Below are 42762 nucleotides of genomic sequence, written 5' to 3' on the forward strand. Positions count from 1 at the left end.
GTACCGGCGGTGCCGGGCGGCCGCCGCGTGGCAGCGGCCGCCGGAGGTTAGGCCTGGGCGTTGGAGATGAAGTCCACGGCGTCGCCGACGGTCTTCAGGTTCTTGACCTCTTCGTCAGGGATGCGCACGCCGAACTTCTCCTCAGCGTTGACCACGATGGTCATCATGGAAATGGAGTCGATGTCCAGGTCATCGGTGAAGGACTTATCCAGCTCGACGGCCTCGGGGGCCAGGCCGGTCTCTTCGTTGACGATCTCGGCGAGGCCGGCCAGGATTTCTTCGTTGCTAGCCATGTTGGCTCCTTTTCTTGTTGTGCCGGTATGTGACCGGTCCGGGTTTCCAGCCGCCGAAGCGGTGTGGTTAGTGGGGCCGTTCCTGCCGGGGCAGCAACGGCGGATGGTGCAGCTAGGGGAGGACCACTACCTGGGCGCCGAACACGAGGCCGGCACCAAAACCGATCTGCAGCGAAAGCTTGCCGCTCAGTTCAGGGTGTTCCTTCAGCAGCCGGTAGGTGGCCAGCGGGATGGACGCTGCGGAGGTGTTTCCGGCGTCGGCGATGTCGCGGGCGATGACGACCGACTCGGGCAGCTTGAGCTGCTTGGCCATTTCGTCGATGATGCGCATGTTCGCCTGGTGCGGTACAAACGCGGACAGGTCCTCGGCGGTAATGCCGGCGGCATCAAGAGCCTGCTGGGCCGCCTTGGCCATTTCCCAGACTGCCCAGCGGAAGACGGTCTGGCCGTCCTGGCGCAGGGTGGGCCAGAGCTTGGTTTCGCGCAGCTCCGCAGCGCTGACGCCGCCCTCGGACTCTGCAGCAAGTGAGAGTTCACGGACGTCCAGCATGGAGTGGGTCATGCCGATCGCCCCGGACTTACTGCCGTCGGATCCCCAGACCGAGGGCGCGATGCCGGGTGTGTCTGAGGGGCCAACGACGACGGCGCCGGCGCCGTCGCCCAGCAGGAACGAAATGGTGCGCTCGGTGTTGTCGATGATGTCAGAGAGCTTTTCGACACCGATGACCAGTACGTAGTTGGCGGCGCCGGAGCGCACCAGAGCGTCTGCCTGGGCAATGCCGTAGCAGTATCCGGCGCAGGCGGCCGAGACGTCGTAGGCCGGGGCGGGGGTGGCTCCGAGCCGTTCGGTGATCTGCGTGGCGGCGGAGGGGGTGGCGTAGGGGTGGGTCACGGTGGAAACAATGACGGCGCCCAGCTGCGAGCCGTCAATACCGGCGTTTTCCAGGGCTTCGCGGCCGGCTGCTTCGGCCATGTCGATCACCGACGTGCCCTTGTCGGCACGGTGCCGGGTGATGATGCCGGTGCGCTGGCGGATCCATTCGTCGGAGGATTCAATCCACTGGCACACATCGTCGTTGCTGACAATGACGTCGGGGCGGAACGCGCCGATGCCGTGAATGCGGCTGAACTCGTTGACGGGGGACTGCTTCAGGGTGGGCGTGCTCACGCGTTACCTTCTCCGGTTGTAGCTGCCGTGCCTGAGTGTTCAAGGATGAACTCACGGGCAGCTGGTAGGTCTTCGGGGGATTTCAGGGCCAGGGTCGGCACACCCTTCATGCCGCGGCGGGCCAGTCCCGTAAGGGTTCCGGCCGGCGGCAGTTCCAGGATGCCGGTTACGCCCATGGCAACCATGTTTTCCATGCAGAGGTCCCAGCGTACGGGCCGGGATACCTGGGCTATCAGGCTGTCGAGGTTTGCTTCACCGGAGACCACGGCGGCACCGTCGCGGTTCGAGAGCAGGGTCGGCAGGGGGTCCTGGGGGGACAGGGACGGACGCAGGGCTTCAAGGACAGTCACTGCGGGGGCCATGTGTGATGTGTGGAAGGCGCCGGCGACCTTCAGCGGGATGACCCTTGCCTTGGCCGGCGGGGCAGCGGTGAGCACTTCGAGCTGGTTGTGGGTTCCGGCCGCTACCACCTGGCCGCCGCCGTTGGCGTTGGCCGCGGTGAGGCCCGCTGCTTCGAGCGCGGCAGCAACATCATCCGGGTCGCCGCCCAGGACGGCGCTCATGCCGGTGGGTTCCACGGCCGCCGCCCGGGCCATGGCATTGGCCCGCTCCCTGACGAACACCAGGGCATCCTTTTCCGGCAGGGCTCCGGCAATGGCGGATGCGGTGATCTCACCGACGGAGTGCCCGGCAAGGACGGTGGCCGAGGTGAGGGCAGAAGGGTCCAGCAGCAGCCGGCCCGCCATTAGTCCGGCCGCCACGATAAGCGGCTGCGCCACGGCGGTGTCCTTAATGGTTTCCTCATCGGAAACGGTGCCGTGGGCAATCAGGTCCAGCCCGACGACGTCGCTGAGCGCGGTGAGGTGATCCCTTACGCCGGGCAGTTCCAGCCACGGTGCGAGGAATCCTGGCGTTTGGGACCCCTGGCCGGGGCAGACAATTGCAAGCACGTATACAGCTTTCCAAACATAGGGGGCGGGATCGGGTGTTTGGGTAAACCAAGCTCCCGGGGCGGGCTTGTAGGAAGTCTACAAGCTCCGGTAGGGCTCCGGGCAGGGTTTAGAGGCGTGCCGGAGGCTTTTCCGGTGCCGCTTTGCCCGCTGGCGCCAGGCGCCCGACAACCAGGGCCGTCTGCAGCACGAAGGCCTCACGCGGCAGCATCGGATCCCATCCGGTGACGTCGCAGACGCGCCGGAGCCGGTACCGCACGGTGTTGGCATGGACAAAGAGTTCCCGGGCGGTGGCCTCGAGGGAGTGGCCAAGTGAGAGGTAGGCGCCGAGTGTTTCGGCAAGTCCGTTGGATGCGCCCAGAAGGGGCCGGTAGATGCTTTCCACCAGTGCCTGGCGTGCCGTGTCGTCGCCGGACATCACCCGTTCGGGCCAGAGATCGTCGGCAGCAACGGGACGCGGAGCCGCGGGCCAGGCACGCGCAGCCGTAAGCCCGGCAAAGGCTGCCTGCGCGGAGGGCCCGGCTTCCACGAGCGATGCTGCGGGTGGTCCGTAGACCACCGGTCCCGGACCGAACAGTTCGGACAGCCGGGTGTAGGAGAAGGATTTGTCCTCCAGACCGCCCAGCACCAGGATCAGCCGTTCACCTTGGATGCCCACCAGGGTGTCCTCGGCCAGCCGCCCCGTGGCGCGGCGCAGTTCGTTGACGAAGGAGGCGTTGGCTTCGGCAGGGGAGCCGCCCACCATTACGGTTACCGGCGCCGTCGAGGTCCACCCCACCGCGGCGATCCGGGAGCGCAGGGCATCCGAACTCTCGCCCCGCAGGATCGCGTCCACCACCAGTGCCTCCAGGCGGGTGTCCCAGGCGCCGCGGGTTTCAGCCGCACGGGCGTAAACGTCGGCAGCGGCAAAAGCGACTTCCCGGGAATAGCGCAACACTGCTTCACGGAGCGAGGCCTGCACTTCGTTGGCAGCGAGCTCCGGCACGCGGTCCTCCACCACCTGGACCACCACCCGGATCAGCTGCAGGGCCTTCTGCAGGCTGATGGAGCGGGTCAGTTCCGTGGGCGCAGTGCCGAAGACATCGCTCAGCACCCAGGCCGGCGAGGCCGGGCGCTGGTACCAGTTGACAAAGGAGGCGATGCCTTTTTGCGCCACCATGCCCAGTGCTGACCGCTCGTCCGGGCGCAGGCCCCGATACCAGGGCAGCGAAATATCAAGCTGCTGCAAGGTGGCAGTGGACAACCTGCCGATATTGGCTTTGAGGCGGTCCACCGTGGTGGCGTCTGCCGCCGGCCGCTGAGCGGAGGCGGCTGGCTTACTGGAACTCACTGGCATACAGGCGAGCTTACGGCCTGCGCCGATGATCGGCCATTTTGTGCGAAGGCTACAAGTTCGCTAGTTGCCAGGTGAGGGGCGGCGAGGCAGGGGATCACGGCTTAAACGCAGAGGAACCGCCGCGTGTGCGGCGGTTCCCCTGTTTGGAGCCGGTGTCACGGACCTGTTCGGTACCAACACCGGCGTCCGTGGTTGCGAAGCAGATGCCGGTTAAGCGTCGCCCCCGGCGTTACCGCTAGTACCGGCGTTGACGTCCAGCAGGCGGTACTTCTCAATGGCCTCCTTGGGGGCATTGGCGTCGACCTCGCCGCGGCGGGCAAGCATCTCAAGTGCCCGCACCACCATCGAGTGGCTGTCGATCTTGAAGTACCGGCGTGCTGCGGCACGGGTGTCAGCGAAACCGAAGTCATCAGCGCCGAGGCTGGCGAACTCGTTCGGCAGGAACTGGCGGATCTGGTCCGGCACGGCCTTCATGTAGTCCGTGGACGCCACGATGGGACCGGTGGCCCCGGCCAGCTGCTGGGTCACGAACGGCACGCGCGGTTCCGAACCCGGGTTCAGGAACGCTTCCTCCTCGGCGGCCAGGCCGTCGCGGCGAAGCTCGTTCCAGGACGTCACGGACCAGACATCGGCCGAAACACCCCAGTCCTCGGCGAGCAGCTTCTGCGCCTCCAGTGCCCACGGCACGGCGACGCCGGAGGCCAGCAGCTGCGTGCGCGGCCCGTCGATCTTCGCCGGGGCGAGCAGGTAGATGCCCTTGATGATGCCTTCAACGTCAAGGTCCTCGGGGGCCTTGGGCTGCTGGATGGGCTCGTTGTAGACCATCAGGTTGTAGATGACGTTCGGATCCTTCGAATCCGGTCCGTACATCTCCTCCAGCCCGTGGCGCACAATGTGCCCGATCTCGTAACCGTACGCCGGATCGTAGGTCTTCACCGCGGGGTTGGTGGAGGCCAGGATCGGCGAATGGCCGTCGGCATGCTGCAGGCCTTCACCGGTCAGCGTGGTGCGACCGGCCGTGGCCGAGATCAGGAAGCCGCGTGCCATCTGGTCGGTGGCCGCCCAGATGTAGTCAGCCGTGCGCTGGAACCCGAACATCGAGTAGAACACGTAGACCGGGATCAGCGGCTCACCGTGCGTGGCGTAGGAGGTGCCCGCGGCCGTGAACGCTGCAATGGAGCCGGCCTCGTTGATGCCTACGTGAACAATCTGGCCCTGCGGGGACTCCTTGTAGGCCAGGACGAGGTCCCGGTCCACGGACAGGTAGTTCTGGCCCTTGGGGTTGTAGATCTTCGCCGTCGGGAAGAAGGAGTCCATGCCGAAGGTCCGGGCCTCGTCGGGGATGATCGGCACAATCCGCTTGCCGAATTCCTTGTCCCGCATCAGGTCCTTGAGGAGGCGGACAAAGGCCATGGTGGTGGCTGCCAGCTGCTTGCCGGAGCCCCGGTTGGCTACTTCGTAGGCCTTCTCGTCCGGCAGGTGTACCGGTTCGTGCTGAACCCGGCGCTCGGGCACGTTGCCGCCGAGCTCGCGGCGGCGCTCCAGCATGTACTTGATCTCCGGAGCGTCTGCACCCGGGTTGTAGTACGGCGGCTGGTACGGATCGGCTTCGAGCTGCTCGTCGCTGATCGGGATGCGCAGGTGGTCGCGGAAGGCCTTGAGGTCATCCAGGGTCAGCTTCTTCATCTGGTGGGTCGCGTTGCGTCCCTCGAAGTGCGTACCCAGGCCGTAGCCCTTGACCGTGTGCGCCAGGATGACCGTGGGGGCACCCTTGAATTCCATGGCGGCCTTGTAGGCGGCGTACACCTTGCGGTAGTCGTGCCCGCCACGCTTGAGGTTCCAGATCTCCTCGTCGGTCAGGTTGGCTACGAGTTCCTTGGTCTCCGGGCTCTTGCCGAAGAAGTGTTCGCGCACAAACCCGCCGGACTCGGCCTTGTAGGTCTGGTAGTCGCCATCGGGGGTGGCATTCATGATGTCCACCAGCGAGCCGTCCTTGTCCCGCTGCAGCAGGTCATCCCACTCGCGGCCCCAGACAACCTTGATGACGTTCCAGCCGGCGCCGCGGAAGAAGGCTTCCAGTTCCTGCATGATCTTGCCGTTGCCGCGGACGGGACCGTCGAGGCGCTGCAGGTTGCAGTTGACCACAAACGTCAGGTTGTCGAGCTTGTCGTTGGCGGCCAGCTGGAGCAGGCCGCGCGATTCGGGCTCGTCCATTTCGCCGTCGCCCAGGAAGGCCCAGACATGCTGGTCCGAGGTGTCCTTGATGCCCCGGTTCTCCAGGTAGCGGTTGGACTGCGCCTGGTAGATCGCGTTCATGGGCCCGATGCCCATGGACACGGTGGGGAACTCCCAGAAATCAGGCATGCTGCGCGGGTGCGGATAGGAGGACAGGGCGTGGCCTTCGCGGGATTTCTCCTGGCGGAAGCCGTCCATGTCCTCTTCGCTGAGCCGCCCCTCGAGGAAGGCGCGGGCGTACATACCGGGGGAGGCGTGACCCTGGAAATAAATCTGGTCTCCGCCGCCCGGGTGGTCCTTGCCCCGGAAGAAGTGGTTCATGCCCACTTCGTACAGGGTCGCGGCACCGGCGTAAGTCGAAATGTGCCCGCCGACGCCGATTCCCGGGCGCTGCGCCCGGTGCACCATGATGGCCGCGTTCCAACGCAGCCAGGCGCGGTAACGCCGTTCAATTTCCTCGTCGCCGGGGAACTCGGGTTCCTGGTCCACGGGGATCGTATTGACGTAGTCCGTGGTGGTTACCATCGGGACGCCCACGCTCTGGGAACCGGCACGCTGCAGCAGCGAACGCATAATGTACTGCGCGCGTTCGGTGCCCTGCGAGCGGATGAGTTCGTCAAGCGACTCGATCCATTCTGCGGTTTCCTCAGGATCACGGTCCGGAAGCTGGTTGGTTAACCCGCTCAGGATGTCCGTTGTGTCTTCTGCGGCCACGGCCAACCTCTCTTAAGTACAGATTGTGTCTGCCAGATTCTTCAGTGGGATCCAGCCGGTGTCCGCCGGATCTTCGCTTGCGCACGGATGCGCGCCAGGGCGCCCAAATCTGCTTTTCCTCCACTGTAGTCCCGGGTTGGCTCTGTTGCGTAGCCTGCACCCGGAGGCATCGCTAAAGGCGGACAAGCCGCGGGGCCTTGATGCCTGCCGGTAAAAGGTGTTTCGTTGGGTCCGGGACCGCGCGGATCGGGCAAATGTGTGATTCCCTTGTATTTATGCAGTCAACCAGGAGGAGTGAAGTGAGCGAGGCCGAGGCCGTCACCGAGGATAACGTGGCGAGCAGATTGGGTTTCAAGGACGGGGACCTGGTTCAGGAATTCGGCTACGACGACGACGTGGACTTTGACTTCCGCGACGACCTTGAGGACCTCATCGGAGGTGAACTGCTCACCGAAGAAGACCACGACGTAGTAGACGGGGTCATCCTCTGGTGGCGGGCCGATGACGGTGATCTCGTGGATGCACTGGTCGATTCCCTGACCACGCTCGACGACGGCGGTGTTGTCTGGGTCCTGACGCCCAAATCCGGCCGGGACGGGTACGTGCCCCCGGCGGACATTGAGGAAGCAGCCCCCACCGCGGGACTGCACGTCACCACATCGCCGGGCGTATGCGATGACTGGACAGCCACCCGACTGGTCAGCCGACGCAAGAAGTGACGCTGTTCGCAGACCTGCCGGCGGCGGGTACTGCGGTACCCGACTTCTGCCTGCCGAACCAGTTCGGTGAAGCAGTCCGACTGTCAGGCCTGCGCGGGTCCGGTGTTGCCCTTGTCTTTTTTCCCTTCGCCTTCTCTCCGGTATGCCGGGGAGAGCTAGCGGAACTGGAGCGCGAACGGGCAATGTTCACCGACGCAGGGGTGCGCCTGCTGGCAGTGTCGTGTGATTCCAAATACACCTTGCGGGCCTGGGCAGACCACGAAGGGTTCACTTTCGACCTGTTGTCGGATTTTTGGCCCCACGGCCACACCTCACGGGCCTACGGTGTTTTTGACGACCGGCAGGGGCAGGCCGCCCGCGCAAGTTTCCTTATCGACGGCGCCGGGGTCCTGCGCGGCTGTATCCGCTCGGACCCCGGCCTGCCGCGTCCGCTGGAGCAGTACCGTTCGGCCTTGGAGGAACTATGAGTGAAACCGGGCAGCGTCCGGGGCTCGGCCTGACAGGCTTCGCCAGCGGCGGCGCACTGGAACAGGTCCCCGAACCCACTGAGGAAGAGGTGCGGCTCCTCCGCCGGGCTGCAGGGCTTCTCGGCGGCCGCCGGATCGCCCTCCTCACGGGTGCGGGCCTCAGCACCGATTCAGGGATACCGGATTACCGGGGGCCGGATGCCCCGCCCCGGAATCCCATGACCTACCAGCAGTTCGTTGGCGATGCCGACCTTCGGCGGCGGTACTGGGCACGCAACCATGTTGGCTGGCATCATCTGCGTCATGCCGAGCCCAATCCCGGACATGAAGCGGTGGCCGCCCTGGAGCGCCGGGGACTTCTCTCGGGCGTGATTACCCAGAATGTCGACCGTTTGCACAGCGATGCGGGCAGTATCAACATCATTGACCTGCACGGGCGCTACGACCGGGTGATCTGCCTGGACTGCCGCACCGGCTTTTCCCGCGAAGAGGTTGCGCACCTGCTCCAGGACCTGAATCCGGGATACCTGGACCGCGTACGCGAGGGCGGGGAGATTGCCCCGGATGCCGATGCCGAGATCGCTGACACAGACGATTTTGTCGTGGCCGACTGTCCGGTCTGCGGAGGCATGCTCAAGCCGGATTTTGTCTATTTCGGAGAGAACGTACCCAAGGACCGCGTGGCCAGGGCGTTTGCCATGGTGGACGCAGCCGGCGCACTGCTGGTTGCCGGGTCCTCACTGACCGTCATGAGCGGACTCCGGTTTGTCCGCTATGCGGTCAAGGCGGGCAAGCCGGTGGTCATTATTAACCGGGGCGCCACCCGCGGGGATCCGCTGGCAACCCTGAAGATCGACATGGGAGTCAGTACGGCGCTGACCTGGCTCGTCAGGCATCTGCCGGACCTTCCGGCTTCCGCCGCAGAAGCCGCAGCCGGTACCCCGGATAGTGCCGATTAGGTACGGGGCGCTTCCCTGGGGTAATGTAGTTCCTCGTGATGCAGGGCCGGTCCGGATTGTGCGGGCGGTACGGCAGCACGATGAGGGTCTTTAGCTCAGCTGGTAGAGCGCCACGTTTACACCGTGGATGTCATCGGTTCGATCCCGGTAGGACCCACAGATAGGCCGCCGTTGCCTTCCGCAGATGCGGAAGGCAACGGCGGCCGTTTTCGTTTAAGTCCGCTGCTACGAATGGGGGTACGCCCCGAAAAGGACAGACACAACGAGAGGAACCGGGACAGGACGGTGAGAGTGAGGATCAACGGATCCGGGTGGAGGAAGCGTACCTGCGCGGCAGCAGCGGCATTTTTGCTTCTTGCTGCAGCGGGCTGTTCGGGAGCAACGACGGCGGGCCTGCCCGAAGCGGACGCGCCCGCGGCGGTCCCGTCCGACGGAGGCCCGGGAGCGGCGGAAAACGGTACAGGGCAGCCCGCCGGCCCGGTAGCTGCGGCTCTGGACCTTCTGGCCGCCGGCACTGACGCCGAGTTCTCCGTGGCGGTCCGGGACAACGCCTCGGGGGAATCCTGGCAGTACAACGCACAGCAGCGCTACCTCGAGGCGAGCCTGGTGAAGGTGCCGATCCTGCTGACCCTGATCCGCCAGGCCACTGCGGAAGGGCGGGACCTCACCGCCGAGGAAGTAAACCTGGCCACGCTGATGATCGAGTACAGCGACAACGAGGCGACCAGCGCGCTGTATGACGGCCTGGGCGGCAGGCCCGAGCTGCAGCACACCTACGAACTCATCGGGGTGGAGGCCACTGAAGCGGGCGAAATGTGGGGCGCCAGTGAGACCACTGCCGAGGACCAGCTGCGCATTTCCCGGACCGTGGCCGAAGGCGCCGACTGGCTGGACCCGGACCTCCTCGCGTTCGGCGTCGCGCTAATGGAAAACGTCTGCCCGGAGCAGTCATGGGGCATCACGGCCGGAGTGGGCGCCCCCGACGCGCAGATTGGCCTGAAGAACGGCTGGCTGCAGGATGACGAGGCCGCGTGGAACGTGGGCAGCGCCGGCTTCATACGGGCCGGCGGGAATGACTACAGCATTGTTGTGCTGAGCGCACGCAACCCCACCCTGGCTGACGGCATCGACGTCGTCGAGAGTGTGGCATCCACCGTCAACGGGTATACCGGCGGCAGCTGATCCGGCGCCGTGTGGCGGCGAGGCGGCCCGGAAGCATAGGCTGGAGCCTGAAACGCGGCGCGATGAGCCCGCGCCGGCCCGTGCCCGCTGGGGCACCCCAAAGATCCTTGGAGAGAACTTGAGTGCACAAATTGGTGTAACCGGCCTTGCCGTCATGGGCGCAAACCTTGCCCGCAACCTTGCCCGCAACGGTTACACGGTGGCCCTGCACAACCGATCCGTCCGGAAAACCGATGCCCTGCTTTCCGCGCACGGCGATGAAGGAAACTTCATCCGCACCGAGTCGCTGCAGGAACTGGTCGACTCGCTGGAAAAGCCCCGCCGCGTCCTGATCATGGTGAAGGCCGGCGCACCCGTGGACTCGGTGATCGACCAGCTGGTGCCGCTGCTGGAACCCGGCGACATTGTGATCGATGCCGGCAACTCACACTATGAGGACACCCGCCGCCGCGAAGCCGCGCTGGCGGAAAAGGACCTCCACTTCGTGGGTGTGGGCGTGTCCGGCGGCGAGGAGGGCGCACTCCTGGGCCCGTCCATCATGCCCGGCGGCTCCCGCGAGTCCTACGACTCCCTGGGGCCCATGCTGGAGAAAATCGCAGCAAAGTACGACGGCGAGCCCTGCTGCACCTGGATCGGCACCGACGGCGCCGGACACTTCGTCAAAATGGTGCACAACGGCATTGAATACGCCGACATGCAGGTTATCGGAGAGGCCTATGACCTGCTGCGTTCGGCCGCAGGCATCGAACCAGCCGAACAAGCGCAGATCTTCACCGAGTGGAACACCGGCCAGCTCAGCTCCTTCCTGATCGAGATCACGGCCGAGGTCCTGGGCCATGTGGACGCGAAGACGGGCAAGCCGTTCGTGGACGTGGTTGTGGACTCTGCAGGGCAGAAGGGCACCGGCCGCTGGACGGTCGTTTCCGGCCTGGACCTCGGTTCGCCGGTCTCCGCCATCGCCGAGTCCGTTTTCGCCCGCGCACTGTCCTCCCAGCGCGGCCAGCGCGGGATTGCGCAGGAAACGCTCAAGGGCGAGGAAACCGCCGTCGAGCTGCCCGAGACGTTCGTGGAGGACGTCCGGCAGGCCCTCTACGCGTCCAAGCTGGTCAGCTACGCGCAGGGCATCGACATGCTGGGCGCAGCCGCGAAGGAGTACGGCTGGGACCTGAAGCTCGATGAAATCGCCTCGCTGTGGCGGGCCGGCTGCATCATCCGCGCAGAACTGCTGGATGACATCATGAAGGCCTACGCAGACGGCGCAGCCCCTGCCAACCTGCTGTTCGCGCCGGCCTTCGCCGAATCCATTGCCGCCGCCGTTCCGGCCTGGCGCCGGGTGGTCTCCGTGGCCGTGCAGCTGGGCATCCCCGTACCGGTGTTCTCCTCCTCGCTGGCCTACTACGACGGCCTGCGCCGCAAGCGTCTTCCCGCGGCCCTGACCCAGGGACTGCGCGACCTCTTCGGTGCGCACACCTACCACCGCGTGGATGCCGAGGGCACCTTCCACACCATGTGGGGCGAGGACCGCGCCGAAGTAGAGGCAGTGGACACGCACTAGGCAGGTTACAAAGGAAAGGCCCGCAGCATCTGCTGCGGGCCTTTGCTTTGTCCTGAGTGTCCGGGAGGGACCGGCACAGCCGGGAACCCGGCTAGATGTAGATCGCAGGATCCACGTATTCGGCCGGATCCACCGCGGGTTGCGTCATCTTGGTGTCCCGGTGCCGCCATTTAGCGGGAATGCCGGTGATAATCGAATCCGCAGGAGCGTCCTTGACCACCACGGCGTTGGCTCCCACGGCACTGCGGGCCCCGATGGTTACCGGCCCCAGGATCTTGGCGCCGGCGCCCACGGTGACGCCGTCACAGATCGTCGGATGCCGCTTGACCTTCGCCAGTGAGCGTCCTCCGAGGGTGACGCCGTGGTAAAGCATGACATCGTCACCGATTTCGGCGGTTTCGCCGATTACCACTCCCATGCCGTGGTCGATAAAGAACCGCCGGCCGATGGTGGCACCGGGATGGATTTCGATGCCGGTGGCGAAGCGGGTGATCTGCGAGAGGACACGGGCGGGGAACTGCAGGCCCGGACGGGACCACATGCGGTGTGTCAGCCGGTGCATCCAAATGGCATGCAGGCCGGAATAGACAACGAGGTTTTCGAGCGAGCCCCGTGCCGCCGGATCATGGGATGCGGCGGCGTCGAGGTCTTCGCGCAGTCGGGCTAACAGACTCACAGAGAACTTTCTGCTCGGTTTTTCAGTGCCCCGTCGGGGCGGACATGCTCTAGCCGCGGATGTCGTCGTACAGCACGGTGGAGATGTAGCGTTCGCCGAAGTCGCAGACCGTGGCGACAATCAGCTTACCGGCGTTCTCTTCCCTCTTGGCCAGTTCCAGGGCGGCCCAGACGATGGCACCGGAGGAAATGCCGCCGAGGATGCCTTCCTGGGTGCCCAGTGCGCGGGCGGTGGCAACGGAGTCTTCAATGGAGGCGTCGAAAACCTCGTCGTAAATGGTGGTGTCCAGAATCTCAGGGACAAAGTTCGCGCCGATGCCCTGGATCTTGTGCGGCCCGGGGGAGCCGCCGTTGAGGATGGGGGAGTCCTTGGGCTCCACGGCAACAATCTGCACGCCCGGCTTGCGTTCCTTCAGCACCTGTCCGACGCCGGTAACGGTCCCGCCGGTGCCGATGCCGGCGACGAAGATGTCCACCTGGCCGTCGGTGTCTGCCCAGATTTCCTCGGCAGTGGTGGCCCGGTGCATCGCCGGGTTGGCTTCGTTGGCGAACTGCTGGGCCCAGATGGCGTTGTCAGTGGTGGCAACAATCTCCTTGGCCTTCTCCACCGCACCGCGCATGCCTTCGGCACCGGGGGTCAGGACAATCTCGGCGCCGTAGGCACGGAGCATAACGCGGCGCTCGGTGGACATGGTCTCGGGCATGGTCAGGATCACCTTGTAGCCGCGGGCAGCGCCCACCATGGCCAGAGCGATACCCGTGTTGCCCGAGGTGCCCTCCACGATGGTTCCGCCCGGCTTCAGGGCGCCGGCCTTCTCGGCGGCGTCAACAATCGCCACACCGATCCGGTCCTTGACGCTGTTGGCCGGGTTGTAGAACTCCAGCTTCACTGCCACCTGGGCGGGCAGCCCGGCCGCGAGCCGGTTCAACCGGACCAGCGGGGTTCCGCCCACAAGCTGGGTTACATCGTCATATATACGAGCCATGTTTTCCTCTGTTCCTCAAACGTTCTTCGAAATGCCGGACGGACATCTGCCCGTCCAAGCCTATCGGCGGCCTGTGGAGCCCTTAGTCCTGAAGCCATTCGGAGTAATACTTGCGGGCCTTGGCCAGCTTCGGATTGATAATGACCTGGCAGTACCCGGTGCCCGGACGCTTGGCATAAAAGTCCTGATGGATATCCTCCGCCGGGTAAAACCTCGGCAGGGGAGTGATCTCGGTGACGATCGGATCCTTCCAGTTACCGCGTGCCCGCTCCAGCGCGGACTCGAATTCCCCGCGCTGGTCCTCATCACGGTAGAACATGGATGAGCGGTACTGCGTGCCCACGTCGTATCCCTGCCGGTTCAGCGTGGTGGGATCGTGCTGGGAGAAGAACATATCCAGAAGCACCTCTCCGGGCACTACCTCTTCATCAAAGGTTACGGCCACCACTTCAGCATGGCCGGTGGTGCCGGTGCAGACACTGTCATAGTCGGGGTCGGGGATTGAACCGCCGGTATAGCCGGAAACCACATCGGTGACTCCGCGGACCTTGCGGTAGAGGGCGTCGAGGCACCAAAAGCAGCCTCCGCCGAGTACGTACGTCTTCATGCCTTTAACAATGCGGTGCGCGGCGTATTGATTCCCGAATCCCGGGAGCGGGATTCCGCGGTGTGCAGTCCATCACCGCGGGTGCGGCGGAATTGAGCACCGCCCGCGCATCGGGGTAGAACTAAACCTATGGAAGCGGATCACCCCAACGAGCGGGCCGGCGCGGATACCGCCGATCAAGATATCCAGCCGGCAGAGGCCGGCAGCGGGAGCATACCCACGCTGGGGGATGTGCTGCTGGCCGCGGAGGAGCTGTGGCCCGAATCCCTGGCCGAGAACTGGGACGCCCCCGGCCTGGTTGCCGGACGGGCCGACCGTGAGGTCCGGCGGATCCTGTTCGCCGTGGATCCCACCAGCGAGGTTATAGACGAAGCCCTGGACTGGGGTGCGGACCTGCTGATCACCCACCACCCCCTGCTGCTGAAGCCGGTGACCTCCGTCGCGGCCACCACGTTCAAGGGTGACGCCGTGCACCGCCTGATAGAAGGTGGATGCGCGCTGCTGACCGTGCACACCAATGGGGACAGCGCGGTCGGCGGTGTTTCCGACGTCCTTGCGGACGCCTTTGGCCTGCGCGATGTGGCTCCGCTGGTACCGGCACCGGAGGGACTGCCCGAGGAGGGAATCGGCCGGGTGGGCGAGCTTCCCGACGTGATGAGCCTGGCGGACTTCGCCGAGCGGGTGTTCGGCATTCTTCCCGCGGTCGCCGGCGGCGTGCGGGTGGCAGGAGACCCGCACGGGCTGGTGCGGCGCGTCGCAGTGTGCGGCGGTGCCGGCGACAGCCTCTTCGACGCAGTGCGTGCCCAGCGTGCCGACGTCTACGTCACGGCCGATCTGCGCCACCATCCGGCGTCGGAACTGCGTGAACGTGCACTCACCGGAAACGGGCGCCCCTACCTCATTGATGTCTCCCACTTCGGGAGCGAATGGCTGTGGCTGACCCCGGCCGCCGGGGCACTGGAGAACGTCCTGACGGACCAGGGGTTCGTCGCTGACGTGCGCGTCAGCGGGGTGAACACCGATCCCTGGGACTTTGTCCTGACTCCCGGACTGAAGTGATGCGGCTGCGTGGCATAGGCTTAGGAGTGCCGGGCCAGGTAGGTCCGGATATACACGGAGGTAATCGGTGGCAAAAGCATCGCCCGCGGAGCAGCTGAGGCTGCTGGATCTGCAGGCCCTGGACAGCAGGATCAAGGCCCTGCGCAACCAGGCCCGCACCATAAGCAACAATCCTGAAATCGCCTCACTTGCCGACGCCGTTGCCGCCGCCGAGAGCGCACGCGTGAGCGCGGGCACAGAGGTAGCCGACGTCGAACGCGAGCTCGCCCGCGCGGAAGCCGATGTTGCCTCCGTGGTGGCCCGCATGACGCGGGACCAGCAGCATCTGGACAGCGGCAAGGTCGGCTCGAAGGAGCTCACCGCCCTGCAGGCCGAGATTGTCTCGCTGCAGCGTCGCCGCTCGGATCTGGAAGACGTTGAACTCGAAGTCATGGAGCGCCTCGAAACAGCCCGGACACGGCAGTCCGAAGCCGCGGCAGAGCTGGAAACCCTGCACGGGAAGCGACGGGAGCTCGAGGAAAAGCGCGACGCCGAACTGTCAGTCATCGGGGCTGAGCAGGCCGATACCGAGGCACGCCGCGAAGAGCTCGCGTCCAGCTTTGACCCGGCACTGCTTGCTGCCTACGAAAAGACGCTGTCCAAGCACGGCATCGGCGCCGCACGGCTGTTCCACGGCACCTCCGAGGGTTCCGGGATGCAGCTGAGCCCGGGCGACCTGGCGGACATCCGCAAGGCAGCCGATGACGAGATTGTGTACTGCCCCGATTCCGGCTGCATCCTCGTTCGCTCCAATGAGTGGGGCAGCTAGGAAGTGACACTGTTTGACCCGGAGCCTGCTTCCGGCGGGGAAAAGGACACCGTCCGGGAACCCGCCGCGGGGACCCGGCGCACCCTGATTGTCGAGGCCGACGGAGGCTCCCGCGGCAATCCCGGCATTGCCGGCTACGGAGCCCTCGTCCGCGACCCAGGGACCGGGGAGATCCTGGCCGAGAAAGCCGCCTACGTTGGCAAGGTATCCAACAACGTCGCCGAGTATTCCGGTCTGATTGCCGCGCTGGAACTGGCCCACGAGATTGACCCCGACTGCTGGATCCTGGCCAAGATGGATTCAAAGCTCGTAGTGGAGCAGATGAGCGGGCGCTGGAAAATCAAGCACGCGGACATGCAGAAGCTCGCCGCCAAAGCCCGGTCCGTGGTCAATCCGCGGCGGGTGAAATACGAGTGGATTCCCCGCGAACTGAACAAGGACGCGGACAGGCTCTCCAACGAGGCCATGGACGCCGGGACGGCGGGGGTACCCTGGAAGCCGCGGGGCGCCGCACAGACACAGACACAGACACAGACATTGTCAGAGGCACCGGCGACGCCGGTTCCGGCTCCTGCGCCGTCGGCGGCGTCGTCTCCTACTGGACGCCTGCACCACACCGAGATCTGGGTCAACGACTTTCCTGCAGCCGAAAAGTCCCTGGGCTGGCTGCTGGAACGCCTCGGCTACGTCCGCAGGGACACCTGGTCCACCGGCGCCAGCTGGCAGGGCGCAGAGGGCTATATCGTCCTGGAATCGGGCTCCGACGTCGAGCCCGTTCCGTACTCCCGCCGCCGGGCCGGGTTGAACCATCTGGCCTTCAGCGCGGGCTCGGAGGCCGACGTCGAGCTCCTGGCCAGGCGCGCCGCAAGCCACGGCTGGACCCTGCTGTTCGCTGACCGCCACCCGCACGCCGGCGGGGCGGAACACTATGCCGCCTATTTGGAGAACGAAGAGGGCTTCGAAGTGGAGCTGGTTGCCGGTTAGGGCTGTTCCGGAAGAATGATGTTGAGCTGGTAGGGCTTCCGCCCGGCGGGAGCCACCAGCTCGGCCTCCCACTTTTCCTGTGCTGCCTGCAGCAGCTGCTCCGGGGTGGCCGGCTCGGTTCCCCCTCGCAGCAGCAGGTGGCGGGCCAGCTCGCCGCGAGTGTGCTTGGCGAAGTGGGAAACCACCTTGCGTTTCCCGTCGCGGATCTGGAACACGTTTACTGCTGCCGTGTTTTCCGGAGCCGGTGTCCAGGCTGCGGCGTAGGTGCTGGAGCGGCAGTCCACCACCAGTGAGTCGGCTGCATATCCGCCCAGTACCCCGCTCAGGTGCTGCTTCCAGAACGCCGCCAGCCGTCCGGTATCCGGGAGCCGGGCGGACATCGAGAGACGGTAGGCAGGGATGGGATCGGCAAAGCCAATGGCTCCCCACAGTGCGGACATGACCAGGACAGCCTCATCAGCCCGACGCCGGCCTTCCTCGGAAAGAGAGTCGTAGCCAAGGGCGTCATAGAGCACGCCGGTGTACACCCGGTGGGCGGGAGCGCAAGGTTCGCTGTCAAGGACCGTGTTGCGCTGCACCTCGGCGGCAAGGGTGGCTCCGACGCCGAGGACGGCAAGGGCGTCTTCGGAGCGGCTGGTTTCCGCCAGGGCTTTCAGTACCTGGCTCCGGGGCTCGGACAACACTGGAAAGCGCAGCCGGGACAGGTCAAGGGCAGGCCCCGCTTCGGGGGGCGTTTTTCCTTCGGAGGGCGGCAGCAGAATAAGCACCGGTTAATGGTACGCGAGTGAGCGCACGCGCCCCTGTCCGGGGTAGCCGCTTCGGGACGGTAGAGTTGACCGTGGACGGGTTGGCCAGGCAATCGCGTTGGCGCGGCTGCCTTTACGGGTACCGCTGCCGCCGAGGAAAGTCCGGGCTCCGCAGGGCAGGGTGGTGGGTAACGCCCACTCGGGGAAACCCGCAGGCCAGTGCCACAGAAAACAAACCGCCCGCGGCCTGTTTTGCAGGTCTGCAGGTAAGGGTGAAAAGGCGGTGTAAGAGACCACCAGCGTCCCGGGTGACCGGGACGGCTAGGTAAACCCCACCCGGAGCAAGGCCATACAGGACACGTTTGAGGGCTGCCCGCCCGATGTGTCCGGGTAGGCCGCTTGAGGCCGCCGGCAACGGCGGTCCTAGATGGATGATTGCCGCACCCTTTCCGGTAACGGATCCGGTGTACAAAACCCGGCTTACCGGCCAACCCGTCCACCCTCCGTGCCTTTCGGAGCAGGAAGCCCGGCTGCGCAAGGGTAATCGCCGAAAACGGGCTTTTTTCCCGCGGCTTTCAGCCAATGTGCCGATTCGCCGGCGCAGACTGGCTGGTTTTCCTCATCGCTCCGCTATTCTGTGGCAATGTCCAATACCGCGGAGGCACGCAGGCCGTTGGTATTCCGCAACGCCAATTTCCGGCGGTTGTGGATTTCATCGACGGCCGGCATATTCGGTGTCGCAGTGACAAGTGTCGCGCTGCCCGTTATTGCCGTCACTGAATTGGACGCCTCAAATGCGACAGTGGCAATCCTGGCCGGTATGCCTTTCCTGCCATGGCTGTTGTTCGGCCTTCCCATCGGTGTGCTGGTGGACCGCTACCGGAGGCGGCCGATAATAGTTTTCTCGCTGGCCCTGCGGACCCTGCTGCTGGCCAGCCTGCCGGTGGCCTGGTGGCTGGACGTGCTGACCGTGACTCAGCTCTTTACGGTATCCTTCCTCGCCGGACTGGCCGCCGTGTTCTTTACCCTGGCCGAGCAGGCACTTATCCCCGCTGCAGTGGACCGAGAGGAACTGGTTGAAGGCAACGGCCTGATGACCGGCTCCGGCGCCATGGGCGACGCCGGCGGACGGGCCCTGGGCGGCTGGGTGACCGCAGCCTGGGGAGCATCCAACGCGATGCTGCTGCAGGTGGCGGCCTCACTGGCCTCGCTGGCGGCGATCATCCGGCTGGACCTCTCCGAACCGGAACCCGCCCGCTCGGAGGAGTACCGCGTCCTGCGGGAGATGGGGGAGGGCCTGAGGTACATCTTCAGCACGGTGGCCCTGCGGATGCTGCTGTTCACCGGTGCGCTGTGGAACCTCGGCGGAAACATAGTGGTTTCCCTGCTGGTCCTGCTGGTGATCCGGTCCCTCGGGGAAACCCCCGCCATGCTGGGACTGCTGACGGCAGCAACAGCGGTGGGCGGAACTGTCGGCGGACTTTCCGTGCGATGGATTGCCGGGCGTTTCGGATCCGGCCGGGTGTGGCGCTATTCCATGTTTCCCGCCGTGGCAGGTTATGCGAGCGTGCTTTTTATATCGCCGGGGTGGGGCATGGCCGCAGGCTTTATCGGATTGTTTATCGCTGGTTTTTCCATTTCCCTCAACATTGTTGTCTCCACGACCTTCCGCCAACGGGTGTGCCCGCCGCAGATGCTCGGACGGCTCGGCTCGGCCCTGCGTATGGTCACGTGGGGCATGCTCGCCGTCGCCGCATTCGCAGCCGGGCTCCTGGTGGACCTCGTCGGAATCCGAGGGGCAATCCTCACAGGCGTTCTGGTTGCCGCCCTCGCGCCGCTGATTGCCGCGTTCGGGCCGCTTCGACGCGTTCGCGAGCTGGCTGACCTGGAGCCCGCGGACACGGAAACGGGACAGTCCAGCCAGATCCGTCCCTTCCCATTGTGACAAACGTCTCGTCTGGCTGTCCGGCGGGGTTGATGTGTCCTAATACACTTGTAGGGAATACCGCCAACCGGCACAACGCAGTGCCGGCTGAGAAAAGGATGTGAAGATCTGTGAGCTCCAATTCCGATACGTGCCTTGATTCCTGGATGGATCGGGAGGCCCTCGCCGAGGCGATGATCCCGCTGATCGGGCGGCTCTACCGGGAGAACAGCGTGGTTACTTCGGTCCACGGGCGCCCGCTCGTCAACAAATCGGTCATCGATATCCTCAAGGCCCACCGCTTCGCCCGCCAGATCGATGAGACGGAACTTCCGGTTTCCGAGACCTACCCGCTGCTGAAGGCACTGACCGAGCTCGATCTCGGCGCGGCATCCATTGACCTGGCCCGCATGAGCAACAAATACAAGGAACAGGGCGGAGACCTGGTCGAATTCCTGCGCACCGAACTCGCTGACGTCGCCGGCCGGCGCGGGGCGGATGCGCGGACCAGCACTGACGTTGTCCTCTACGGCTTCGGCCGCATCGGGCGCCTGCTGGCCCGGATCCTCGTGGAAAAGGCCGGAGGTGGTCAGGGACTGCGGCTGCGGGCCATCGTGGTGCGGAAGGGCTCCGAGAATGACCTCGTTAAGCGGGCGAGCCTGTTGCGCCGGGACTCCGTCCACGGGGCGTTCAACGGAACCATTACCGTAGACGAGGAAAAGAACACCATCCTCGCCAACGGCACCCTGATCCAGGTGATCTACTCCAATGACCCCGCAACGGTGGACTACACCTCCTACGGCATCAGCAACGCCGTTGTGGTGGACAACACCGGGCGTTGGCGCGATGAAGAAGGACTTTCCCAGCACCTGGACGCCAAGGGCGTCTCCCGGGTGCTGCTGACCGCGCCGGGCAAGGGAAACCTGAAGAACATCGTCCACGGCATCAACCACGGGTCCATTACCGATGAAGACCGGATTATCACGGCCGCGTCCTGCACCACCAATGCCATCACGCCGGTGCTGAAGGTCCTGAACGACAAGTACGGGATTGTGAACGGGCACGTGGAAACCGTGCATTCCTTCACCAATGACCAGAACCTCATCGATAACTTCCACAACGGGGACCGGCGCGGACGCTCCGCTGCCCTGAATATGGTCATCACCGAGACCGGCGCCGCCAAGGCTGTGGCCAAGGCGCTGCCCGAACTGGCCGGAAAGCTCAGCGGCAATGCCATCCGGGTGCCCACCCCCGATGTCTCCATGGCCATCCTGAACCTGAACCTCGAAACGGCCACGGACAAGGATGAGGTTAACGCCTTCCTGCGCGAAACCTCGCTGAACTCGCCCCTGCACAAGCAGATCGATTACATCGACTCGCCCGAAGTGGTGTCCAGCGACTTCGTGGGTTCCAAGCGTGCGGGCATCGTGGATGGGCTCGCTACCATTTCCAACGGCACGAACCTGGTGCTGTACGTCTGGTATGACAACGAGTTCGGCTACAGCTGCCAGGTGGTCCGTGTGCTGGAGGAAATGGCACAAGTGAATCCGCCGGCCTACCCGAAGGCCCAGTCGCTGGCCTCCATCGCCGGCTAGCTGCAGCAGAGCACTGGAAATGAAAGGCCCGCAGGGAAACCTGCGGGCCTTTCATTTTGGTGCAGCCGGCTTTTGGTGCAGCTGGCTTGGGGTCGGGACACCCCCGCGGATCAGTGGCCGAAAGGATCCGGATCAACACCCGGCATCCAGGTGTTGCCCGGAACGGTCCAGCCCTGCGCCTTGATGGCCTTGCGTGCCTTCCGGCTCCAGCGGTCCGTCAGCCGGTCCACGTAAAGCTTGCCGTCAAGGTGGTCGTACTCGTGCTGGATGACGCGGGCGAACCAGTCGGTCGCCTCGAACTCCACGGGGGAGCCGTGTTCGTCGAAGCCCTTGATCTTGGCCCACTCCGCCCGGTTGACGGGGAAATTCTCACCCGGCACGGACAGGCAGCCTTCGGAGGTCTCGTCCGGGTCCGGCGCCGAACCGGGCACCTTGGAGGTGATGAGCACCGGATTGATGACGACGCCGCGGTCCGGGGCGTCGTCGTCGTTCTCGTAGGCAAAGGTAAACAGACGCAGTCCGACGCCGATCTGCGGTGCCGCCAGGCCCACGCCGTTGGCAACGTCCATGGTTTCGTACATGTCTGCGACCAGGGTACGCAGTTCGTCATTGAACTCTTCCACTTCGGCCGCCCGGCGGTGCAGGACGGGTTCTCCGTGGATGACGATGGGACGAACGGTCATTGCTGTCTTTCTTTCGTGTGGTTTGAACGGGAGGTGCTCGGCTTAGCGGGCGATGTCGCGTCCGATGACGTCCCGCATGATTTCACTGGTGCCGCCGAAAATGGTCAGCAGCCGTGCGGCCAGGAAAGCCTGTGCCACGGGGTATTCCATGATGTAGCCGTAGCCTCCATGGAGCTGCAGGCAGCGGTCGGTAATGGACTTGGCGCGTTCGCTGGCCCACAGCTTGGCTTTCGCGGCGGAGACGGCGTCAAGCTTGCCTTCGTTGAAGGCCGTGATGGCTGAGTCGACGTAGGCTTCGGTGACCTCGACTTCGGTGGCAATGTCCGCCAGCGCGAAGCGGGTGTTTTGGAAGTCGGCCACCCGGCTGTCGAAGGCGTTGCGCTCCCGGGTGTACTCAAGGGTTGCCTGGTAAACCGCGCGGGACACGGCGGAGGACGCAACAGCGATAGCCAGCCGACCCTGCGGAAGCTGGCCGGCAGCGTATTCCAGGCCGCGTCCGACTTCACCGACAAGATTGCCGGCGGGAACGCGGACGTTGTCGAAGAACAGTTCAGCGGTGTCCGAAGCCTTCAGGCCCATTTTGTCCAGCTGGCGGCCGGTGCTGTACCCCTCGGTCTTCTCCACCATGAACATGCTGAAGGAATCCCGCTGTCCGCGCCCGGCACCGCCGTCGGTGCGGGCCAGGACCAGTGACGCGTCGCCGGAGATCCCGTTGCCGATGAAGGTCTTCTGGCCGTTGATCACCCAGTCGCCGTCGTCGGTACGGACCGCCTTGGTGCGGATGCCGCGAAGGTCGCTGCCGGCCCCTGGCTCGGTCCACGCCACGGAGGTGACTTTGTCACCGGAAACCATGTCCGGCAGCCAGCGCTGCTTCAGATCCTCGGACCCGTAGGCCAGCAGGTGGGGGAGGACCAGATCATCATGCAGGTGGAACGCCAGGGCTACGGCCAGGTGGTTGGACCGGGCAAATTCCTCGTCCATAACGGCGCGGAAACGGTAGTCCGGCATTCCGGCTCCGCCGAACTCTTCAGGAACCGCCAGGCCCAGCAGGCCCTGATCACCGGCCGCCTTCCACATGCGGCGCGGCATCATGTGCGCCGCATCCCATTCCGCGTAACCGGCGGCGACCTCGCGTGCATCGAATTCCCGGACGACGTCCCGGAACAGCTCATGGTCCTCTTCGAACAGTCTGCGCTCCAAGGCGGCGCCTCCTCATTGATAAGCCACGCATAGGCGTAGTGGTTCTGACGGTTCCGGCTCGTGGCCCGGAGCACGACGGCTGCGTCAGGCGAACGCCAGCCGCTAACAGTGAAACACAAACAGCAAAGGCCGCCCCGGAATCATCCGAGGCGGCCTTTCGAAGCTGTAACCGCCAGCCTCATTGGGGTGAGTAACGGGGGTTGAACCCGCGACCTCCTGGACCACAACCAGGCGCTCTGCCAACTGAGCTATACCCACCATGTGCCTCAAACGTTCATCCGCGAAGTCCAGGCGAGTGGTCTTGCGGACTCATTTATCTGAGGCAGCGGAATCAAGCTTACACGGTTTTTTGAGTGCTTCTGACACGTTGGCCCTCCAAGGGGCTTTTTGTGACGGAGCTAACTCTGAATCCCTGCGGCAATCTTCTTGGCGGTCGCCGAGTCCGGCCCCGGAGCCGGGACAAAAACGGCCTCACGGTAGTACCGGAGTTCATTGATGGAATCCCGGATATCACCCAGGGCGCGGTGTCCGCCGTTTTTGGCCGGAGCCTGGAAGTAGGCGCGCGGGTACCAGCGGCGGGCGAGTTCCTTGATGGTGGACACGTCGATGATCCGGTAGTGCAGATAGTCGATGACCTCGGGCATGTCACGGGCCAGGAACATCTTGTCGGTACCGACGGAGTTGCCCGCCAGCTGTGCCTTCTTCGGCTCCGGGACCCACTTGGTGATGTATTCGATGACGGCAGCCTCGGCCTCGGCCATGGTGATGCCGTTAGGGAGTTCGTCCAGAAGCTTGGAGGTGGTGTGCATCTGGCGCACGAAGTCCCCCATCTGGGCCAGGGCGGCGTCGTCGGGCTTGATCACCACGTCCACTCCGTCACCGAGGATATTCAGTTCGGAGTCCGTGACCAGGACGGCCACTTCAATCAGGGCATCATTCTTAATGTCCAGACCGGTCATTTCGCAATCGATCCAGACCATACGTTCATTAGTTATCGGCACAATCCCAATGTACCGCGTTCGTTCGCCGCGGGACGGAGGGGCTACAGGCTTGAGTGGCTGCGCTGGCGCCTGTCCGGCAGGTCGGCATCTGCGGTGGCAAAAGAGGCAGGAGTGCCGGAGAGATAGGGCTGCAGCGGGATCTGGCCGGTCTCGGGCGGCCCAAAGGTCCGGGTCCAGCGGCTCGGCTCGGCCGGCATCTCGTGAAAGACCGGTGCAGCCGCTGCGCGCCGTCCCCCGGCTGCGGGCATCCCGGAGCCCATTCGTACGGGGCCCGGAGAGGGCGGGGGGACTGCAACCGCGCCCATGCGGGCGTGGCGGCGGGTGCCGGGCACCCGAGTCGAAAGATCCGGTACGGGCGTGTTCGGTACCGGAATTGCCGTAGTCGACGCAGAAGAAACCTGCGCATCATTCGGGGCAGTTGCCACGGCGGGCAGAGTTGCTGCGGCCGCCGGAGCTGCTGCGGCGGCGCCGTCGGCCGCCGTCGGCCCCGATGCCGCAGGGGAGGGCTGTACTGCTTCAGGGCGTGGTGCCGTAGCGGGCAGTGCCGCACCCGGCCGCGCGGCGGGGGAGCGATCCTGGGTGGAGCTGAAATACCAGGTGATCCCAAAGGCGAACAGAAGCAGCCCGGAAACAGTTGCGACAATGCCGGGCGGGACCTGGACCCACACCATGGCCCCTGTGCCCACCGCAGTGAGGAAAGCGCCCCAGAAGATGAGTTCCGGGTTGCGGGCGGACAAAGAGGTGCCCCCGGCCGCGCGCCGGGACGTTCGGCGGGCCGTGTCCGGCCCGGACGTACTGACCTTTTTCCCCGGTGGTTTTGAAAAAGGTTTCCCTACAGGTTCTGCCCGGTGGCGCCCCACAGCCAATACCGCCTTGCCTCATTAGTCACGACTGGACCTTCAGTCTATGCGACCGTGCCGGGGCTCACAGGATTGAGTGCGGCCGCGTCGCATTCGGCCGGGGAAGGTGCGGGCGGCGGTGCTAATATCAGCCTATTGACGGTGCCCGGGCATTCTTGTGCCCGTCTTCAGAACCGGTGCCGGAACGGTGCAGGAATGTAACTGCCCGGGGCCCGCAGAACCAGAAACCCCCAGAGATTGGAACCATGTAGATGACCGCCCAGGTCCCTGCGACCGAGCCTTCGTCTCCTGGCCCGGAGACAGCGAAAGCCGACCGCCCGAACGTCGCAATCATCCAGGGGTTCATCGGTTCGATGATGATGCTGGCCGGTTCGTTCGGTGTCGGATGGCTGTCCCTGGCCTCCGGCCTGCGGACCAACCCGGTTATCATCTGGCTGCGCTTCGACCAGCCGATCGGTGCGGTGGCAGCGGTGCTGCTGCTGGCTACGGGCGGCATGCTGCTGGTCCGTTCCTGGCTTCGCCTGGGGCAGCGCATGAAGGGCTGGGGCCCCGACTCCCGGCCGGTGGTGATGCGGGCCATCATCGCCTGGTCCGCGCCTATGTGCCTGACCCTGCCGCTCTTCAGTCGCGACGTTTTTGCCTACATCGCCCAGGGGCTGGTGATGGTGAGCGGGCTGAATCCCTACAAGGACGGCTATTCGCAGATCTCCAACTATCTGCAGATCGGGGCGGACGATCTGTGGGCGCAGAGCCCGACGCCGTACGGCCCCGTCTTCCTCTGGCTTGAGGAACTCGTGGTCCGCGTCACCGGGGGACAGGTGGAGTCCTCCATCCTGCTGTTCCGGCTCATCGCCGTAGTCGGTGTGGCGATGTGTATTTACTTTGTGCCGAAACTGGCCGAACTGCACGGCATCAACCCCAACCGCGCCCTTTGGCTGACCGCAGCTAACCCGCTGTTCCTCACAAACTTCATTGCGAGCATCCACAACGATGCCCTGATGATCGGCCTGGCGCTGGCCGGGCTTTATCTGGCCGCCACGAAGCGGGTCCTGCCCGGCATCCTGCTGGTGACACTCTCGGTGGGCATCAAGCCCATCACCATCATCTTCCTGCCGTTCATCGGCCTGCTGTGGGCCGGCAAAAATGCCTCCTGGCCGCGGAAATTCGGCTACTGGTTCATGACCGCCGGAATTTCCCTGGGGCTGCTGTGGATCATGGGCCTGATCAACGGGTTCGGCTTCGGCTGGGTGGGCGCCCTCAGCACGCCCGGCAGCGTATGGATCTGGTACGCGCCCGTCGGCTTTGCCGGCATGCTCGTGGCCACGCTGGGCAACGCCCTCGGGCTGCCGGGCTGGACGCTGGCCGACATCGTGCACACCATCGGCCGGCTGGCCTCGGTGGGCATTGTGCTGTGGCAGATGTTCGTAGGCGAGTACAGCCGGCTGATCCGCCGGCTGGCACTGGCCTTCGCCGCCATCGTGATGCTGGCCCCGATGATCCAGTCCTGGTATGTGGTCTGGCTGATTCCCCTGTTCGCCGTCACCGGGCTGCGCGATGACTGGCAGGCCAAGACCCTTTACCTGCTGGTCTCCTTCTTTATGGTCTACGCCATCAGCGACCAGCTGGACATCTGGCCCTACTTCGAGTTCAGCCTTACTGCTGCCCGGCAGATTGCGGCGGTGACCGCACTGGGCTTCGCCCTCTACCTGATCTTTGTGGATCCGAAGACCAAGGTGCTGTTCCGCAAAAAGCTTACGGCGCCTGCACCGGGGGAGCTGCGGCACTGACCTGTCCGCCGCCGGCCCTGGTCAGCCTGATAACGCGGGCCAGGGACCAGCCGAAGAGGACCAGCAGCAGGATGTTGCGCAGGGTCAGGAGCAGGGCCACGGCAATGTTCAGGTCGTTGTACAGCGCCGAGTAGAACATCGGATAGACCAGGGTGGTCAACGCTGCGATGGCCGCCATCAGGATGCCGGGGACCTTCCAGCCCCGGCCCTCCCACGCCAGCCCGACGGCGGTCACAGCGCCCAGCCACAGCATGAACTGCGGCGAGCCGACCTTGTTGAAGACGATGAAGGCGCTGACCAGGGCGAGCGAGCCGGCAATCAGCAGAGCCTGGGAATCTGCGCCGCGGCGCAGGGCCCAGATCAGGAGCAGCGCGACGGCGAGAGCGGCCAGCGCCAGCAGCGGCGTCATCATCGCAGCCACCGGCTCGCCGAGGGCGCCGCGGACCTCGCGGGTATTGATGACTTTGTCCTCGAAGATATACGCGTCTGAGGTGCCGGTGATCGCCTGCCAAAGTCCCGGCGTCGTAAACGGGGCCTCCATCTGCATGCCGCGGGCGCCCTGTTCCCCAAAGAAGCTGAGCAGATGGCGGATGCCGCCGGAGAGAGCAACCACCACTGCGATCACGGCCGACACCGCAGCGCCGGTGGCCAGCAGGACCAGCCGCTTCTTCCACGCCACCAACACCGCAAGGATGACGGCTGCTGGCCAGACCTTGATCCAGGTCGCCACGGACAGCAGCGCCGAGGCCAGAACGGGGCGGGTAGCCAGGAACAGCAGCCCCATAATCACCAGCGGTGCGGTTAGGCCGTCCACCCGGCCGACAGCCACGGGGCCGAGCAGGGCCGTGACCGCGAGCCACCAGTAGGCGGCGTGGATGCCGCGGGTGCCGGCCCGGCGGCTGAGCACGGCGACGCCGGCGGCATTAAGTGCGGTGAACAGGAGGAACCAGGTGAACATGTACGCGGAGTAACCGAAGACAGCAGCCAGGACCATCGGTGCCAGCGCACCGATGGGGTACACCCAGCCGGCGTCGATCCCCACCCAGTAGCCGTCACGCAGGCCGTCGAACGCCCACTGGCGGTAGAAGGACACATCACTGAGGACATCGCCGTTCAGGATCCGCGTCGAGAGGGCCGCCAGGAAGCCGGCATGCACCACCGCAAAAAACGTCCAGAGGGTTGCCGGGCGGAGTAACCGCCGCTGTAGGGAAGCCGAATTCCGGGACATGCGAGGGTGGTGCTCCTTAGTTGAAACCGTTGCCGTGCCGCGTCCGGGCACAGCGATAAGGCTACCGGCGCGCACCGCCCGGCATGCAATCCGGCGCTGGACACGGGATACTGGTGTTATGACCGACCTAACTGAAGAAGTGATCGTGGCCGATTTTGACGTCTCGGAGTGGGAACCGACCCCCTACCAGGTGGAGGGCACCAACAGCGAACTCTCCACTGTCCGGGCAGTGAAGATCTTTGAAGGCGACATCACCGGGACCAGCGTCGCAGACCTGATTATGGCCGGGAATTCCGTGGGCGCCGGCTACGTGGGATCCGAGGTGTTCGCCGGCACCGTCGCCGGCCGCACGGGCACCATGGTCATCCAGCACTGGGGTCTGGCCGAAGGGACGGCCACGGCAAGCTCCGGTCACATCATTCCCGGATCCGGCACAGATGACCTGGCCGGAATCTCCGGCAAGGCGATTTACACTCAGGAAGAGGACGGCCAGCACCGGCTCGAGCTGCGCGTGACCTTCCCGGCACAGGCCTGAGGCGTACCCCGCAGCGGCCCCGGATTCAGGGTCCCGAGTAGCCCGCCACGGCGGCCAGGAGGACCGCGGCCAGGGATGCTGCTATCACCAGTGCAAATCCCGTGAGCCAAACGGCAGAAGGAACCCCGGTGCGCCGGTAGAGGATGTAGGCGTCGGAACTCTCCAGGTTACGGCGTCGCTTTGTGTGCACCGCAAGGACGTTCAGCCAGTCCCGCGCCGCACCCACCAGCAGGGCAGTGCCCATACACATGGCAACATAACCTGCCACTTTCGGGGCGGCGAACCAGACAAGCAGCACCGACACAGCGGCACAGGCGATGGCGATAAGGAATCCCTGCCCGTTGCGGATGAACACCAGTGCCGTCAGCAGGATCAGCGCGCCGACTGACAGTGCGGCACCTGCCCAGCCGTTGAACGCGGCCAGTATCAGCGCCGCTCCCACGACCGCCGGCACCGGGTAACCCCAGAAGCCGGCCCAGGCGGCAGGGAACCCGCCGCGGCCCAGGGAGCGCATTTCACCGGAGTGGTCAAAGCGGAGCCGGATTCCCTTGACCATTTGTCCGGTCATCAGAGCGGCAAAGGCATGTCCGAGTTCATGGACGAAGGTTACGAACAACCCGAACCAGCGCCAGGTGGCCCGCGGGATGCTCAGCAGCGCCGCGGCAGCCGCCACGGCCAGGAGCACGGCGGGGTCCGGTTCCACGGCCGGCACCCGGCTGAATCCCGCCAGCACCCGAGACCACCATTCGGCACCGATGCCGGATAACAGCTCCACCGGTTAGCCACGGCCCGGGTTTGCCGGCATCAGCACCGGGCCCGCTCCGCTAGAGCTCCAGCACGCCCCGGAGGATCGAGTCGCCCGAGTGCGTGGGATCGCCGTCGAACGGCTCGTCTGAAATGTCAACAATTGGATACTCATCGAGGTCAAGGTTAGCCGGGATGGTGAATCTTCCCTCGGTGCCCTCCATTGTGCCGAGGCTGACCATGCGAGTGATGTCCGGAGCGATCAGCCAGACCTCACGGAAGCCCTGCGCGTCTGACCCGGTGGCAGTTACCACCAGTTCCCGTGCGCCGTCCGGGCGCTGGTCCACCTCTGCACGGCCGGTGTCCTCGTATGCGGGAAGCGGGGCCAGGTCCACGGCGGCAACCACCTCTGAGCGGTCGGTGAGAATCCGGGAGATTCCCCACGTCCCTGCGGCGGCGAGCACTACAGCTGCTGCCGCTGCGCCCAGGATCTGCGGCAAACGGGTGCGGCGCCGGTTTCGGCGGTCCCGGAAGGCGCTGAGAGCAACCGGAGACGAAGGGGCATCGGAAGGGACAGCTGCGTCGGAACGCTCCGTCCCTGCCGGGGGAGCGGCCTCATGCTCAGGGGCGCGCGAACCTTCCGGCGTGTCCCGTAGTCCGGCGGCGTCGTCGCGCCCGGGTTCGGACTCGAAGGGATCCTGGCGGACGGCGTCGCTTAGGCCAAGGCTGGAATGGATTCCCTCCCAGACCGACGACGGCGGCCTGGGCAGCACGTCGGGACCTGAGGGGATGCGCCCGGCATGGACGACACGCTGCATGGCGGCCACCTCGGCGGAGCATTGAGCACACTGCTCGAGGTGGGCGGTTTCCTCAGGACTGGCCTCGCCCAAGGCATTCAGGGCCAGCGTCTCAGATGGCAGATGCTGCATCGCTGACCTCCAATCGCTCGCGTAGCTGGACCAGGCTTCTTCGAATATGGCTTTTGACAGTGCCCAACGGTAGTTTCAGTGTCTCCGAAATCTGTTGGTGTGTGAGGTCTTCGTGGAAAGCAAGACGCAGGATGGATCCCTGGGGTTCGCCCAGACGATCCAGCTCGGCATCGAGTACCACGCGGTCTGCCACATGGTCGGGGTGCGGAGAGCTACCGGCCTGACCGGCACGGGATCCCTGCTGGACCGGGCTGTCCACCAGTGTTTCAGGAGTACGTACGGCGGACGAGGCCATGCCTGCGGCCACGTTCCGGGTGATTCCGACCAGCCACGCGGCAAGCGTGGATTTTTCGGGAGCATAGCTTTCGCGGTACTTCCAGGCCCGGATGAAGACTTCCTGCACGGCGTCGTCGGCCGCGCCGCCGTCCAGCAGCTTCCGCTGGGCGAGGGAACGTATCAGCGGGGAGAAACGGCGGTAAGCCTCCGCCAGCGCCACCTCGTCCCCCGCCGCGAAGGCATGGTCCATCGCGGTATCTGGGTGGTCTCCGCCCGGTGATATCAGTGCCGTACTCCTGCCATACTCAGGAACGGCTGCCTCAGGAACCCGGCAGCTGTCTGGGAATGACACTATGGTACGGGAACCGCAGTGAGTACGACGTTATCTTCGTAGTCGCCCACGGAATCGAGCCATTCGCCGCCACAGGTCACCAGTTTCAAACGGGCTTCCCCCTCGCGGTTGAACAGATCGAACTCGCCCAGGGACGCCTTCGGGATGTTCTCCACTTTCTCCGTGGTGTAGCGCAGCACCGAGCCGTCGCTGCGTGTCACCGTCAGCGGTGTTCCGGCAGGAACCTCGTCCAGGTCTGCAATAGGAAGCTGTTCGGTCCGTGAATCAACGTGCGCCGCGAGTACGGCGGATCCACGCGTCGATCCCGGTGCGGGCCCGAACCGGTACCACCCTGCCTGGTAGTGGTTATCCGGCAAGGTCATTGCACCGTTGTCTTCCTGGCCCACGGGGATTACTTCCAAGTCAATTCCAGTGCCCTCCACACTTACACTCACCGGATCGGGAACCGATTCAACGGGTTCCTGCGTTGCGGGGCGGACCGGCACGGGCGTTGACGGTGCAGTAGCGCCGGGGGCCGGAGCAGCTGGGGGCTGCTCGGTGGCTGTAGCGGGTATGGATTCGGGTGCAGGCCCGGGCTGCATCGCGGTTCCACCGCAAGCTGCGGTCCCCATGGCGGCCGCGGCGGAAAGATATACTGCTGCGGCTAGCCTGCGGAACGGTTTGACGGACATGGTGCGGAACCTCCGGGACGGGGTGACCCCGGGGCTGCAGCGTTCAAAGGGGCGGGAACGCGCTGCAGCCCCGGGGGATCAGGGGGTGGCGGAACTGCTAGCTGCGGTTATCCTCGGACCGGCTCCCTGCGGAGGCGGCGACGGAACGGCGGCGAAGCATAAACGCGCCCAGGGCGAGGACGGCGGCAGAACCCGTGGCGGCGGCTGCAATCATGCCCTGGTTGGAGGACTGGCCGACCTGCTCCAGTGCACCGGGAACCGCTGCAGGGTTGGAGTGCATACCCTCAATGGTCTGGGTGGCCAGGGCCAGGTTTCCGGCCTCGAGGGAGCCCCATGCGTACACGATGGTGTTGGTTCCTTCCATCAGTGCCAGATCGGCCGGGCCGATCACCGGGTCCGTGGTGCCGGCTGCAGCAACAGATGCAGAAACGGTACCCGGGTCAACCATCAGCATCTTCTCGTTGGGGTTGGTCAGCCCTTCGATTACAGGGGACCCGTTGGCCAGGACATCCACGGCCGGCGCCGCTGCCACGTGCCGGACGGTCAGGCGTGCCTTGCCGGCTTCGATGGCGGAGGTGTCGTTGGTGAAGAGGTTTGCCGTGGGTTTGCCGGAGGCATCCAGGTTAGCGGCGGCAGTGTAATTCCCGCCGGCTGCCAGATCGGCGGAGATCGGGCCGATGATGGGTGCGGAAGCGTCCGCGGCATCTGCAGCGGTAATGGCGAGCTCGTAACTGCCGCCCGGAAGGTCCAGCGGCCCTGCGAGTTCGCCGGGCATGAAGTCATCCAGGGTGAGCGTGCCGTTGACGTAGACATCCACGGGGGTGTCCGGGACGCCGTGCAGCACCGAAAGCTTTGCCATATCGGTGTCAGCGGCCTGCGCCGGCATTGCCGAGAGAACTGCGGCGGCGCCTACTCCGAGGGCCGCGAGGGCGGAAGCGGTCTTACGCATGATCTGTGCTCCTTCAGTTGCCGCACCCACCGGTACGGGTTTCGTTTGACTTACACCCCTACTACTTCCGGTGCCGGCGTTTTGGATGCAAAAACATGAAAACTTTTTTGGAACGGCCGGAATCGGGTGTGGCGGGCACCCGCTGGGCGGCATTGGAGCGCGGGCGCGGAGGCGCCCTGAACGGTGGGGAGCGGGGTCCGTAGTATCATCGACTGGTTGCCCCCGTAGCTCAATGGATAGAGCAACGGCCTTCTAATCCGTAGGTTGCGCGTTCGAGTCGCGCCGGGGGCACTTCCGGGTTTTCCAACCTGCACCTTTTCCCTGGACCGGCGCGAAGAGCCCGCCGCGTTCCGTCTGCGGCGCGGACAGCGCCGGTTTGCAACGCCTCCGATGCAGCGCCGTACCGTGTGCAGCCCTTCCTCATTCCCTCCACAGCACAGGAAACCCGGGGACCGGCTCTCCGTCATCCACACCTGATGTCCACCAGACCCCATGCCGTACCTGGACGGTAAAAACTGGGCGGACCGGTGGATGAGCCGGACCCCGTGCGGGTGGGACTGCGCTGTTGCAGACGGCGCGGACCCGCTGCCGCACCGAGCCGAAGGCAGGAAATGATGAGTGACACCATTACGCTCCGGGGCTATGTGGCCACCGAACTCCGCCAGAACACCACTGATCAAGGGCTGGCTGTCGCCAGCTTTCGGATGTGCACCACCGAGCGCCGGTATGACCGGGATACCGGCGGGTGGACTGACGGGCAGACCAACTGGTACGCCGTGAGCCTGTTTCGGCAACTCGCCACCAACGCGGCCTTCAGTATTCATAAGGGTGACCGGGTTGTGGTTACGGGCAGGCTGAGGCTTCGGCAGTGGGCCACCGAGGATGGCCGCAGCGGCACGAGCGCTGACATTGATGCGGATACCGTGGGCCATGACCTGATGTGGGGCACGGCGAGTTTTCGACGCACCGTTTCCGGAACGGGGGAGGGTGCGTCAGGCAGCGCGGGCATGGCCCATGCAACGAACACCGGGGAAACGGATCATGGCGCCGGTGCTGACCCGGACCTGTCCGACGCCCTGGACAGGCTGGCCGACCCGCTGACGGGGGAGCTCCCGGACGCCGGCGAGGAGAGCACTGTCGAGTCCTCCAATGGAGATACCACACGGATGGCCGCAGCGGCGCCATATTAGGGATAGCTGAGTGAGGGGCAACCGCGTCTCCGATGCGTCTGCCCGGATGCCCGGTACCTTTCGGAGCATTGGACGCCCGGCCGGGCACGGCCTTTGGCGGGCTGTCCTGTGCGTGGCACAATCGCGGGGTGAGACTCCTGCGTAATGCCAGCCCGGCCGCCCCTGTCACATTTGTGGCCGGGCTGGCGCTCGCCGTGGGCCTGGCCGGCTGCAGCGTGACGCCGGAGGGGGACGCGGGCGTGCCCGCTACCGGCGCCGGTGCAACGGCCCCCGGCACGGAGGCTTCCGCGCCTGCGGTGAGCGGGGATCCGGCTGTGGGAGCAGTGGAAACTGAACTGCGGAAACTGGCCGGCCTGGACCCCGAGCCGGATTCTGCCGGTATGACCGGTGCCTTCGCCGCCGCAGGGTTTGACCCCGCTACGGTGGAAGTCTCTGCGGACCGAACCCCCACCGGACTCGAGGTGGACGCAATGCGGGCCGCGGTTGTTAGTGACTCGCAGTGCATTTTCGGGGAGGTGCGGGATGGCACGGTCACCGTGACCGTTCTGCCGGTCCTTTCCAGCGGCCGATGCTTCATCGGAGACTAGCCTCCGGACCGGCAGGTCCCGAACCACCGCACCTGAACTGCGTGTGCGCCGGCTGTCGCGGGCCGGGGCAAATCCCGTCCCTGACCGCGTAAATGGTATATATCGGCGCTGACACATTAGCCTTGGATATATGGCGGAATTTATCTACACGATGACCAAGGCCCGCAAGGCCGTTGGCGACAAAGTAATCCTCGACGACGTAAGCATGTCTTTCTACCCCGGCGCCAAGATCGGCGTGGTGGGCCCGAACGGTGCCGGTAAGTCCACCATCCTCAAGATCATGGCGGGACTGGACACTCCTTCCAACGGCGAAGCCCGGCTCAGCGCCGGCTACAGCGTCGGCATCCTGCTCCAGGAGCCGCCGCTGAACGAGGAGAAGACGGTTCTCGGCAACGTCCAGGAGGGCGTGGGCGAGATCTACGGCAAGATCCAGCGCTTCAATGAAATCTCCGAAGAGATGTCCCAGCCGGATGCGGACTTCGATTCCCTGCTCGAAGAAATGGGCAAGCTCCAGGAAGCGATTGACGCCGCCGACGCGTGGGACATTGACTCCCAGCTCGAGCAGGCCATGGACGCACTGCGCTGCCCGCCGCCGGACGCCGACGTGACCGTGCTCTCCGGTGGTGAGCGCCGCCGGGTTGCCCTGTGCAAGCTGCTGCTGCAGAAGCCCGACCTGCTGCTCCTCGATGAGCCCACCAACCACCTGGACGCCGAGAGCGTTCTGTGGCTGGAACAGCACCTCTCCTCCTACCACGGCGCCGTCCTCGCCGTGACCCACGACCGCTACTTCCTGGACCACGTGGCCGAGTGGATCGCCGAAGTGGACCGCGGGCACCTCTACCCGTACGAAGGCAACTACTCCACGTACCTGGAGAAGAAGCGTGCCCGCCTTGAAGTGCAGGGCAAAAAGGACCAGAAGCTGGCCAAGCGCCTCTCGGATGAACTCGACTGGGTCCGTTCCAACGCAAAGGGACGCCAGACCAAGTCCAAGGCGCGTCTGGCCCGCTACGAGGAAATGGCTGCCGAGGCAGAGCGCACCCGCAAGCTTGACTTCGAAGAAATCCAGATCCCGCCGGGCCCACGCCTGGGCTCCCTGGTGCTGGAAGCCAAGGACCTGCAGAAGGGGTTCGGCGACCGCCAGCTCATCAACGGGCTTTCCTTCTCGCTGCCGCGTAACGGCATTGTCGGCGTCATCGGTCCGAACGGTGTGGGTAAGACCACCCTCTTCAAGACCATCGTTGGCCTGGAACCGCTGGACGGCGGCGAACTGAAGATCGGCGATTCCGTCCGGATCTCCTATGTTGACCAGTCACGCGGCGGCATCGACCCGGAGAAGTCGCTCTGGGAAGTTGTGTCCGACGGCCTGGACTTCATCCAGGTGGGCCAGGTGGAAATGCCCTCGCGTGCCTACGTGTCGGCATTCGGCTTCAAGGGACCGGACCAGCAGAAGAAGGCGGGTGTCCTCTCCGGTGGTGAGCGCAACCGCCTGAACCTGGCCATGACCCTCAAACAGGGCGGAAACCTGCTCCTGCTCGATGAGCCCACTAACGACCTGGACGTGGAAACCCTGTCCAGCCTCGAGAACGCGCTGCTGGAATTCCCAGGCTGTGCCGTGGTGGTCTCGCACGACCGCTGGTTCCTTGACCGCGTGGCCACCCACATCCTTGCCTTCGAAGGCACGGAAGAGGACCCGGCGAACTGGTACTGGTTCGAGGGGAACTTCGAGTCCTACGAGCAGAACAAGATTGAGCGTCTCGGACCGGATGCGGCCAAGCCGCACCGCGTAACCCACCGCCGCCTGACGCGCGACTAAGTCTGCCGGCAGCAAAGAAGCCCGGTTTCCCCTTGGGGAAGCCGGGCTTCTCTGCTGTGGACGCAGTTATCGCCGGAGCACAGGAGCTACTGCGGCACCCGCACCATGCCCTCCTGTGCCACCGTGGCCACCAGATCACCGGCGCGGTTGAAGATCCTGCCGGTGGACAGACCGCGGGCGGCCGACGCACTGGGGGATTCCTGGACGTACAGCAGCCAGTCATCCACCCGCACCGGGCGGTGCCACCACATGGCGTGATCCAGGCTGGCAATGCTCATGCCCGGTGTGGTCCAGGCTAGGCCGTGGCCGCGAAGGACGGGCTCCAGCAGTGTGTAGTCGCTGGCATAGGCCAGGGCGGCACGGTGCAGGTTCTCGCCGTCCGGCATTGGTTTAAAGGTCTTCATCCAGACGGCGTTGTGCGGGGTCTTTTCCCTGCCGGGACCCACGTAAACGGGATCCATGACGTGCCGGATATCCATGGGGCGGCGGTGGGACCATGCCTCGGCCACCGGATGGTCAAAATCCTTCAGCAGCTCCGCCGTAGTGGGCAGGGACTCGGGTTCCGGAATTCCCGAGGGCATTTCCTCCTGGTGGTCCACGCCCGAGTCGGGGATCTGGAAGGACGTGATCATGGACAGGATCGGCTTGCCGTTCTGATAGGCGTGGCTGCGCCTGGCGGAGAAGGACCGGCCGTCACGCAGCCGCTCCACGCCGAAGGTAATCGGCACCTCGGTGTCTCCGGGACGCAGGAAGTACCCGTGCATGGAATGCATGACCCGGTCCTCCGGGACGGTCCGGGCTGCTGCGATGAGTGACTGACCCAGGACCTGGCCACCGAACACCCGCTTGCGGGGTTCGGCCTGCGAGCCTCCGACGAAGATATCCTCATCCGTCTTTGCGCCGCCTGCCCAGCTCAGGTCCAGCAGCTCCAGCAGGGACGCTGTCGGGTCGAAGGATTCATCAATGGACATCTGGAACTATCTCCTAGCAGGAAGGCGGCACCGTCAACGGCGGCAACCGCGAAAAAACTCGTAGTCCAAACTTACCGTTCAGTAACACGTTTCCCGGCGCCCGGCGTCCCGGGCACCGTCTTTTTAGGGCAAACCTCACTCTCTGGGAGGATGGAAGGCATGCACCGATTTCCTGTCCAGCTCCGCTACGGAGACCAAGATCCCAACGGCCATATTAATAACGTTAAGTTCATCCAGTTCCTGGAAGAGGCGCGGGTCCGGCTGGGACTGTTGCCCCTGGAGAGCGGCTCGGGCAGTCCGGGCAGTTTCCGGGACCTGACCGGTGACCGGACATCAACCTATGTGGCCCGGCAGGAAATCGAATACCTTGCGCCCCTGCTGCACGGGGATGAGCCCGTGTGGGTGGACGTGTGGGTGACCCGCGTTGGCTCCACCAGCCTGACCTACGGGTTCCGACTGGCCGACGAAACCGGCGGCTCGGTCTACGCGTACGCAGAGGCAGTGATGGTGCAGGTGGACTCGGCCGAAGGCAGGCCTGTCCCGCTCACTGATGCCCAGCAAGAGGTCCTCCAGGGGTGGATGGGGGACCCGGTTCCTTTCCGGACTCCCGTGACCGCCGGGCGGGGGAACTGACGTGGATACCGAACTACGGCTGGCTGATCCCCAGGTCACTGCTGATTTCCGCAACTTTGTCGTGCGTGCCAGGGCTGCCGACGACGGCGCTATCCGGCTGCAGGCCGTCGGCAGTGTGCTGGCTGCGTACGTGTGTGTGCTTGGGCCGCGCATCCTGGGCGAAGATACGCCCACGGTGCTGGGACTTAGGACCATGCCGCTGGCTGGAGAGGCATCGGTGGATACCACCGTTGCCCTGGCTGCTGTCGGTGACAGGCTGGCACGGATGGACGGCAGTGATACGTCCCTGCCGTTGCCGCCGGTGACCGTGCGGGAAACATGGGCCGGTATCACCGCCCCGCGGTCCGGGTGGCAGCCGGCGGGCAGGGCTCCCGTACACCTGCTCGAGCAGGCCGCGCACCGCGGTATCCGGGAAGTGGCGGCTATGCTGCCGCAGAGCGCCGGGGGAGCCGTGGTCCACAGTGCCCGGGCGAGGGTGTGGGCCCAGCCGATGGGTAACACGCAGATACCCGTACCTGCAGGTGCAGCCTTTGCAGCGCTGTCCCTGGGGTTCCTGCCCTCGGCAGGCCAGGGAACGGTGGGAGCGGAAGCGGCACTGTTCAGCAACGGCCGGTGGCTGCGGCTGAGTACCCCGCACGGGCATGTTCTGGTCCGCAGCCCCGCCATTCTGTGAGGCGCCTGGCGGTTAGGAACCGCCAGGCGGGTTCCGGGCCCGTATCCGGGAACCGGAACGTCAGGCGGAATTGACCATGCTGTGGGCCGCCCGCTCCAGATAGTCCCAGAGTGTCGCCTCGTGCAGGGGAGCAAGGTCCAGGGAATCGACGGCGGCCCGCATGTGGCGCAGCCAGGCGTCCCTGGCTGCGGGGGTAACTACAAAGGGCATGTGCCGCATCCGCAGCCGCGGATGCCCGCGCTGCTCACCGTAGGTCTTCGGTCCGCCCCAGTACTGTTCCAGGAACAGCAGCAGGCGTTCCTTGGCCGGTCCCAGGTCCTCTTCGGGATACATGGGACGCATCAGCGGATCCTCGGCCACCCCTGCGTAGAACACGTCCACCAGCCGGACGAAGGTGGGATGGCCGCCAACGGCCTCATAGAAGTTGTACTGCGGCTGGGAGAAGCCCTGCGGCTGCAGCGGCAGGGACGGCCTTCCGGGTGCTTCGGGTGCCGGTTCAGTCATTGCTCCCCATTCCGTCGTTGAGGGCGTCCGATTTGGCCGGATCGCCGGCGGCCTCCGCGTCACCGGTATAGCGGCCCTGGGAGCGGTTGCCGACCTTCGCGAGTTCGCCGTTGCGGATGTACCAGATGACACCGCGGTCATCGATGATGCGGGTGATCCGGATGCCCACCGACTGCACCGTTCCAACGGTATCGCCCACCTCGATGACATCACCGATGCCGTACTGGTCTTCGATGGTGATGAAGAAACCGGCCAGGGCGTCGCGGATCAGTTCACGGGCCCCGAAGCCCAACGCGATGCCGACAATGCCGACACTGGCCAGCAGCGGGGCGATGTTGATGCCAATGGCATCCAGGACCATGATGATCGCCACGGTCCAAATGGAGAGGTTGACGGCGCTGCGCAGCAACGCCCCGATGGTGTCGGCCCGCTGGGCACGGCGTTTCTTGTCCAGCGTCCGCATGACCGGCTGGGCCCATTTCAGCTTGGAAGCGCTGAACAGCGAATAGCCCTTCTGGGCGCGGGCGACCAGCCGGTTAATCAGGAACCGGGCGAGGAACCAGACGATGGAGGCGGCCAGGATAATCAGGCCGGCCTGGATCAGACCGGACCAGTCGAAGTCCTCGACGGTCACGGTGGAAAGGTCGATTTCGGAAGCTGAAACCACTGGCTGCTGAACATCCTTCTTGTTGCCGGGCGGGAGATCTCCGGTTAAGGCTACCCGGGGAGGGGGGCCTCACCCTGCATCCGGGCGGCGGCAATGGTCTCCGGCCGGAAATCGACGGGGAAGTTGACGCTGCGTGCAATGAAGCACAGGCGGTGCGCGTCGGCGTGCATGGGGCCCGTGGCCAGATCGGTTTCCTTCGGGCCGCCGCCGGCAATGGTGACGCGGGGATGAAGCACCACCGAGGTGAATTCGCCGCTGCCGTCGCGGTTCAGCCGCAAGGTGCCCTCGGGCGCATCGGTGTAGGCAAGCACGCGGATCCCGTTGCGGACCGCCACGTGCAGGTAGGAGAGCATGTGGCACTGGGCCAGCGCTGCCAGCAGCAGCTGTTCGGGGTTCCACCGGTCGCGGTCGCCGTGGAAGGTCGGGTCCGCCGTGCCGGGCAGGTCCGGCAGTCCGGCGGCCCGGATCATGTGGTCGCGGCCGTAGCCGCGGTAGGACGAGGTCCCGTCGCCGCGGTTTCCCGTCCATTCCAGGTCCAGGGTGTAACGGTGTTCGGAGAGATTCACGTTCTCCAAGGTACCGTGTGCCCGGACCGGGGGAGGGAAACCGCGGCGGGAACTGCTAGCGGTCCGCTGCCTGGGCCTTCAGCGCACGGACCACGCCGTCACGGTTTTCCAGGACGAGCCTGCGCAGTGATGGAGCGTCCTCGCCCAATTCGGCCAGGAAGGCATCGGTGCGGTCCACCGTGTCCTGCCGGGCCAGGCGGGACGGGTAAAGGCCGACGGCGATCTGCTGCCCGATTTCGTGGGTGCGGCTGGCCCACACGTCGCGGATCGCGTCGAAGTACTTCTGCGCATACGGTTCCAGCAGATCCGTGTTGTGCACCCGCATAAAGCCGGCAATGGCGGAACGCTGGGCAGCATTGGGCATGTCGGAGCGCTGGACGATCGCCTCCCACGCGGCGGCCTTGGCTTCAGCCGTGGGAATGGCGGCCCGGGCCATGGCGGCGGCAAGGGCGCCCGTGGCCGTTGCATCGCGGTCAAGTTCGGCGGCTATGTCCGTCTCGCCCAGCCGGCCGCCGGCCACGAGGCCGGTGAGCAGTTCCCACCGCAGGTCCGCGTCTATGGACAGCCCTTCGAGCGAACGGGTGCCGGCGAAGAGCTCCGCCAGGGTATCCAGGTGTTCATCGGAGGAGGCGTGGGCTGCAAAGGCCTTCACGAACTGCAGCTGCGAATCCGAGCCGGGTGCCGCGGCAGCGGCGAGTTCCCAGAGGCTTTCAGCGGCGGCTACGGTCATGGGCTCCCGGTCCTCGGGATTCACGTAGAAGGCTAGCGTGGTGGCCAGCTGGCGCAGCAGGACCTGCACCACGGTGGAATCGGATTCCGAAGCGATGTTCTGCAGCACCAGTTCCACATAGTTGCGGGCCGGAATCTCGGCGTCGCGCGCTGCGTCCCAGGCCGCGGCCCAGACCAGGGTCCGGGGCAGGGAATCGGCGATGTTGCGCAGGCTCCGCGTCGCGGTGTGCTGCGAGACGTCGTCGAGGCGGATCTTCGCGTAGGCCAGATCATCGTCGTTGAGCAGCAGCAGCGCCGGGCGCGGCTGACCGGCGAGTTCGGGCACCTCGGTGCGTTCGCCGTCGACGTCGAGCTCCACACGGTGGGTGCGCTGCAGCCTGCCTTCTTCATCCGGGTTGTAGAAGCCAATGGCCAGGCGGTGCGGGCGCAGCACCGGATACTCATCGATGGCGCTCTGCAGCACGGCAAAGGAGGTGATGTTTCCATCCCCGTCCGTTTCGAACTCGGGCCGCAGGGTGTTCACGCCTGCGGTTTCCAGCCACTTGGCGGACCAGTCCTTCAGGTCCCGGCCGCTGGCCGTTTCCAGTTCCGACAAAAGATCGGAGAGTTCCGTGTTTCCCCAGGCATGCTTGCCGAAGTACTCGCGGACCCCGGCCATGAACCTGTCCTGCCCGACCCATGCCACCAGCTGCTTGAGCACCGAGGCGCCCTTGGCGTAGGTGATGCCGTCGAAGTTCACCTGTACGTCGTCCAAGTCCCGGATTTCCGCAACGATGGGGTGTGTGGTGGGCAGCTGGTCCTGGCGGTAGGCCCAGGCCTTCTCCAGCGAGGCAAAGGTGGTCCATGCCTGCTTGAACTCGGTGGCTTCGGCTGCGGCCAGCGTGGACATGAACTCGGCAAAGGACTCGTTCAGCCACAGGTCGTTCCACCAGCGCATGGTGACCAGGTCGCCGAACCACATGTGCGCCAGCTCGTGCAGGATGGTTACTGCGCGGCGCTCCACCGTGGCCTCGGTGACGCGGGAGCGGAAGACGTAGCTCTCCAGGAACGTAACGGCGCCGGCATTTTCCATGGCACCGGCGTTGAATTCCGGGACAAACAGCTGGTCATACTTCTCGAACGGATACGGGGTACCGAACTGCTCTTCGTAGAACGCGAAGCCCTGGCGGGTCAGTTCGAAGATGTTCTCCGCGTCCATGTACTGCATGAGCGAACGGCGGGCGAAGACACCCAGCGGAATGACCCGGCCGTCGGAGCTGGTCAGCTCGCTGCGGACACACTGGTACGGTCCGGCGATCAGTGCGGTGATGTAGGAGGAGATCCGCGGCGTGGGCTCAAAGGACCAGGTGGAGCGCGGGCGGTCCTCGGTCAGGTCCCCGGCGGGCAGGGGCTCGGGCGTGGGGGAGTTGGAGATGACATCCCAGTGCGACGGCGCGGTCACGGTGAAGCGGAAGGTCGCCTTCAGGTCAGGCTGTTCGAAGACGGCGAACATCCGCCGGGAATCCGGGACCTCGAACTGCGAGTAGAGATAGACCTCGTTGTCCACGGGGTCCACGAATCGGTGCAGGCCCTCACCGGTGTTCATGTAGCGTGCATCGGCCTCCACTACGAGCTCATTGGACTCTGCGAGGTTCGGCAGCGAGATGCGCACGCCGTCGGACACCTCGGCGGGGTCAAGCGCCACACCGTTCAGCGTGATCCGGTGAACGGCGTCGGTGACAGCATCGATAAACGTGGAGGCACCGGGCCGGGCGGTAAACCGGACAACGGTTGTGCTGCCGAATACCGAATCCCCCCGCGTCAGGTCGAGATTGACGTCATATGACTGAACGTCGAGGAGTTCTGCACGTTCACGGGCTTCGGAGCGCGTGAGATTCATACCTGGCAAGGTAAGGCCTTTCAGACGGAAAAGGAGACCGGAAATTCCCCCTGATTCTGCGGGAGACACCGGACACTATTGATCTTCTGCAACATTCTCTCATTGCTAAGCACCCTGCCAAGTGCTGAGGGGCGGATTGCTGACCGCAATCCGCCCCTCCTTTTTGTATTCAGCCCGCAGTCGGCCTCAGCTACTTGTATCGGATGGCAGTCTTTCCATTGGACTCCAGGACGATTTTGCCACCCTGGAAATCCTGCACCCGGGTCTTTCCGACAGCATATTCGCCCGACTTCGGGAAGCCGAGGGGCCCTTTTTCGAATCCGGATTTCTGGTAGGCATCGCGGATGGCGCCCTTGGAGGATACGTGGGCGCC

General features: G+C 65.1%; 41 protein-coding genes, 3 tRNA genes, 1 other RNA gene and 1 pseudogene. 20 read left to right on the forward strand and 26 right to left on the reverse strand.

The genetic code is table 11. The features are described 5' to 3' along the window. Window positions 1-47: 47 nt before the first annotated feature. From QWJ37_RS07085 to aceE, 5 genes are all read right to left on the reverse strand, one after another. Window positions 48-293 (reverse strand): acyl carrier protein, encoded by a 246-nt coding sequence (locus QWJ37_RS07085; protein ID WP_055240832.1) that lies wholly within the window; start codon window positions 291-293, stop codon window positions 48-50. Between the two features lie 112 nt (window positions 294-405). Beyond that, window positions 406-1461: a beta-ketoacyl-ACP synthase III gene (locus QWJ37_RS07090; RefSeq protein ID WP_290244910.1), complete on the reverse strand. Its 1056-nt coding sequence runs from the start codon at window positions 1459-1461 to the stop codon at window positions 406-408. Next, a complete protein-coding gene (locus QWJ37_RS07095; protein ID WP_227901503.1) occupies window positions 1458-2411 on the reverse strand; it encodes an ACP S-malonyltransferase in 954 nt (317 codons plus the stop codon). The genes QWJ37_RS07090 and QWJ37_RS07095 overlap by 4 nt, the downstream gene beginning before the upstream one ends. 109 nt (window positions 2412-2520) lie before the next feature. After that, window positions 2521-3747 carry a helix-turn-helix domain-containing protein gene (locus tag QWJ37_RS07100; protein ID WP_227901504.1) on the reverse strand — a complete coding sequence of 409 codons (1227 nt, stop codon included), beginning with the start codon at window positions 3745-3747 and terminating at the stop codon, window positions 2521-2523. 210 nt (window positions 3748-3957) lie between these two features. After that, entirely contained in the window at window positions 3958-6696 is a 2739-nt protein-coding gene (gene aceE / locus QWJ37_RS07105; protein ID WP_227901505.1) for a pyruvate dehydrogenase (acetyl-transferring), homodimeric type, read from the reverse strand. 299 nt (window positions 6697-6995) lie between these two features. Here aceE and QWJ37_RS07110 point away from each other — a divergent pair, with 299 nt between their 5' ends. The 6 genes from QWJ37_RS07110 (at window position 6996) to gndA (ending at window position 11578) form a co-directional block, all read left to right on the forward strand. After that, window positions 6996-7415, forward strand: a complete 420-nt coding sequence (locus tag QWJ37_RS07110) for a DUF3052 domain-containing protein (RefSeq protein WP_227901506.1) — start codon at window positions 6996-6998, stop codon at window positions 7413-7415. After that, a complete protein-coding gene (locus QWJ37_RS07115; protein WP_227901507.1) occupies window positions 7412-7882 on the forward strand; it encodes a peroxiredoxin in 471 nt (156 codons plus the stop codon). The genes QWJ37_RS07110 and QWJ37_RS07115 overlap by 4 nt, the downstream gene beginning before the upstream one ends. Continuing rightward, a complete protein-coding gene (locus QWJ37_RS07120; protein ID WP_227901508.1) occupies window positions 7879-8841 on the forward strand; it encodes an NAD-dependent protein deacetylase in 963 nt (320 codons plus the stop codon). Before QWJ37_RS07115 ends, QWJ37_RS07120 begins: the two co-directional genes overlap by 4 nt. An 84-nt stretch (window positions 8842-8925) precedes the next feature. Next, window positions 8926-8998 (forward strand) — tRNA-Val (locus QWJ37_RS07125). A gap of 134 nt (window positions 8999-9132) precedes the next feature. Next, window positions 9133-10023 (forward strand): serine hydrolase, encoded by an 891-nt coding sequence (locus QWJ37_RS07130; RefSeq protein ID WP_290244911.1) that lies wholly within the window; start codon window positions 9133-9135, stop codon window positions 10021-10023. Window positions 10024-10141: 118 nt separating this feature from the next. Beyond that, entirely contained in the window at window positions 10142-11578 is a 1437-nt protein-coding gene (gndA, locus tag QWJ37_RS07135; RefSeq protein ID WP_290244912.1) for an NADP-dependent phosphogluconate dehydrogenase, read from the forward strand. 91 nt (window positions 11579-11669) lie between these two features. On the opposite strand, the gene epsC is transcribed toward gndA, so the two are convergent. The 3 genes from epsC to msrA form a co-directional block, all read right to left on the reverse strand. After that, window positions 11670-12254 carry a serine O-acetyltransferase EpsC gene (gene epsC, locus QWJ37_RS07140; protein WP_227901511.1) on the reverse strand — a complete coding sequence of 195 codons (585 nt, stop codon included), beginning with the start codon at window positions 12252-12254 and terminating at the stop codon, window positions 11670-11672. A gap of 49 nt (window positions 12255-12303) precedes the next feature. Next, window positions 12304-13239 carry a cysteine synthase A gene (gene cysK / locus QWJ37_RS07145; protein WP_227901512.1) on the reverse strand — a complete coding sequence of 312 codons (936 nt, stop codon included), beginning with the start codon at window positions 13237-13239 and terminating at the stop codon, window positions 12304-12306. A gap of 82 nt (window positions 13240-13321) precedes the next feature. Beyond that, the gene (msrA, locus tag QWJ37_RS07150; RefSeq protein WP_290244913.1) at window positions 13322-13846 is read right to left on the reverse strand and encodes a peptide-methionine (S)-S-oxide reductase MsrA; all 525 of its coding nucleotides are present in this window, start codon (window positions 13844-13846) and stop codon (window positions 13322-13324) included. A 129-nt stretch (window positions 13847-13975) separates the two neighbouring features. Between msrA and QWJ37_RS07155 the strand changes: the two genes are divergently transcribed. The 3 genes from QWJ37_RS07155 (at window position 13976) to QWJ37_RS07165 (ending at window position 16697) form a co-directional block, all read left to right on the forward strand. Further along, window positions 13976-14905, forward strand: a complete 930-nt coding sequence (locus QWJ37_RS07155) for a Nif3-like dinuclear metal center hexameric protein (RefSeq protein ID WP_227901514.1) — start codon at window positions 13976-13978, stop codon at window positions 14903-14905. A 67-nt stretch (window positions 14906-14972) separates the two neighbouring features. Next, on the forward strand, window positions 14973-15713 hold the full coding sequence (locus QWJ37_RS07160) for a C4-type zinc ribbon domain-containing protein (protein ID WP_290244914.1): 741 nt from the start codon (window positions 14973-14975) through the stop codon (window positions 15711-15713). A gap of 3 nt (window positions 15714-15716) precedes the next feature. Next, the gene (locus QWJ37_RS07165) at window positions 15717-16697 is read left to right on the forward strand and encodes a reverse transcriptase-like protein (protein ID WP_356881624.1); all 981 of its coding nucleotides are present in this window, start codon (window positions 15717-15719) and stop codon (window positions 16695-16697) included. Here the strand turns inward: QWJ37_RS07165 and QWJ37_RS07170 are convergent. Next, a complete protein-coding gene (locus tag QWJ37_RS07170) occupies window positions 16694-17464 on the reverse strand; it encodes a peroxide stress protein YaaA (RefSeq protein ID WP_290244915.1) in 771 nt (256 codons plus the stop codon). The two genes, QWJ37_RS07165 and QWJ37_RS07170, sit on opposite strands and share 4 nt — an antisense overlap. A 76-nt stretch (window positions 17465-17540) precedes the next feature. Between QWJ37_RS07170 and rnpB the strand changes: the two genes are divergently transcribed. The 3 genes from rnpB to QWJ37_RS07185 all read left to right on the forward strand — a co-directional run bounded on the left by rnpB (window position 17541) and on the right by QWJ37_RS07185 (window position 20962). Further along, window positions 17541-17942: RNase P RNA component class A (gene rnpB / locus QWJ37_RS07175), an RNA gene on the forward strand. Window positions 17943-18086: 144 nt separating this feature from the next. Beyond that, window positions 18087-19388, forward strand: a complete 1302-nt coding sequence (locus tag QWJ37_RS07180) for an MFS transporter (RefSeq protein WP_290244916.1) — start codon at window positions 18087-18089, stop codon at window positions 19386-19388. A 110-nt stretch (window positions 19389-19498) separates the two neighbouring features. Next, a complete protein-coding gene (locus tag QWJ37_RS07185) occupies window positions 19499-20962 on the forward strand; it encodes a glyceraldehyde-3-phosphate dehydrogenase (RefSeq protein ID WP_290244917.1) in 1464 nt (487 codons plus the stop codon). Between the two features lie 110 nt (window positions 20963-21072). Here QWJ37_RS07185 and QWJ37_RS07190 read toward each other — a convergent pair whose 3' ends face one another. From QWJ37_RS07190 to QWJ37_RS07210, 5 genes are all read right to left on the reverse strand, one after another. After that, window positions 21073-21645 carry a peptide deformylase gene (locus tag QWJ37_RS07190; protein ID WP_227901519.1) on the reverse strand — a complete coding sequence of 191 codons (573 nt, stop codon included), beginning with the start codon at window positions 21643-21645 and terminating at the stop codon, window positions 21073-21075. Window positions 21646-21687: 42 nt separating this feature from the next. Further along, the gene (locus tag QWJ37_RS07195) at window positions 21688-22845 is read right to left on the reverse strand and encodes an acyl-CoA dehydrogenase family protein (protein WP_290244918.1); all 1158 of its coding nucleotides are present in this window, start codon (window positions 22843-22845) and stop codon (window positions 21688-21690) included. A gap of 182 nt (window positions 22846-23027) precedes the next feature. Further along, window positions 23028-23103 (reverse strand) — tRNA-His (locus tag QWJ37_RS07200). Window positions 23104-23243: 140 nt separating this feature from the next. Continuing rightward, a complete protein-coding gene (gene orn / locus QWJ37_RS07205; RefSeq protein ID WP_227901582.1) occupies window positions 23244-23825 on the reverse strand; it encodes an oligoribonuclease in 582 nt (193 codons plus the stop codon). A gap of 62 nt (window positions 23826-23887) precedes the next feature. After that, window positions 23888-24583, reverse strand: a complete 696-nt coding sequence (locus QWJ37_RS07210; RefSeq protein WP_290244919.1) for a hypothetical protein — start codon at window positions 24581-24583, stop codon at window positions 23888-23890. A 374-nt stretch (window positions 24584-24957) separates the two neighbouring features. Here QWJ37_RS07210 and mptB point away from each other — a divergent pair, with 374 nt between their 5' ends. Continuing rightward, window positions 24958-26493 carry a polyprenol phosphomannose-dependent alpha 1,6 mannosyltransferase MptB gene (gene mptB, locus QWJ37_RS07215; protein ID WP_227901522.1) on the forward strand — a complete coding sequence of 512 codons (1536 nt, stop codon included), beginning with the start codon at window positions 24958-24960 and terminating at the stop codon, window positions 26491-26493. On the opposite strand, the gene QWJ37_RS07220 is transcribed toward mptB, so the two are convergent. Continuing rightward, window positions 26459-27721: a glycosyltransferase family 87 protein gene (locus QWJ37_RS07220; protein WP_290244920.1), complete on the reverse strand. Its 1263-nt coding sequence runs from the start codon at window positions 27719-27721 to the stop codon at window positions 26459-26461. The two genes, mptB and QWJ37_RS07220, sit on opposite strands and share 35 nt — an antisense overlap. 118 nt (window positions 27722-27839) lie before the next feature. Between QWJ37_RS07220 and QWJ37_RS07225 the strand changes: the two genes are divergently transcribed. Next, window positions 27840-28256 carry a DUF3224 domain-containing protein gene (locus QWJ37_RS07225; protein ID WP_227901526.1) on the forward strand — a complete coding sequence of 139 codons (417 nt, stop codon included), beginning with the start codon at window positions 27840-27842 and terminating at the stop codon, window positions 28254-28256. Window positions 28257-28281: 25 nt separating this feature from the next. On the opposite strand, the gene QWJ37_RS07230 is transcribed toward QWJ37_RS07225, so the two are convergent. The 5 genes from QWJ37_RS07230 to QWJ37_RS07250 form a co-directional block, all read right to left on the reverse strand. Next, window positions 28282-29031: a M50 family metallopeptidase gene (locus tag QWJ37_RS07230; protein ID WP_290244921.1), complete on the reverse strand. Its 750-nt coding sequence runs from the start codon at window positions 29029-29031 to the stop codon at window positions 28282-28284. Window positions 29032-29080: 49 nt separating this feature from the next. After that, window positions 29081-29929 carry an anti-sigma factor gene (locus tag QWJ37_RS07235; protein WP_290244922.1) on the reverse strand — a complete coding sequence of 283 codons (849 nt, stop codon included), beginning with the start codon at window positions 29927-29929 and terminating at the stop codon, window positions 29081-29083. Further along, entirely contained in the window at window positions 29910-30455 is a 546-nt protein-coding gene (locus QWJ37_RS07240; protein WP_290244923.1) for an RNA polymerase sigma factor, read from the reverse strand. The genes QWJ37_RS07235 and QWJ37_RS07240 overlap by 20 nt, the downstream gene beginning before the upstream one ends. A gap of 101 nt (window positions 30456-30556) precedes the next feature. Next, the gene (locus QWJ37_RS07245) at window positions 30557-31228 is read right to left on the reverse strand and encodes a class F sortase (protein ID WP_356881633.1); all 672 of its coding nucleotides are present in this window, start codon (window positions 31226-31228) and stop codon (window positions 30557-30559) included. Window positions 31229-31325: 97 nt separating this feature from the next. Continuing rightward, complete coding sequence (locus QWJ37_RS07250; protein ID WP_227901530.1) at window positions 31326-32177, reverse strand: DUF4397 domain-containing protein; 852 nt, start codon at window positions 32175-32177, stop codon at window positions 31326-31328. A 218-nt stretch (window positions 32178-32395) separates the two neighbouring features. Here QWJ37_RS07250 and QWJ37_RS07255 point away from each other — a divergent pair. The 4 genes from QWJ37_RS07255 to ettA all read left to right on the forward strand — a co-directional run bounded on the left by QWJ37_RS07255 (window position 32396) and on the right by ettA (window position 35767). Further along, window positions 32396-32468, forward strand: a tRNA-Arg gene (locus QWJ37_RS07255). A gap of 323 nt (window positions 32469-32791) precedes the next feature. Continuing rightward, window positions 32792-33367, forward strand: a complete 576-nt coding sequence (gene ssb / locus QWJ37_RS07260) for a single-stranded DNA-binding protein (RefSeq protein WP_227901532.1) — start codon at window positions 32792-32794, stop codon at window positions 33365-33367. A 128-nt stretch (window positions 33368-33495) separates the two neighbouring features. Then, window positions 33496-33954 carry a hypothetical protein gene (locus tag QWJ37_RS07265; protein WP_227901533.1) on the forward strand — a complete coding sequence of 153 codons (459 nt, stop codon included), beginning with the start codon at window positions 33496-33498 and terminating at the stop codon, window positions 33952-33954. A 130-nt stretch (window positions 33955-34084) separates the two neighbouring features. Continuing rightward, window positions 34085-35767, forward strand: coding sequence for an energy-dependent translational throttle protein EttA (gene ettA / locus QWJ37_RS07270; RefSeq protein WP_227901535.1), 1683 nt, complete (start codon window positions 34085-34087; stop codon window positions 35765-35767). Between the two features lie 86 nt (window positions 35768-35853). Here the strand turns inward: ettA and QWJ37_RS07275 are convergent, their stop codons facing one another. Then, a complete protein-coding gene (locus tag QWJ37_RS07275; protein WP_227901538.1) occupies window positions 35854-36738 on the reverse strand; it encodes an acyl-CoA thioesterase II in 885 nt (294 codons plus the stop codon). Between the two features lie 159 nt (window positions 36739-36897). Here QWJ37_RS07275 and QWJ37_RS07280 point away from each other — a divergent pair, with 159 nt between their 5' ends. Continuing rightward, entirely contained in the window at window positions 36898-37371 is a 474-nt protein-coding gene (locus QWJ37_RS07280) for a thioesterase family protein (RefSeq protein ID WP_290244924.1), read from the forward strand. A gap of 1 nt (window position 37372) precedes the next feature. Continuing rightward, window positions 37373-38044, forward strand: a complete 672-nt coding sequence (locus tag QWJ37_RS07285; RefSeq protein WP_290244925.1) for a hypothetical protein — start codon at window positions 37373-37375, stop codon at window positions 38042-38044. A 60-nt stretch (window positions 38045-38104) separates the two neighbouring features. On the opposite strand, the gene QWJ37_RS07290 is transcribed toward QWJ37_RS07285, so the two are convergent. The 5 genes and pseudogenes from QWJ37_RS07290 to QWJ37_RS07310 form a co-directional block, all read right to left on the reverse strand. Beyond that, window positions 38105-38548 carry a globin gene (locus QWJ37_RS07290; RefSeq protein WP_227901543.1) on the reverse strand — a complete coding sequence of 148 codons (444 nt, stop codon included), beginning with the start codon at window positions 38546-38548 and terminating at the stop codon, window positions 38105-38107. Next, window positions 38541-39215 carry a mechanosensitive ion channel domain-containing protein gene (locus QWJ37_RS07295; protein ID WP_227901545.1) on the reverse strand — a complete coding sequence of 225 codons (675 nt, stop codon included), beginning with the start codon at window positions 39213-39215 and terminating at the stop codon, window positions 38541-38543. The genes QWJ37_RS07290 and QWJ37_RS07295 overlap by 8 nt, the downstream gene beginning before the upstream one ends. A 50-nt stretch (window positions 39216-39265) precedes the next feature. Further along, on the reverse strand, window positions 39266-39781 hold the full coding sequence (locus QWJ37_RS07300; protein WP_227901546.1) for an OsmC family protein: 516 nt from the start codon (window positions 39779-39781) through the stop codon (window positions 39266-39268). Between the two features lie 55 nt (window positions 39782-39836). Further along, the gene (pepN, locus tag QWJ37_RS07305; protein ID WP_290244926.1) at window positions 39837-42389 is read right to left on the reverse strand and encodes an aminopeptidase N; all 2553 of its coding nucleotides are present in this window, start codon (window positions 42387-42389) and stop codon (window positions 39837-39839) included. 190 nt (window positions 42390-42579) lie between these two features. After that, window positions 42580-42762, reverse strand: a pseudogene (locus QWJ37_RS07310) (SpoIID/LytB domain protein); the annotation flags it as partial.

This window comes from Arthrobacter sp. YD2 (assembly GCF_030410475.1).
Lineage (GTDB): Bacteria > Actinomycetota > Actinomycetes > Actinomycetales > Micrococcaceae > Arthrobacter_B > Arthrobacter_B zhangbolii.

What these genes read in the sequence shown, in the direction of transcription:
- QWJ37_RS07085 (WP_055240832.1), bottom strand. Translation starts at nt 293, where the DNA reads ATGGCTAGCAACGAAGAAATCCTGGCCGGCCTCGCCGAGATCGTCAAC.
- QWJ37_RS07100 (WP_227901504.1), bottom strand. Translation starts at nt 3,747, where the DNA reads ATGCCAGTGAGTTCCAGTAAGCCAGCCGCCTCCGCTCAGCGGCCGGCG.
- QWJ37_RS07120 (WP_227901508.1), top strand. Translation starts at nt 7,879, where the DNA reads ATGAGTGAAACCGGGCAGCGTCCGGGGCTCGGCCTGACAGGCTTCGCC.
- cysK (WP_227901512.1), bottom strand. Translation starts at nt 13,239, where the DNA reads ATGGCTCGTATATATGACGATGTAACCCAGCTTGTGGGCGGAACCCCG.
- msrA (WP_290244913.1), bottom strand. Translation starts at nt 13,846, where the DNA reads ATGAAGACGTACGTACTCGGCGGAGGCTGCTTTTGGTGCCTCGACGCC.
- QWJ37_RS07155 (WP_227901514.1), top strand. Translation starts at nt 13,976, where the DNA reads ATGGAAGCGGATCACCCCAACGAGCGGGCCGGCGCGGATACCGCCGAT.
- QWJ37_RS07180 (WP_290244916.1), top strand. Translation starts at nt 18,087, where the DNA reads ATGTCCAATACCGCGGAGGCACGCAGGCCGTTGGTATTCCGCAACGCC.
- QWJ37_RS07190 (WP_227901519.1), bottom strand. Translation starts at nt 21,645, where the DNA reads ATGACCGTTCGTCCCATCGTCATCCACGGAGAACCCGTCCTGCACCGC.
- orn (WP_227901582.1), bottom strand. Translation starts at nt 23,825, where the DNA reads ATGGTCTGGATCGATTGCGAAATGACCGGTCTGGACATTAAGAATGAT.
- mptB (WP_227901522.1), top strand. Translation starts at nt 24,958, where the DNA reads ATGACCGCCCAGGTCCCTGCGACCGAGCCTTCGTCTCCTGGCCCGGAG.
- QWJ37_RS07220 (WP_290244920.1), bottom strand. Translation starts at nt 27,721, where the DNA reads ATGTCCCGGAATTCGGCTTCCCTACAGCGGCGGTTACTCCGCCCGGCA.
- QWJ37_RS07225 (WP_227901526.1), top strand. Translation starts at nt 27,840, where the DNA reads ATGACCGACCTAACTGAAGAAGTGATCGTGGCCGATTTTGACGTCTCG.
- QWJ37_RS07235 (WP_290244922.1), bottom strand. Translation starts at nt 29,929, where the DNA reads ATGCAGCATCTGCCATCTGAGACGCTGGCCCTGAATGCCTTGGGCGAG.
- QWJ37_RS07240 (WP_290244923.1), bottom strand. Translation starts at nt 30,455, where the DNA reads ATGGACCATGCCTTCGCGGCGGGGGACGAGGTGGCGCTGGCGGAGGCT.
- QWJ37_RS07245 (WP_356881633.1), bottom strand. Translation starts at nt 31,228, where the DNA reads ATGTCCGTCAAACCGTTCCGCAGGCTAGCCGCAGCAGTATATCTTTCC.
- QWJ37_RS07250 (WP_227901530.1), bottom strand. Translation starts at nt 32,177, where the DNA reads ATGCGTAAGACCGCTTCCGCCCTCGCGGCCCTCGGAGTAGGCGCCGCC.
- ssb (WP_227901532.1), top strand. Translation starts at nt 32,792, where the DNA reads ATGAGTGACACCATTACGCTCCGGGGCTATGTGGCCACCGAACTCCGC.
- ettA (WP_227901535.1), top strand. Translation starts at nt 34,085, where the DNA reads ATGGCGGAATTTATCTACACGATGACCAAGGCCCGCAAGGCCGTTGGC.
- QWJ37_RS07275 (WP_227901538.1), bottom strand. Translation starts at nt 36,738, where the DNA reads ATGTCCATTGATGAATCCTTCGACCCGACAGCGTCCCTGCTGGAGCTG.
- QWJ37_RS07280 (WP_290244924.1), top strand. Translation starts at nt 36,898, where the DNA reads ATGCACCGATTTCCTGTCCAGCTCCGCTACGGAGACCAAGATCCCAAC.
- QWJ37_RS07290 (WP_227901543.1), bottom strand. Translation starts at nt 38,548, where the DNA reads ATGACTGAACCGGCACCCGAAGCACCCGGAAGGCCGTCCCTGCCGCTG.
- pepN (WP_290244926.1), bottom strand. Translation starts at nt 42,389, where the DNA reads ATGAATCTCACGCGCTCCGAAGCCCGTGAACGTGCAGAACTCCTCGAC.